Annotated in this window: 56 protein-coding genes and 2 tRNA genes; 25 read left to right on the top strand and 33 right to left on the bottom strand. The window is 50.0% G+C overall.

Annotated features, from left to right (window positions below; all coding sequences use genetic code 11):
• Positions 1-32: 32 nt before the first annotated feature.
• Positions 33-185, bottom strand: coding sequence for a hypothetical protein (locus tag AC5JLP_RS10785; protein ID WP_496067940.1), 153 nt, complete (start codon positions 183-185; stop codon positions 33-35).
• Between the two features lie 41 nt (positions 186-226).
• The gene (locus tag AC5JLP_RS10780; protein ID WP_496067939.1) at positions 227-667 is read right to left on the bottom strand and encodes a helix-turn-helix transcriptional regulator; all 441 of its coding nucleotides are present in this window, start codon (positions 665-667) and stop codon (positions 227-229) included.
• 131 nt (positions 668-798) lie between these two features.
• Here AC5JLP_RS10780 and AC5JLP_RS10775 point away from each other — a divergent pair, with 131 nt between their 5' ends.
• From AC5JLP_RS10775 to AC5JLP_RS10760, 4 genes are read left to right on the top strand one after another with little or no spacing between them, the layout of a single operon-like run.
• Positions 799-963, top strand: a complete 165-nt coding sequence (locus AC5JLP_RS10775) for a ribbon-helix-helix domain-containing protein (protein ID WP_496067938.1) — start codon at positions 799-801, stop codon at positions 961-963.
• A gap of 56 nt (positions 964-1,019) precedes the next feature.
• Positions 1,020-1,550 (top strand): hypothetical protein, encoded by a 531-nt coding sequence (locus tag AC5JLP_RS10770; RefSeq protein ID WP_496067937.1) that lies wholly within the window; start codon positions 1,020-1,022, stop codon positions 1,548-1,550.
• A 48-nt stretch (positions 1,551-1,598) separates the two neighbouring features.
• A complete protein-coding gene (locus tag AC5JLP_RS10765; RefSeq protein WP_496067936.1) occupies positions 1,599-1,991 on the top strand; it encodes a hypothetical protein in 393 nt (130 codons plus the stop codon).
• Positions 1,988-2,254, top strand: coding sequence for a helix-turn-helix domain-containing protein (locus AC5JLP_RS10760; protein ID WP_496067935.1), 267 nt, complete (start codon positions 1,988-1,990; stop codon positions 2,252-2,254). Before AC5JLP_RS10765 ends, AC5JLP_RS10760 begins: the two co-directional genes overlap by 4 nt.
• Here AC5JLP_RS10760 and AC5JLP_RS10755 read toward each other — a convergent pair whose 3' ends face one another.
• The 15 genes from AC5JLP_RS10755 to AC5JLP_RS10685 form a co-directional block, all read right to left on the bottom strand.
• Positions 2,255-3,421: a tyrosine-type recombinase/integrase gene (locus AC5JLP_RS10755; protein ID WP_496067934.1), complete on the bottom strand. Its 1,167-nt coding sequence runs from the start codon at positions 3,419-3,421 to the stop codon at positions 2,255-2,257.
• Between the two features lie 173 nt (positions 3,422-3,594).
• Positions 3,595-3,668, bottom strand: a tRNA-Pro gene (locus tag AC5JLP_RS10750).
• A gap of 47 nt (positions 3,669-3,715) precedes the next feature.
• A complete protein-coding gene (locus AC5JLP_RS10745; protein ID WP_496067933.1) occupies positions 3,716-4,432 on the bottom strand; it encodes a J domain-containing protein in 717 nt (238 codons plus the stop codon).
• 16 nt (positions 4,433-4,448) lie between these two features.
• On the bottom strand, positions 4,449-5,414 hold the full coding sequence (gene cysK / locus AC5JLP_RS10740) for a cysteine synthase A (protein WP_496067932.1): 966 nt from the start codon (positions 5,412-5,414) through the stop codon (positions 4,449-4,451).
• Positions 5,415-5,418: 4 nt separating this feature from the next.
• Entirely contained in the window at positions 5,419-5,856 is a 438-nt protein-coding gene (locus AC5JLP_RS10735; protein ID WP_496067931.1) for an Rrf2 family transcriptional regulator, read from the bottom strand.
• A 158-nt stretch (positions 5,857-6,014) separates the two neighbouring features.
• Entirely contained in the window at positions 6,015-7,874 is a 1,860-nt protein-coding gene (locus AC5JLP_RS10730) for an iron uptake porin (RefSeq protein ID WP_496067930.1), read from the bottom strand.
• A 204-nt stretch (positions 7,875-8,078) separates the two neighbouring features.
• Positions 8,079-10,019, bottom strand: coding sequence for an iron uptake porin (locus AC5JLP_RS10725; protein ID WP_496067929.1), 1,941 nt, complete (start codon positions 10,017-10,019; stop codon positions 8,079-8,081).
• Between the two features lie 349 nt (positions 10,020-10,368).
• Entirely contained in the window at positions 10,369-12,168 is a 1,800-nt protein-coding gene (locus AC5JLP_RS10720; RefSeq protein ID WP_496067941.1) for an iron uptake porin, read from the bottom strand.
• 425 nt (positions 12,169-12,593) lie between these two features.
• The gene (locus AC5JLP_RS10715) at positions 12,594-14,420 is read right to left on the bottom strand and encodes an iron uptake porin (protein ID WP_496067928.1); all 1,827 of its coding nucleotides are present in this window, start codon (positions 14,418-14,420) and stop codon (positions 12,594-12,596) included.
• A gap of 455 nt (positions 14,421-14,875) precedes the next feature.
• A complete protein-coding gene (locus AC5JLP_RS10710; protein WP_496067927.1) occupies positions 14,876-16,288 on the bottom strand; it encodes an amidase in 1,413 nt (470 codons plus the stop codon).
• A 1-nt stretch (position 16,289) separates the two neighbouring features.
• Positions 16,290-17,441, bottom strand: coding sequence for a glycosyltransferase family 4 protein (locus AC5JLP_RS10705; protein ID WP_496067926.1), 1,152 nt, complete (start codon positions 17,439-17,441; stop codon positions 16,290-16,292).
• Positions 17,442-17,544: 103 nt separating this feature from the next.
• Positions 17,545-19,359 carry an MFS transporter gene (locus AC5JLP_RS10700; protein WP_496067925.1) on the bottom strand — a complete coding sequence of 605 codons (1,815 nt, stop codon included), beginning with the start codon at positions 19,357-19,359 and terminating at the stop codon, positions 17,545-17,547.
• A gap of 24 nt (positions 19,360-19,383) precedes the next feature.
• Positions 19,384-20,361 carry a DNA repair protein RecO gene (gene recO / locus AC5JLP_RS10695; protein WP_496067924.1) on the bottom strand — a complete coding sequence of 326 codons (978 nt, stop codon included), beginning with the start codon at positions 20,359-20,361 and terminating at the stop codon, positions 19,384-19,386.
• Between the two features lie 215 nt (positions 20,362-20,576).
• A complete protein-coding gene (gene deoC / locus AC5JLP_RS10690; RefSeq protein WP_496067923.1) occupies positions 20,577-21,317 on the bottom strand; it encodes a deoxyribose-phosphate aldolase in 741 nt (246 codons plus the stop codon).
• Between the two features lie 3 nt (positions 21,318-21,320).
• Positions 21,321-21,746, bottom strand: a complete 426-nt coding sequence (locus AC5JLP_RS10685; protein ID WP_496067922.1) for an MAPEG family protein — start codon at positions 21,744-21,746, stop codon at positions 21,321-21,323.
• A 454-nt stretch (positions 21,747-22,200) separates the two neighbouring features.
• On the opposite strand from AC5JLP_RS10685, the gene AC5JLP_RS10680 reads away from it, so the two are divergent.
• From AC5JLP_RS10680 to AC5JLP_RS10670, 3 genes are all read left to right on the top strand, one after another.
• Positions 22,201-22,338 (top strand): hypothetical protein, encoded by a 138-nt coding sequence (locus AC5JLP_RS10680; protein WP_496067921.1) that lies wholly within the window; start codon positions 22,201-22,203, stop codon positions 22,336-22,338.
• On the top strand, positions 22,331-22,948 hold the full coding sequence (locus AC5JLP_RS10675) for a hypothetical protein (RefSeq protein ID WP_496067920.1): 618 nt from the start codon (positions 22,331-22,333) through the stop codon (positions 22,946-22,948). Before AC5JLP_RS10680 ends, AC5JLP_RS10675 begins: the two co-directional genes overlap by 8 nt.
• 72 nt (positions 22,949-23,020) lie before the next feature.
• A complete protein-coding gene (locus tag AC5JLP_RS10670) occupies positions 23,021-23,152 on the top strand; it encodes a hypothetical protein (RefSeq protein WP_496067919.1) in 132 nt (43 codons plus the stop codon).
• Positions 23,153-23,448: 296 nt separating this feature from the next.
• On the opposite strand, the gene AC5JLP_RS10665 is transcribed toward AC5JLP_RS10670, so the two are convergent.
• A complete protein-coding gene (locus AC5JLP_RS10665) occupies positions 23,449-26,463 on the bottom strand; it encodes a CHAT domain-containing protein (RefSeq protein ID WP_496067918.1) in 3,015 nt (1,004 codons plus the stop codon).
• Positions 26,464-27,105: 642 nt separating this feature from the next.
• On the opposite strand from AC5JLP_RS10665, the gene AC5JLP_RS10660 reads away from it, so the two are divergent.
• Complete coding sequence (locus AC5JLP_RS10660) at positions 27,106-27,420, top strand: TlpA family protein disulfide reductase (protein WP_496067917.1); 315 nt, start codon at positions 27,106-27,108, stop codon at positions 27,418-27,420.
• A 56-nt stretch (positions 27,421-27,476) separates the two neighbouring features.
• On the opposite strand, the gene AC5JLP_RS10655 is transcribed toward AC5JLP_RS10660, so the two are convergent.
• The 3 genes from AC5JLP_RS10655 to AC5JLP_RS10645 are packed head-to-tail and all read right to left on the bottom strand — an operon-like array spanning position 27,477 to position 29,949.
• A complete protein-coding gene (locus AC5JLP_RS10655) occupies positions 27,477-27,920 on the bottom strand; it encodes a hypothetical protein (RefSeq protein ID WP_496067916.1) in 444 nt (147 codons plus the stop codon).
• A 17-nt stretch (positions 27,921-27,937) separates the two neighbouring features.
• Entirely contained in the window at positions 27,938-28,168 is a 231-nt protein-coding gene (locus tag AC5JLP_RS10650) for a hypothetical protein (protein WP_496067915.1), read from the bottom strand.
• On the bottom strand, positions 28,165-29,949 hold the full coding sequence (locus AC5JLP_RS10645; RefSeq protein WP_496067914.1) for a S8 family peptidase: 1,785 nt from the start codon (positions 29,947-29,949) through the stop codon (positions 28,165-28,167). Before AC5JLP_RS10645 ends, AC5JLP_RS10650 begins: the two co-directional genes overlap by 4 nt.
• A gap of 246 nt (positions 29,950-30,195) precedes the next feature.
• Between AC5JLP_RS10645 and AC5JLP_RS10640 the strand changes: the two genes are divergently transcribed.
• On the top strand, positions 30,196-30,606 hold the full coding sequence (locus AC5JLP_RS10640) for a hypothetical protein (RefSeq protein WP_496067913.1): 411 nt from the start codon (positions 30,196-30,198) through the stop codon (positions 30,604-30,606).
• 168 nt (positions 30,607-30,774) lie between these two features.
• Positions 30,775-33,165 carry a hypothetical protein gene (locus tag AC5JLP_RS10635; RefSeq protein ID WP_496067912.1) on the top strand — a complete coding sequence of 797 codons (2,391 nt, stop codon included), beginning with the start codon at positions 30,775-30,777 and terminating at the stop codon, positions 33,163-33,165.
• 94 nt (positions 33,166-33,259) lie between these two features.
• Here AC5JLP_RS10635 and AC5JLP_RS10630 read toward each other — a convergent pair.
• Positions 33,260-33,333: transfer RNA gene (locus tag AC5JLP_RS10630), tRNA-Val, on the bottom strand.
• 168 nt (positions 33,334-33,501) lie between these two features.
• Here AC5JLP_RS10630 and AC5JLP_RS10625 point away from each other — a divergent pair.
• The 10 genes from AC5JLP_RS10625 (at position 33,502) to AC5JLP_RS10580 (ending at position 39,074) form a co-directional block, all read left to right on the top strand.
• On the top strand, positions 33,502-33,714 hold the full coding sequence (locus tag AC5JLP_RS10625; RefSeq protein ID WP_496067911.1) for a hypothetical protein: 213 nt from the start codon (positions 33,502-33,504) through the stop codon (positions 33,712-33,714).
• A gap of 78 nt (positions 33,715-33,792) precedes the next feature.
• Positions 33,793-34,482 carry a hypothetical protein gene (locus AC5JLP_RS10620; RefSeq protein WP_496067910.1) on the top strand — a complete coding sequence of 230 codons (690 nt, stop codon included), beginning with the start codon at positions 33,793-33,795 and terminating at the stop codon, positions 34,480-34,482.
• 46 nt (positions 34,483-34,528) lie between these two features.
• A complete protein-coding gene (locus AC5JLP_RS10615; RefSeq protein WP_496067909.1) occupies positions 34,529-34,687 on the top strand; it encodes a hypothetical protein in 159 nt (52 codons plus the stop codon).
• 86 nt (positions 34,688-34,773) lie between these two features.
• The gene (locus AC5JLP_RS10610) at positions 34,774-34,977 is read left to right on the top strand and encodes a hypothetical protein (RefSeq protein WP_496067908.1); all 204 of its coding nucleotides are present in this window, start codon (positions 34,774-34,776) and stop codon (positions 34,975-34,977) included.
• A 547-nt stretch (positions 34,978-35,524) separates the two neighbouring features.
• Positions 35,525-35,686, top strand: a complete 162-nt coding sequence (locus AC5JLP_RS10605; RefSeq protein WP_496067907.1) for a hypothetical protein — start codon at positions 35,525-35,527, stop codon at positions 35,684-35,686.
• A gap of 73 nt (positions 35,687-35,759) precedes the next feature.
• The gene (locus tag AC5JLP_RS10600) at positions 35,760-36,125 is read left to right on the top strand and encodes a hypothetical protein (protein ID WP_496067906.1); all 366 of its coding nucleotides are present in this window, start codon (positions 35,760-35,762) and stop codon (positions 36,123-36,125) included.
• Entirely contained in the window at positions 36,122-36,469 is a 348-nt protein-coding gene (locus AC5JLP_RS10595) for a hypothetical protein (protein WP_496067905.1), read from the top strand. The genes AC5JLP_RS10600 and AC5JLP_RS10595 overlap by 4 nt, the downstream gene beginning before the upstream one ends.
• On the top strand, positions 36,453-36,884 hold the full coding sequence (locus tag AC5JLP_RS10590) for a hypothetical protein (protein WP_496067904.1): 432 nt from the start codon (positions 36,453-36,455) through the stop codon (positions 36,882-36,884). Before AC5JLP_RS10595 ends, AC5JLP_RS10590 begins: the two co-directional genes overlap by 17 nt.
• Positions 36,885-36,943: 59 nt before the next feature.
• The gene (locus AC5JLP_RS10585) at positions 36,944-37,660 is read left to right on the top strand and encodes a hypothetical protein (RefSeq protein WP_496067903.1); all 717 of its coding nucleotides are present in this window, start codon (positions 36,944-36,946) and stop codon (positions 37,658-37,660) included.
• 73 nt (positions 37,661-37,733) lie between these two features.
• Positions 37,734-39,074 (top strand): hypothetical protein, encoded by a 1,341-nt coding sequence (locus AC5JLP_RS10580; RefSeq protein WP_496067902.1) that lies wholly within the window; start codon positions 37,734-37,736, stop codon positions 39,072-39,074.
• A 336-nt stretch (positions 39,075-39,410) separates the two neighbouring features.
• Here AC5JLP_RS10580 and AC5JLP_RS10575 read toward each other — a convergent pair whose 3' ends face one another.
• The 3 genes from AC5JLP_RS10575 to AC5JLP_RS10565 all read right to left on the bottom strand — a co-directional run bounded on the left by AC5JLP_RS10575 (position 39,411) and on the right by AC5JLP_RS10565 (position 41,483).
• Positions 39,411-40,445 (bottom strand): hypothetical protein, encoded by a 1,035-nt coding sequence (locus tag AC5JLP_RS10575; protein ID WP_496067901.1) that lies wholly within the window; start codon positions 40,443-40,445, stop codon positions 39,411-39,413.
• 89 nt (positions 40,446-40,534) lie between these two features.
• On the bottom strand, positions 40,535-40,963 hold the full coding sequence (locus AC5JLP_RS10570; RefSeq protein ID WP_496067900.1) for a hypothetical protein: 429 nt from the start codon (positions 40,961-40,963) through the stop codon (positions 40,535-40,537).
• Between the two features lie 40 nt (positions 40,964-41,003).
• Positions 41,004-41,483, bottom strand: a complete 480-nt coding sequence (locus AC5JLP_RS10565) for a hypothetical protein (RefSeq protein ID WP_496067899.1) — start codon at positions 41,481-41,483, stop codon at positions 41,004-41,006.
• Positions 41,484-41,776: 293 nt separating this feature from the next.
• Here AC5JLP_RS10565 and AC5JLP_RS10560 point away from each other — a divergent pair, with 293 nt between their 5' ends.
• The 3 genes from AC5JLP_RS10560 (at position 41,777) to AC5JLP_RS10550 (ending at position 45,778) form a co-directional block, all read left to right on the top strand.
• Positions 41,777-42,076 carry a hypothetical protein gene (locus AC5JLP_RS10560; protein ID WP_496067898.1) on the top strand — a complete coding sequence of 100 codons (300 nt, stop codon included), beginning with the start codon at positions 41,777-41,779 and terminating at the stop codon, positions 42,074-42,076.
• Between the two features lie 61 nt (positions 42,077-42,137).
• Positions 42,138-44,354: a hypothetical protein gene (locus AC5JLP_RS10555; RefSeq protein WP_496067897.1), complete on the top strand. Its 2,217-nt coding sequence runs from the start codon at positions 42,138-42,140 to the stop codon at positions 44,352-44,354.
• 2 nt (positions 44,355-44,356) lie between these two features.
• Entirely contained in the window at positions 44,357-45,778 is a 1,422-nt protein-coding gene (locus AC5JLP_RS10550) for a hypothetical protein (RefSeq protein WP_496067896.1), read from the top strand.
• Positions 45,779-45,817: 39 nt separating this feature from the next.
• On the opposite strand, the gene AC5JLP_RS10545 is transcribed toward AC5JLP_RS10550, so the two are convergent.
• From AC5JLP_RS10545 to AC5JLP_RS10525, 5 genes are all read right to left on the bottom strand, one after another.
• The gene (locus tag AC5JLP_RS10545) at positions 45,818-46,939 is read right to left on the bottom strand and encodes a tyrosine-type recombinase/integrase (protein WP_496067895.1); all 1,122 of its coding nucleotides are present in this window, start codon (positions 46,937-46,939) and stop codon (positions 45,818-45,820) included.
• 547 nt (positions 46,940-47,486) lie between these two features.
• Positions 47,487-47,999: a cupredoxin domain-containing protein gene (locus tag AC5JLP_RS10540; RefSeq protein ID WP_496067894.1), complete on the bottom strand. Its 513-nt coding sequence runs from the start codon at positions 47,997-47,999 to the stop codon at positions 47,487-47,489.
• 71 nt (positions 48,000-48,070) lie between these two features.
• Positions 48,071-50,380, bottom strand: coding sequence for a heavy metal translocating P-type ATPase (locus AC5JLP_RS10535; RefSeq protein ID WP_496067893.1), 2,310 nt, complete (start codon positions 50,378-50,380; stop codon positions 48,071-48,073).
• Positions 50,381-50,394: 14 nt separating this feature from the next.
• Positions 50,395-50,589, bottom strand: coding sequence for a heavy-metal-associated domain-containing protein (locus tag AC5JLP_RS10530; RefSeq protein ID WP_496067892.1), 195 nt, complete (start codon positions 50,587-50,589; stop codon positions 50,395-50,397).
• A 133-nt stretch (positions 50,590-50,722) separates the two neighbouring features.
• The gene (locus tag AC5JLP_RS10525; protein ID WP_496067891.1) at positions 50,723-51,079 is read right to left on the bottom strand and encodes a four-helix bundle copper-binding protein; all 357 of its coding nucleotides are present in this window, start codon (positions 51,077-51,079) and stop codon (positions 50,723-50,725) included.
• A 216-nt stretch (positions 51,080-51,295) separates the two neighbouring features.
• Between AC5JLP_RS10525 and AC5JLP_RS10520 the strand changes: the two genes are divergently transcribed.
• Positions 51,296-52,012 carry a DUF305 domain-containing protein gene (locus AC5JLP_RS10520; RefSeq protein ID WP_496067890.1) on the top strand — a complete coding sequence of 239 codons (717 nt, stop codon included), beginning with the start codon at positions 51,296-51,298 and terminating at the stop codon, positions 52,010-52,012.
• Between the two features lie 14 nt (positions 52,013-52,026).
• Here AC5JLP_RS10520 and AC5JLP_RS10515 read toward each other — a convergent pair whose 3' ends face one another.
• The 3 genes from AC5JLP_RS10515 to AC5JLP_RS10505 are packed head-to-tail and all read right to left on the bottom strand — an operon-like array spanning position 52,027 to position 56,530.
• The gene (locus AC5JLP_RS10515; RefSeq protein WP_496067889.1) at positions 52,027-52,302 is read right to left on the bottom strand and encodes a hypothetical protein; all 276 of its coding nucleotides are present in this window, start codon (positions 52,300-52,302) and stop codon (positions 52,027-52,029) included.
• 35 nt (positions 52,303-52,337) lie between these two features.
• Positions 52,338-53,138, bottom strand: a complete 801-nt coding sequence (locus AC5JLP_RS10510) for an HAD family hydrolase (RefSeq protein WP_496067888.1) — start codon at positions 53,136-53,138, stop codon at positions 52,338-52,340.
• A 50-nt stretch (positions 53,139-53,188) separates the two neighbouring features.
• The gene (locus tag AC5JLP_RS10505) at positions 53,189-56,530 is read right to left on the bottom strand and encodes an nSTAND1 domain-containing NTPase (protein WP_496067887.1); all 3,342 of its coding nucleotides are present in this window, start codon (positions 56,528-56,530) and stop codon (positions 53,189-53,191) included.
• A gap of 207 nt (positions 56,531-56,737) precedes the next feature.
• Between AC5JLP_RS10505 and AC5JLP_RS10500 the strand changes: the two genes are divergently transcribed.
• Positions 56,738-57,437, top strand: a 700-nt coding sequence (locus AC5JLP_RS10500; RefSeq protein ID WP_496067886.1) for an FG-GAP-like repeat-containing protein, incomplete at its 3' end; no start/stop codon positions are given.

The raw sequence follows: 57,437 nt of genomic DNA, 5'->3' as shown, positions 1-57,437 counted from the left end.
AGGATGCACTCGGTTGGTTCGCTCACTGTGGCTTATTCATTTGAAAACCGCTGTAGCTCCTCAATAATTTCACTGCCGCGCACTGAAGCAAAATCAATGTAGTATTTCTTGTCCTCAGGATTTTTAAATACCAGCGTCTTACTGGGATCACAGGCTCTGCGAAATTTTGCTCGATCAAGACTCATAAGGTTTTTCTCTTAATCAACTGCGAGGCGGGCAACTCTCTTTATTTTTCTCGAAGCTTATTTAATTCAGAACTCTCTGTTTTCTGCGGCAACTCCAACCTGATTCGCTGCTCTTCCTTCCCTCCCACCTTATCCCGCTTTACCACTGGCGGTGCATCCTTCGCCGTATCCAACCGATCTGCCATCACCCGCATCACCTGGGCAAAATCCCGCGATGGCATCACCTCAACTCGATCCAGGATGTCCTTGCTCGTTAGTCCCCGATTTCGCCCATACAGGTAAGCCACAAAGTCCTCAACCAGCATCCCTCGCCTCCGGGCAAGCTTCTCTAGATTCTCCAGGTTCGGCAAATTCTTACCGTTCTCCCAAGATTGCACCGTTGATTGCGACACATCCAGCAGTTGGGCAAACTCACGCTGGGACAACTCACCCCTTGCCTCCAACGTTGCAGCCGCTAATCGTTTCAGTACGTTTTCGTCCACAAACACCGCAACGAACACTCACTCTAAGGAAACACAGAATTAACTCTCACACAATCAAATGATTGCTTAATCATGTATTATTCTGTTGAATGATATTTCGTTCAAAAACGAACATAGTTTTGTTCAAAGCCATGAGCCAATCCTCCCTGCCCAAACAACGCGAAAACGTCACGATTCGTATGAACCCTGACTTAAAGGAGCAACTACAAATCAAAGCGATTAAGGAAAGGTGTCACCTCTCTGACCTCATTGAACAAGCTGCCCTTCTCTACCTAGAGCAACAAAAGCCTGCATAGGAAAAATGCCCCATCTACAGCCAGCAGCGGGGCATCTACTTGTACTTATCTGCATCATGACAAATCCAGTCCCACCTTCTGAAGCATCAGGGATACAAAAGCCTCCCCAGTTCGTGCAGATTCCCAAAGACTTAATTCGATATGCCCGAACCCTAAAGCTTACAGGGACTCAATATGACCTCTGGCTTTACCTCTGGGAACTCGACCCCTATGGCGATCGCTGGGTAGACATTCCCCCGCCTGTCGAAATTGCCGCTCTGCTGTCCGTAGACCCTCGCACCGTGCAAAGAGCCGCCCGCCGACTAGAAGACTGCGACCTGTTTGACTTCCAGATTGAGCGCTGGAAGTGCCGCAATACAACCGTTTCAGTCAAAACCCGCGATCATTCTACGGGCAAAGAGATCCGCCTTCCGACAAAACGATCCAAAGGGCGACAGAACGATCCCGTTGCCACCAACAAGATCCCCCTGCCATCAACAGGATCAAACGATCCAAATGAGGGGCTAAGACCTTTACAGGCAGTGGGTTCTGAGTCCCCTCATACTCTTCATACTGATCCACATTCTCTCATAGACCAGACAGAGTGACAGGCAGAAAGAACAGGGGAGAGTCAATTTTTACTCAATGAAGAATTTTTGCCAGCCTTTCGAGAGTGGCTGCTCAACAGAGCCAAACAGCTACCGCAATATCCAGCTCTCATTGAGCAGTGGGTTGAAATACAGGCAAAAGTTGAAGCGAACCAAAAAGACTTTCTCAACCACCTCAAATCCAAAAACGGGGTAAACGTTCCGCCGCCCGTTCCAGACCGCTTTCAAATTGAAATGGCGTGTGCCCAAGCGGTACTCAATGGCGATCGGGCTTGGGCACTCAGCAAACTACAGCAGCTCTGGGCTGAAGGCTGGACTGATTTAGTCCAAGACCTTTGCCAGCTCTACCAGGAATGGGGCTTCATCATCTCCAACAGCGGTGTGGAGGTTGGGCAAGACCAAAACATTCGATCATCAAGCAACAGAGGTGAAGCATCGTGACCGCTATCCGGTTTGAATTTATCGACAAGCACGAAGCCGCTGCACTCCTCAAAGTTCACCCTGGCACCCTCAACCGATATCGTCAGGAAGGGAAACTGATTGAGGGCGTTCACTATACCCGCCTCAGTTCCCAGACCATTCGGTACAACAAAGCTTTATTAGAAGACTGGGTCATCAACCGTGATGACCCAGCAGCCCACCGTCGAGCGATCGAAGTCTACCTGGCTTCCCTCTTAGGCAACCAGTCAAAAAAGAAAAACTAATCAAGTACCAATCAATTCCGGTAGCTTCGGTCTTCCCTGAACATTGCCCGCGTAATCTCGAAAGAGCGTCTGAATCTCGTGTCCGGTCATCTCTGCAATCATCGCCGGGTTCAGTCCCATGTCTAGCGCATGAGAGATCAAGGTCCTACGGGTGGTGTAAGGCTTACGGTACTCTACCTCCACCTTAGACAGTACCGCTTTCCAGGCACGGTTCCTAAAGTTGTGATCGTCGATCGCCCGACCTTTAGGAGACGGGAACACCAAATCATCCGGCTTTGCATCGGCAGGCTTTCGACTGAGAAGCATTGCTTGCAGTCTTGGAGTCAGAGATACAAACCTGGCTCGATTATTCTTCACCTCTTTCCGATGCCCCCGGCTCAGACTCTCTCCAATCCAAACCACGGAGCAATCATGGTTGAGATGTACCCACCGCAGCCCGATCGCTTCACCTGTTCGACAGCCCGTTGACAGCAGAAACTCCACGTAGCCTGAGTAGTGCGCGTAGTAGCAATCGCTCCTGAAACCCTCCAGAATTTTCTCAATTTCCGCCTTGGTGAATGGTTTCGCCTTCTGACGTGGCGGCACCTTCACTGTCTTAAGAACGTCCACCCAGAGATTGTTATCTACCAGCTTCTGCTTCATCCCCCATTCCCAGCAGGCACGCATCAAGGTAATCCGCTCGTGTAGGGTAATGGGTGCAATGCGCTTCGCTAACCAGACTTTGAATGCCTCAGCGTCAGCCTCCCTTAGAGCGATCGCTGCTTTACCCCTAAAGAACTGATTGATATAGCCCAGCAGTGCCGAGTACTTTGCCAGCGTCTGTTTGTAAACCTGCTTCGTTTTGTAGCTGATGAATTTCTCAAACAGTGCCACTACTGTGATGTGGTCGCTGATGGGGCGCTCTGCTTTGTACTTCACCAACGTGCGATCGAAATTCCCTGTTGCGATGTCACCCTCAATCTGCTTCGCCTTCCCCTCCGCTACAGTCCGATTTGTCTTGCCTTCTGGCAGTTCCAAATACAGAAAGTACCGCTTACTTTGGTAGCTCCAGCACAACCGCAGTCGTCCTTTAAACGTCTGCACCGTAACCGTCCCCTTGGGAGACTTCTTGCGCTTCCCCAATTGAGATACTGTTTCGTGCGATCGCGATACTTCGGCTCTGACCACACACCCTCCTGAAAGGTCGCTATCAGTGGAATTCAGTATCGCAATCGTATCTCAATCAATGCTTGAAACCGTGTCAGGATGTGTAAGGTTGAGGTACCTTATTGAGAATGGCAGCTCTAAACCCAGCTTTCTTTAAAGCGCAAAAACCCTCTCATTGAGAGGGTTTCATGCCATCGGAGCGGCGAGATTCGAACTCACGACCCCTACTACCCCAAAGTAGTGCGCTACCAAGCTGCGCTACGCCCCGATTTGCTTGCTCAGTATAACACGATCGTACAGACCGCTGGTAGCTTGTCAGACGACTTCCTTCACCGCCGCCTGTGCTTCTCGGCGCAAACCCGCTGCGATACGAAATAGCTCTTGCCCCGTGTGCAGGTAATAGTCATCATAGTTGAGCGTAAAAAACTCTAGCTGCTCGATACCGTCATCAACCTGGTTCAAGCAGTAATAAAGATGGGCGGCAACGCCTGCCAGCGTTTTGGGGTTGGGAAGAGACTGAAAAATGGTTTCAGCGCGGCGCAGGCGATCGCGACAGTCCTCAAGATAGTCCTGAAAATCCGCCATCAGTACATCGTCAAAGGGATCAGCAGCAAGATTGTCAATCTGCTCCTTCAAGGGCTTGAGAATTTGCTGTATCAGATGGCTGACAGGCGTATAGACCTGGGTCAACCACTGTTGCAGATGTGCATCTGCCTGCTGAGCCGTTTGCTGCTGGTTACGGTGACGTGCCTGTGCATCAGCCGTCCGCTGCTGACGGTTCCCTCGGCCTGTGGAAAAACCTGCGTCTTCGAGTTGGGTGAGATAGTGGATCTGCTGATCATACGATTTACGATTTTCAGGATCGCCCAACACTTCGTAAGCGGCATTGACTCTGGCAATCTTCTCGTGGTTAGCAGTTTCGCGGTTGCTATCGGGGTGAAACTGCTTGGCTAGCTGACGATACGCCTGTTTAATCTCTGCCTGGGTTGCTGTTGGTTTAACGTTTAAAGTGCGGTAGTGATCAGACCTCATGCTGCTTTTTTCAGGCTTACCCTCCAAGCATAGCGGGCAAATTTAGCTCAGAGTCCTGGAAGAGAGGGGTACTCAAATAGCGTTCACCAAAACTAGGCTGAATCATGACAATGAGCTTGCCTGCATAGTCAGGACGACGACCTACTTGAATAGCTGCATAGAGCGCAGCCCCACTCGAAATGCCTGAAAGTAAGCCTTCTTCACGAGCTAAACGTCGTCCGTAGGCAATCGCATCATCATCAGGAACCGTAATCACCTCATCAATCAGGTTTACATCCAGCACAGGCGGCACAAAGCCAGCGCCAATCCCCTGAATTTTGTGGGCACCGGGACGACCACCAGACAGAACGGGACTGTTGGCTGGCTCAACCGCGATCGCCCGAAACTCAGGTTTACGCGTTTTGATCACATCAGCCACGCCTGTAATCGTGCCGCCTGTCCCCACACCTGCCACGATCGCGTCAATCTGACCGTCAGTATCCTCCCAAAGCTCTTCTGCTGTGGTTTGGCGATGAATCTGAGGATTAGCTGGGTTGCGAAACTGTTGCAGCATGTAGGCATTGGGTACCGTTTCCACAATCTGTTGTGCCCGCTGAATGCAACCGCTCATGCCTTCAATCCCCGGTGTGAGTTCCAGTTGTGCCCCATACGCACGGAGCATGGCACGCCGTTCAGAACTCATCGTTTCTGGCATGGTTAAAATCAGACGATAACCTTTTGCAGCAGCGGCCATTGCCAGGGCGATGCCTGTATTGCCTGAGGTTGGCTCTACCAGTACGGTTTTGCCCGGTGTGATCAACCCGTCTTTCTCAGCGGTATCAATCATGCTGATGCCAATACGGTCTTTGACGGAAGCAGAAGGGTTCATCCCTTCGAGCTTGACTAAAATGCGTGCCGTACACCCGTCTGCCTGAGGAATTCGATTTAACTGTACCAGGGGGGTGCGACCAATGAGTTCGGTAATATTTTGAGCGATTCGCATGGGTCTAGATGTAATACATGATGTCGAGTTGTCGTCGGGCGTTGCATTTTTCGCTTAGGTCTTGCAAAGTACAGCGCTGTAAAACGGCATTTGCGGCTTGATGCGCTTCTTGCCACACATCCCAAATGACAGCACTTTCGACTGTTTTGGGCACGATTTGCGGCTCTGCTGATTGGGCTTCGGCACCCTCCAGGCATTGCAGCACTTCCAGAAGATTAATCTTCCAGGGTTCACGCGCCAAAATGTAGCCGCCTTTTGCCCCTCGCTGCGATCGCACCAAGCCACACCGTCTGAGTGTAGCTAATAATTGCTCCAGGTAGCGATCGGGAATTTGTTGCTGTGCAGCAATTTGGCGAATCTGAAGCGGCTCGCCACTGGCATAGTGCGTTGTTAACTCAATCAGCGCCAGGATGGCATATTCATTCTTACTTGAAATTTCCACGGGTAGAGTTTAATAAACAGTAGTTGAGGTCAGATCCCAGATTCATTATACTACGGTTCTACACTGGGGTTTTTGGATGAGCAAAAACAAATCAGCCCTACGATCGCAGGGCTGATTCATTCGGTGATCAGCGCTAAGGCCCCTAATCGTTGCTCAGGTTAGAACGTGAACGTCGTCCGTAAAACGCCAACAAAAACATCTTCGTTAGAATTACTGCCAGGAATACCCGCATTCTGGTTCACGCTGGGAAGATAAATCAGTCCAGGCGTAATGGAGATGTTGTCTGTCAGTTGGTACTTATAGAAGACTTCGATATGGTAAGCAAAATCCTGACTCCGGCTTGCAAAGGCTGGACTCAGATTGGCATTACCAACGTCAATGCCTCTGAGCGTTGGTTCTGCGCCTGCAACAATACCTAGCAAATTACCTTTTTTACCCAGATCTGGGAAGCCGACTGCTACCGCAAAGTTCCAGATGTCAGCGTCGCCCAAGCCGATGATCGTCGCGTCGCTATAGCCAACCCATCCATTCACAATAAAGCCACGAGCGGGTCGGAAGGACGCTTCAACCCCAAAGGAGTTGCTTTCTACCGGGAACGATCGCCCTCGCAACAGCGAATTATTATTCAGGTTTGCAAACGTCGTCCCCGTACCACCGAGGTTAAAATTGTTCCCAGCCGTCAAGCCAGGATTATTTCTCTCATAGCCCCGCACATAGGTCAAGCCAAGCTTGAAGCCTCCGGTGCTAAAGACAAGTTGTGCCAGAGCAGAGAAGTTACCATCAAACAAACCGCCATCTGCGCCAGGGTTGCTAGCCGTGTTGGAAAGGTAGCCAACATCAAGCTTGAAGTTACTGCTGAACTTGTAGTTAAAGCCAACCCCAGCCCCCAAAGGACCAATGCGGTAGATGGGGTTGCGCTCTGCAAAGCGAGAGAGCGCATTTTGGCCGCCGCCGTTGCCTTCAAAGAAGGGGTTGATGGTGTCAGCGTAATAATGATGTAGGGCACCATTCGCAAAAATTGTCGTGGTCAGGTTTTTGCCGATCGGAAAGCGGTAATCCAACACATCTACAAAGACGCTATTGCCACCATTGTTTGAGTCTGTAATCGTCCCATCAGCCGCAGGATTGCCGCCATCGTAGGGAAGGTTTGCTTCGTTGGTGCGCTGATAGTTGGCCTGTGCGTTGGGAATGCTGGGATTGCTCAGTAGCCGAGTCGCATTACCAGCCTGAAGACGTACTCTTAAGCGGTCTTTACCCGTAAAGCTGGAGAGAAAGTTGAGTCGAATGCGATCGTTGAACACTGTATTGGTGCCGCCCTGTCTAGGAAAATCACCAAAGGCGTCGGCGATCGTGAAAATGACCTCTCCACTCAGCTTGGTCGTCGTTGAAAACTGTTGCTTCTCCAGCGTTGCTGTCCGCGCTTCTAAAGCATCAACGCGACCACGCAGCGTTGCCAACTCAGCCGCAAACTCTTCTTGCAGCTTTTGTACGGCCAGCAAATCCTCTTTCTTGACGAGATCAGCGGTGCCTGCGGCGATGAGTTCATTGATGCGATCCATACAAGCATTTAGACCTGCCGCAAACTCGTAACGGGTCAACGCTCGGTTTCCTCGATAGGTCTTGTCGGGGTAGCCCACAATGCAACCATAGCGCTCAACCAGCGATTGCAACGCTTGAAAAGCCCAGTCAGTTGGTCTTACGTCCGATAACTGCGAAACTGACGTGACTTGATTTGCTGCATTTGTGGGAACGGTGCCTTCCGTGCCGTAAACCAGCACCTGGTTTAAAGCTGCTGTTGGTTGGTTGGATGCAGGTGCAGCCTCTGCCAATAGCATCGGACGTTCGGGAGAAGCCGCCAGCTTTTTATCTGATGTTTCCCCGATCGAGGGTTGCGCAATGGCATCTGTGACAGCAGTTACGGTTGCAGTGGCAGGTGTAAGCGCGATCGCAGAGACCGTAACAGTCGCGCTGAGAACTGCTGGAGCCGCCAGCAAGGGCTTCCAGAATTGGTTTGACATAGATATGTGATCCTCACACTCAAGATATAGAAGCATAGACTAGCTAAACCACCCTATTGGAGGATGACTCAACCTGGTCTTTAACTTTCTAGAATTCTACACTTAATTAAATAAAGGCGGTTGAAGCTTATGCTGTTTGTGCATTCGCTCCATGCCAAAACCAAAAGAGAAGCCTTCCAGCCCTCCACGAATGTGCTAACGATCCTAGAATGTGAATGTTGTCCGAATGACACCCACATATTGCGTGTCGTTTCTGCTGTTCCCTTCGGGGTTAAATAGTACAAACACACCTGGTGTAATTGCAATGTTGTCTGTCAGACGGTAGCGGTAAAAGGCTTCCAGGTGAAGTGGCGTACTTGTATCGGTGCGGTTGTTGGTTAAACCACTGTTGCTGATCACATTAGGAGCCATCCCAAACAAAAGACCGCCCAAATTGCCTCTCTTACCCAAATCGGGAAACGCCAGGTAGCCCACCGCACTCAAGATAGTGGCGTTATCGCTATTACTACTGCGATGAGCGAAGGATGCCGAGGCCCAACCACCGATAAGAATCTTAGGGCTGAGTTTAAGCTGCACAGCACCCGCGATCGAGTCTGCTGATGTTGCAGCACCAGCAAACGGGTTAGCGGCAAAGCTAGTACCTGTGCTGCTGGTGAGATTAACGCCGCCGCCATTTGGTTCTGCGCCTGTGTAATAGGAGTGGGCATACGCAAGCCCCAGCGTTAGCGCTTGATTTGGCTGAAAAACAAGCTGAGCCACAGTGGCATTAGAGCCATTGAACAAACCTCCTTTGGCGGCTGGGTTATTGCTACTGCCCCCCGCAAGATAACCGCCTTCCAAGCGCAACGCATCATTAAATTTGTAGGCAAACGTGATACCAGCAGAACCCACGTTGTTAGGGTTGTTGATGCGATAAAAGGTGTTGAACCGTCCAAAACGAGAGATGGAACCAGCACCACTACTCTCAAACGGGCTTAATGTGCTCACTACCGAATCCGAAAGCTCATCATTTAGCGCATCGATTTGAACTGTGAGTTTGTCACCTACAGGAAAGCGATAGAATAACTTATCGATTTGAACCGCATTGCCCTCACTACCATCGAAACCCAGGCGAGTTTCATTGGTACCGGTAAGGCCACCATTAAAGGGAGTCGTATTCCGAGCCTGTAACCGAGTTCGCAGACGGTCTTTTCCCGTAAAGCTTGTATCCAACGCGAGACGGACGCGATCGGAAAAAATGGTGTTTGTATCGTCATTTCCGGTTGTGTTGGCGATGGTACCACCCGCGCCATTGACGGTGGCACTACCGCCAAACGTATCGGCGATCGAGAAAATGACTTCGCCGCTCAGCTTCGTGGTGGTCGAAAACTGCTGTTTCTCCAGCGTAGCCGTTCGTGCTTCTACCGCATCCACACGACCACGCAGGGTTGCCAACTCTGCCGCAAATTCTTCTTGCAGCTTTTGCACGACCAACAAATCCTCTTTCTTAACGAGATCAGCCGTACCAGCCGCAATCAGCTCGTTCACCCGATCCATACAAGCGTTGAGACCCGCCGCAAACTCGTAGCGACTCAGGGCACGGTTGCCACGATACGTCTTGTCGGGGTAGCCCACAATGCAACCATAGCGTTCAACCAGCGACTGCAACGCTTGAAATGCCCAGTCAGTTGGTCTCACGTCTGAAAGCTGGGATACAGAGGTTACTTGACCGATCATTTCTGTAGAGGCGTTGCCCTCAGCGCTATAAGCAGCGACCTGACTGAGCGTGGAGGCGGAAGGCGTTGGCTGAGGCAAGGGGCCTGAAGCGATCGTCTTAGGCGTTTGGCTGACCGAAGACACAGACGTTCCATTCCTGGCAGCGCCGCCCTCGATGCTGTAAGCAGCCATTTGATCGAGGGTCGAGGCGGGAGGTGATGGTTGAGGGAATGCAGCCGTCATGCTATCCCCAGTCGCCTGACTTGTCGGGCGCGAAAGCCCTGCATTAGCCATATTCGTTGCCTGATCAATCGTTGCTGCTGGGGATGGGGCATCCATCGCTTCAGCAGCTTGCACAGATGGACTGTTACCCGCGATCGCAGATGCTGCTGCCGTAGCACTCAGAAGTGCTGGAGCCACAACCAACTTTTTCCAAGATCGATTTGACATCGTTAACCCTCATCCTCCACACCATTCGCATCAAGTTATAGACATCACATACAGGCGATTGAATACACTAAGGGTATGAGAACCCTACTCACCTTACGCATCTGCCCACACCTGATCCGGACGTTCTCATCAACGTCAACGCTCTTCTCAAAGTCATTGGGTACCGAATGATTCATATACATTTGCATGCAAAAAGCCCCGCTTATGCGGGGCTTTTTCACAGACTCAATTCAGGTGTCAAACTACAGCAGCTTGCAGCTAGATGAAATACAGCTCTTAGCCTAAAAGCCAAATTAGAAGCTCTTTTCACTGCTGACTGCTGGCTGCTGGCTCCTGCATTCTGCTGTATTTAGAACGAGAAGGTCGTCCGAAGCACGCCAACATACTGAGTGGCGTTGTCGTTGTTCCCTTCTGGGTTGAAGATCACAATAACACCCGGTGTAAGCGCAATGTTGTTCGTCAGTTGATAGCGGTACAGGGCTTCCACATGGAATGAGGTGTCGTCATCAAAGCGTCGAACACCCGCAGCGTTGCGGAAATCGTTGCCAGTCACCTTCGCTGGAACACCAACGATAATGCCGCCCAGGTTGCCCTTCTTACCCAAATCAGGGAACGCTAAATAAACAGCGCCAGTGTAAATTTCTGCCTCATTGCTGCTCCGACCCTGATAGGCTTTGTAGTAGCCAAACCAGCCTCCAATAATAAACTGAGGACTCAGGCGGAAGTTTACCTGGGCACCAAGGGTATCAACCGAGGTGGGGTTGTTAAGGAATGGGGTGGAAGCATAGGCGCTGCCTGTGCTTGCAGTCACATTCACGTCGCCGCCGGGGTAGTAAGAGCGAACGTAGGACAACGCAATTTCCAGTGGCTTGGCTGGTCTAATGACAACTTGCCCGATCGCGGAGTAAGCACCGTTGAACAGACCGTTCTTATTACCTGGGTCGTTGCTGTTCGTATCAGAAATGTATCCACCTTGCAAGCTGAACGCAGGGTTAAACTTGTAATCAAACGTAAACCCAGCACCTGCCGCACCACTCCGAAGGGTTGAGTTGAGGCGTCCAAAGCGAGACAATGCTCCAACCCCACTGGGGGTAAAGGGGCTAAGGCTAGTGACGAGACCATCGTAGAACTCATTCTTGGTTGCATCGATCTGAACACGCAGGCTATCCCCTAGGGGGAACCGATAGTTCAACTCATCAATCCCAAAGGCATTACCACCGCCATCATCAAACCCCAGACGGGTTTCGTTGGTGCCGGTGAATGCACCACTGAACGATGTAAAGTTACCAGCTTGTAAGCGAGTCCGCAGCCGATCCTTACCTGTGAAGCTGGTGTCAAAGTTTAGGCGAACCCGGTTTGCAAAAATAGTCTGCGTTTGATCATCTTCTAAGCGACCTGCATTACCAGCATTAACGCCATTAAGAAAACCACCGCGACCATTACGGATCGCACGATCGCCAAAGGTATCTGCGATTGTAAAGAGAACTTCACCAACCAGCTTTGTGGTCGTAGAAAACTGCTGCTTCTCCAGAGTAGCTGTCCGAGCTTCGAGCGCATCCACACGACCACGCAGGGTTGCCAACTCGGCAGCAAACTCTTCTTGCAGCTTTTGGACTGCCAGCAAGTCTTCTTTCTTCACCAGGTCAGCGGTACCAGCCGCAATCAGCTCATTGATCCGATCCATGCAAGCATTCAAACCAGCCGCAAACTCATAGCGGGTCAGTGCTCGGTTGCCGCGATACGTCTTGTCGGGATAGCCCACAATACAGCCATAGCGCTCAACCAGCGATTGCAATGCCTGGAATGCCCAATCAGTTGGTTTAACATCTGAAAGCTGCGAAACGGAGGTCACCTGACCGACAATACCAGTAGAAGCAGCGCCTTCTGCACTATCACTAGCGACCTGATTCAAAGAAGCTGTAGAGGTGGTTGGCTGAACTTGTGTAGCCGCCGCATCAGCAACAATCGCTGGATTTTCAGGAAGGGGCGCTGAGCCAACTGCATGCTCAACAGTTGCTGCTTTAGGCGCAGCGCTGGCGGTTTCGGCAGCATTGGCAGCCGGATTAGAACCAACGATCGCAGACGCGGCAACCATAGCACTCAAAAGTGCCGGAGTCGCTAGCAGAGACTTCCAGATTGTTTTTGACATCATTGCTTTCACACTCACACCTTAAATACAAACGAATCTATGGAAACAAAACCCATCAAGGCAGTTTTCACTCACTTATAGCTCAGCTAGAGATTCTTAAGCTTTGGAACAATTAAGAACATTAAAATCAAAACTCAAAGGTAACCTCTAGAGAGCACTTCAGCTAAGCCATTTGCAAGCGCTTACCTGTTTCTCCAACCATTATCAGAGACGATGGTTAACATGACTTTAAAGGTATGCACCTTTTCAGAACCAGTTTTTAGCAGTTGAACCAGGAATTAGAGAAAATTTTAAACTTTTCAGTTATTACCACTACATTACAAGACAGAGTTTTTCAAAAAAAAGCTCTCCCATTTAGGGAGAGCTCGCAAAAGCCGAAACAGTTTAAGTTTCGTCAGAAACCTTACAAAACGTTCTAACAGACATTAGAACGTAAAAGTCGTTCTTAGAGTACCAATCAGCGCATCTGTGTCACCGTTGCCCTGAGCAGGGTTGATCACATAAATCACACCAGGAGTGATCGAGATGTTGTCACTTAGTTGGTATCTGTAGAATGCCTCAAAGTGAAGCGGTTGGACGTTAGTACCTTGACCAAACTTTCTAGAGTTACCCAGGTATGGTTCAACCCCAGCAGATAGACCCAGCAGGTTACCCTTCTTACCAAAGTCAGCAAACGCAACACCAACTCCGTAAGACCAGATTTCGCCCCGGCCAACGCCATCACCAGGCTTGTTCGCTTCAACGTAGGTACCAAATGCATTGAGCGAAATGGTTCTGCCAAGATTCAAAGAACCCGACACACCAAAAGCATTGACCGTTGTGGAGGTGAATTGTCCGGCTCTGCTGCCTGCGACGTTGGTGAAAGCAAAGTTACCCGCTGTGGTACCTTCAACAGGGCTACCCCCACCAGTGTCAAAAATAGCACCGCGGCGGTAGGCGTTGACGTAGGTTGCACCTAGCGAGAAGAAATCAGACTTGTAAGAGACCTGAGCCAGCGCAGAATAACTTCCGTTGAACAAACCAGCTTTATCCGCAGGATTGTTCGCGCCAAGACCGACGGTGTTGAGGGTTGAGTTATCAGCTAGGTAGCCAAGGCTTAACTTGAAACCCTTGACAATATCAAAGTTCAGACCAATACCCGAACCACCACCGATGTTGTAAATTGGGTTGCGCTGAGGGAAGAAACCAATGGGACCAGAACCGCTATCAAACCCTTCAAACAAACCAGCTTGAGTGGGAGCGTAGTCGTACTGAAGACCCGCAAAGGCAGGAATATAAACGTTGATTTTTTCACCTAGCGGGAAGTAGTAAGCCACCCAATCAGCAAAAATCTGGTTGCCACCTGTGCTACCAAACTGGAAGGTCTGTAGACCAATACCACCCGTTGCACCTTGGAAGGTGAAAGGCACAAAGTTACCAGCCGCAAGACGGGTGATCAACAAGTCCTTACCAGTAAAGCTGGTGTTGAGTGCCAAACGAACCCGGTCTTGGAAGACAGTGTTGTTGTTGAATGGCTGTCTAAATTCGTCGGTAACACCAAAGATGACCTCACCAGCCAGCTTAGTCGTGGTGGAGAACTGCTGCTTCTCAAGGGTTGCTGTGCGAGCTTCGAGAGAATCAACGCGACCACGTAGAGTTGCCAATTCAGCAGCAAATTCTTCTTGCAGCTTCTGCAAGACAGCCAGGTCTTCTTTTTTGACCAAATCAGCTGTACCAGCTGCAATTAACTCATTGACGCGATCGAGACAAGCGTTCAAACCAGCTGCAAATTCGTAACGAGTTGTAGCGCGGTTGCCTCGATAGGTCCGGTCAGGATAACCTGCGATACAGCCATAGCGCTCAACCAACGATTGCAATGCCTGGAAAGCCCAGTCAGTCGGTTTAACGTCAGACAGCTGAGAAACAGACGTTACCTGGCTAGCATTCGACGAACGACCTTCGCGGGTATAGCGATTGATCTGATTCAAGGAGCTATCAGCCGCTTCAGGAGCAGGACTAGCTGCTTCAGGAGCAGGACTAGCAACTTCCGCTGGCGTGGACGCAACTTGCACAGGTACGATCTTCTGACCAAAGCTGATTGTCGAAGGATTCGATGTTGCATCTACCGACGAAGGCTGCAATGCAGAAGCTTGAGGCTGAACAACTTCGTTCGCCGCTTTTGCTTCGGTTGCCATTGCAGATGCAGAGACCGTTAAAGCAGCAGCAAGAACGGCAGGGCTGACTAGCAGCGATTTCAAAAATACGTTTGACATGACTTTAATTTGTCCTCCTCACACCGATATAGAACGACTGTCAAGGTCTTCTATCGTTATACTCAAACAATCTAACAAGCTGACGCACTCAAGCGTAATCCAGATTAATTTCTGGCGCAAGCGCATTTTGTGCTGCTCACTACACTTGCCAAACATCATACCGAATCTTTCGCTTCCTGTCTCGGAAGTTGCAGATTTTTAAGCTGAATATGAATTTGCCGCATAGGAGCACATTTCTAAGAAAAATTCCTGAATGTGGCTGCTAGTCTATATGGCTTGAACGCAGAGACTTGTCTGCAAATGGAGTAGCTGAAGGCTAGGGGTTGTCATTCATTACGACCACATATGACTTGCACGAAGGGTTCCGGCCCCCAGCCTCATATGTTGGGGCTGGCGTGATGAGGCTGATACCGCAAGGTTTTGGAGAATTAATGACGCGCCGTCGTTGGCTGGGGCTATTTTTTTGTGGCAAAGGGTGGGCGATGCTGGCTCCACGGTTTTGCTGCCTCAAGTTGGGCAGCTAGGGCAATAAGAGTGGTTTCAGCAGCAGGACGACCAATCAGTTGCACGCCGATCGGCAACCCTCGCGGGTCAAAGCCAGCGGGAATCGTAATGGCAGGCTGACCTGTGGCGTTAAACGGTGGGCATGGAGCAACCCAGCCAATAATGTTTGCCATTGTCTGAGCGGGGCGAAGCTTGTCCCACTCACCCACTCGAATGGTGGTGTGGAGATAGGTCGGCAGCACTAGCACATCCACTGTGTCAAAGAAGGTTACGATGCGACGGGCAATCCTCTGCATTTTGCTGACGGCTCGCAGGTATTTACCGCTGGACTGGAAGCGCGACCGATTGAGTAACCAGCGGTTCATTTTGCCTAGAAAGATGAATGGGATGCCTGCTTCACTCAAAACAGATTGCCAGACGATCGTAAACGGCTCAATCAGATCGCCCACCTCAGGGCAGCCAGGCTCAACGGTGTGTCCCAATGCTTGAAGCAACTGCACTGTATCGAGAACGGCTTGCTGACAGGGAGCATCGGCAGTCCCAACGGGTTCTATGGTCGTGGCAAAGGCAATGCGTAGCCGTCCTGGAGGTGCTTGAGTCGCGGCAAGAAAAGAGTCTTCGGGATCAGGCAACCAGTAAGGATCGCCCGTTGTGTAGCCCGACATCGCATCCAACAAAGCGGCGGCATCAGCTACAGTACGACCAATCGGTCCACTGGTAGAAATGCCGCTCAACCGATCGCCATAGGGCGCATGAGTCACCCGTCCCCGTGATGGCTTAATGCCTACCAGACCGCAGCAGGAGGCAGGCCCCCGAATGGAACCACCCCCATCTGAACCCTGAGCGATCGGGCACAGTCCAGCCGCTACAGCCGCCGCTGCGCCACCACTAGACCCACCAGGCGTATAGTCTAGATGCCACGGGTTGCAGGCTGGTGGAAAACCATCGGGTTCTGTGTAAGGAAGCGTACCAACTTCAGAGGTGGCGGTTTTACCTAAGAGAATGAAGCCTGCTTGCTTAATTCGAGTAACCACACCGTCGTCTTCGGTGGCGACCCGCTTTTTGAGCACCTTGACCCCATAGGCGCAGGGTAGACCTGCTACCGCATTGAGATCTTTGATCGAGATTGGCACGCCAAAAAAGGGCGGCAGATCGTCGCTACTTTGGGCGATCGCTTCTGTTTTGGCTTTGGCATCGGCGATCGCCTGCTCAGCGGCAACGGTCACGTAACTACCCAGTTGCCCATTAAGTTGCTCAATGCGGTGCAGGTACAGCTCTACTAACTCCAGCGGTGAGATTTCCCGTTGGTGCACCAATTTTGCCTGTTCCAGCGCTGGAGCAAATGCCAGATCGATCGAGTTCATGTCAGGAAACCCGCTTCAGTGGTGCAGGTTGATGCCGTAGAACTTCGTCATACAGACACTCTAAGTGCGTAATGTTGTCCGTCAGCGTATAGCGTTCTTTTGCTCGCTGACGGGCATTTTGTCCGAGCAGCTTTGTCCAACCCGTATGATCGCACAGTTGGGGAAGCAAGGTTTTGAGTTGGGTCGCCACGTTTTGAGTCTTTAGAATTACGCCTGCCTCGTCTTCTAGCACCTCACCATCGGCTCCAGCATCGGTGGCAACGCAGGCTAACCCACACGCCATTGCTTCTAATAGTGACAGCGACAGCCCTTCTACCAATGAGGGCAACACAAAGACATCAGACCCACGCAAGATGTTGATGCGCTCCTGTTCGTCAGCAATGAAGCCCAGCCAGATGATGCCATGTTCAGGTCCATAGAAGGGAACGAGGGAGGCGGCTAACGACCCATGATTACCGACGATCACGAGTTTGGCACGATCGTCGAGGCGGCAATGCTTCCAGGCTTTGAGGAGCGATTCGATGTTTTTCTCAGGTGCGATGCGTCCCTGATAGACAAAGATCCGATCGGCATTTAGCTCTGCTTTTAAGCTGGATGGCCCAGGAGAATACTTTTGCGTATCGACACCGTTGGGGATCACCGCTAGTTTGTCTGCCGGGACTCCAAGACGAATGAGAAGCTCTTCCTGAAGATGAGAGAAGATGATGACGCGATCGTACTTTGCCAAGAACGGCGCGTAAAGCTGGTACATCAAGTGTTGAGTGCCTGATGTGAGGTTGCGCGGCTTGCGATCGAACGGGGGATGAAACGTGGCGACTAACGGGATACCCAATTCAAAGCAGATTTCTGGCAGCATGAAATCTAGCGGCGACAGCGTTAATGACGCATGGACGACATCCGGCTTCAGCTTATAAAGTGCCTGAGCCAGAATTTTGCTCGACTTAAACGTGGGGATCGTATAGATTTGCGACTTATAGAGAAATGGGATCGAAATCTCTTGAAAGTCGGGCCAGTTATCTGGTGGCGGTTCTGCCTGAGCAAAGTGAAAAAAACTGACCTGATGACCGCGATCAAGCAGTGCATTCGTCACTTCCCGACCATAAGTGACATTGCCGCAAAAAGGCGATTTTTTTCCGAGCCATGCAATATGCATTCAGGTATCAAGCGAAAAGGATAGGGGTGAGGGATTAACGGTCAGTCGCTAGCGAGCCATTGGCAGGAGTCCAACAAACCGAAACCGCACAGCCCACAGCCCACTAACGCTGCTTTAACCCTGTACGGGAAATATACCAGGTTAAGACCCCTCCTGCGACGACCAAGACTGCAAGACCGAGAAAGACCGTTCGCAAACCTAAAAAAGTCTCAGCTACGCCTGCAAGGGCCAGAGGTAGACTCAGGGCAATATTAATGGCGTTGTTTTGTAGCCCAAAGACTTTGCCTCGCATGGCTTCGGGGGTTTCTTCTTGAATCGCCGTTTGCATGGGGACACCGACCACCGCTGCAAATCCGCCCAAGGCTGCAATAAGCAAGAGTGTTGGCACCAGCCGCGTGACCGACAGGGAAATACCTACCAAGGCAGCCGCCATGCCCAACGACCCCAATAGACTGAGCTGGGCGTGGGGAAAGCGTTGCCCAAATTGCCCGATAAACGTGGCCCCGATCGCCATTCCCACTCCACCCATCGCCAGCAAAAAGCCAAACTGGGAAGATTTGATTTCTGGAGTGACTTCGGCAAGACGCACTGAGAGCACGGCTAATGCCGCAAACACCGAAAACAAAATGACTAATTGGATCAGGGCACTCCGCACGCGACCCTGCTCAGCCAAAAAGCGTAGCCCATCCCGAATGTCTTGCCAGACGTGAGGCGTTTCAACGTCACTGGCCTCTCCTGCCACAGTTTCTCCTGCCAGAGTCTTTCTGGCAAGGCGTTTCTCTCCGGTTCGCAGCAGCAGCAGAATCAACCCGGCGATCGTGTAACCACTGGCAACCACTAACTCCTTACCAAGCCCGATCGCCGTCCAGCCAAGTTTGCTGATGAGCGTATCGGCCAGCGCCAAGAGCGGTTCACCGACCGCAAAGCCAATAATGACCGAAGCCATCATGGTAGTGGTGTAGAGCGAGTTCGCGGACAAAAGGTGTCGGCGCTCAACCACCAAGGGCAATGCGGACTGTTCGGCTGGTGCAAAGAACTGGGTCAGTGTGGAAACCAAAAACGTAATGCCAAGCAGCACGCAAAAGCCGACTGGTAAGCCAGCCAGAGGCGACCAACCTTTTGATATCCAGAGCAGTGGCGGTAGCGCAAAGACCAAGCCACCTCGCAACAGATTTGTCAGCACCAGAACGGTTTTCTTTGACCAGCGATCGACAAAAACACCCGCGATCGAGCCAAATAGCACGGCTGGAATTGTAGACGCAATCATGATCGACGAAACCCAACCGCTAATCGATTGATTGTCACTTTGAAAGCGGCTGGCAATGAGGGCAATCATTAATACCAGGTAAACTTTATCTGCCAGTTGTGAAAAGACCTGACCACTCCATAAGGTCAAAAAGTTTCGATTCTTTAAAACAGGGAAGAAGCCTCGCTCTGGCTCTGGTGCTTGCCCATTAGTCTGACCCAGATCGTTGGTTGGCACGCCTGGAGCATCGTTTGAACTATCTAAGATTCTTGAGTTACTAGTAAGTTCTGAAGAGGGGGTATGTCCGTTGTCAGATGGCGCTGGCGCTGCTGGCAGCTGAGTGGACTTGGCTTCTACGGTTGGTACTGTTTCCCGAGCCAAACCATTGCCATCGGCTTCTGGCTCTGAGGCATGGTCTAAACGGCTGATTGATGAAGTGGTTGCTTCAGCCTTGAGACAATTCTCTGTCAATCGATCCTCTGCTAGTTTTGGCTTGCCAGCAGTCTGGTTGTCTGTTGAGTCTGTGGCATCGAGCGATCGTAAGTTCTGCTTAGGCAAGAGTGTTTTCGTGCCAGGTTTTGGTGCCGCATCGTTGATATTGTCACCTGTATTTGTGGGATTCAAAGACAACATCATCGTGGCTTCCAGGTCAGAGTTAGACAATCGCATCATAGCTTGAAGAGGTGCTTGAAAGTATTAAGCAAGATCAGCAGTCGCGAAACAGGCATCAATGAGGGCGGCAGAGCGGATTGGCCGATCGAAATAGTACTGAGCATAGGAGCGTAACGCTTGCTCAACCGACTGCCAGAGCTGATTCAGTGTTTGCTGAGAGCATTTGGTTGCATCTACAGAAGCCAACAAACCGTTTAGCTCTGGTAGGTTAGCCTCAGCGAGGTGCTGTAGCAGCAGCAGTTCAGGAGCACTGATGCGTCGATGCAAGCCAGTACTTGGGGGCGACGCTTTAGACGATGAGACCGAATCATAAGGCGATAAGCCGTCATGAACTTTAGTCGGCACAGAGAGGCTAGCGTGCCGTTCTTCGGTTTGAGGCGCGACCACAGCCGTCTCAGCCACCCTATAACGCTGGCGGGTGGGTTGCGTTGCCAGTAGCTGCTCCAGCGTAACAGTGCCACCCGCAGGGATGCTAAACCCAATACGCCAATTGCGATCGCCAAAATCAGGCGACAATGCCTCGCGCGTGACGCAGCAGAGATGCACCTGGGGAGCAACCCCTGCCAGCACCAGCAATTGAAAGACAGCGTGGGTTAAATGAGCCAAAACTTCTGGCCCAGGCGATCGCTCCAAGCGTGCCAAATGTTCGTTGAGCAGGCAAAACAGGTCTTCCTGGGGTTGGTCACTCAAGGCTTGATGCAGGCATAGTTCTGCAAGGTATTGACTTGCAATCAATTTCTTTAGATCTTGCCCCAAACGTGGATAGGACTCCAGCGTGTCTGCTTGTGTAATCTTGTCGAGCGATCGACCTTTGGCAATAAGCAATTCATTCACGACAAACAGTTCGCTCCGGCCACCCAAACGGGAGTTGTGCTCTCGTGCTCCCATTGCCACTGCCCGCACCAAGCCGAACTCGCGCGTCAAAATCGTCAGCAGCCGATCGGATTCGCCCATCGACATACTTTTGAGATTAATTCCGGTGGCTTTGTAGGTACGACTCATGAAGCAAGCAGTGAGGGAATGAGATCATTGAAAAGCACGAATCCGTCCTAACGTAACAATGAAATCGGCGGTTTGCCGTCTGTCTTGCAGTCGAATCGTTTGGAAACTGAGTTTTAAGGCAAGGGTAGGGCAAAAAAGCGATCGCTCTACTTATGCATGGCTCAATGCTGAACTCATTACTAAACCTTGTGTTAGTAGAGCCGTTCTGCCTCTCTCTAGCGTATCGTGATCTCTTCTCGCTGCCGGATTAATTCGGGGCCGCGAGAGGTGCCCAATCGTGTTGCTCCAGCCATGATCAACTCTAGCGCTTGTTCAGCCGTGCGGATACCACCAGACGCCTTAATGCCAATGCGATCTTTCGTAATTTCTTTCAATAAGCGAACATCCGCTACCGTAGCGCCCCCATACAAGCCTGTGCTGGTTTTTAAGAAGGCAACCCCTGCATCCATGCAAACTTCAGCCGCCAACCGTTTTTCCGCTTCGGTCAAAAGTGCGAGCTCTAAAATCGCCTTGATGGGCTGACCTGTAGCATCATGAATTTCGGCAATTTCACGATGGATAGCATCCGTTTTGCCTGCCTTCAACCAGCCAATATTGATCACGACATCAAGCTCGATCGCGCCGTGTTCAACCGCTTCTTGCGCCTCGTAGAGCTTTACGGCTGACGTGGTCGCACCGTAGGGAAAGCCAATCACAGTACAGACTTTAGGACGCTTACCATGCAACCACGCAGCGGCTTGGGCGACATAGGATGGGTGAAGGCAAACGGCTGCAAAGTTAAACTGGTCAGCATCGGCACACCATTGGTCTACTTGCTCTGGCGTTGCTGTTGGGGTGAGCAAGGCATGATCAATAAACGGGGCCAGATCAATCTCTGAACTTTCTCGGTGCGATCGCTCTGCCATGCTTGCCTCCTGACTTTCGTTGACGATACCCAAAGCAAGTGCTTTAACCACTCACTATTTCACTGTAAGCAAGCTCAGCCCGATTAGCGTCGTGATACTCAATGAACCCGTGAGAAACATCAGCGATCGCCCGATCGGCACATTCAGAATGTAAAACGCAGGATACAGCAGGCGAGCAATAATATAGGCGATCGCAGCCCACCCTGCCAGTGAGGACTGCTGACCAGTGACATAAGCCATCAAAGCTGCCGCTGTAAATAGTACAAACGACTCAAACGCATTTTCATGCGCCCAAGTGGCTCGTTTGGCATAGTCTGGCAGTTTGTCAAACAAGGCACGAGGCGAGGCCATGTCATACCCTGCTTGCAAGCGACCGTAGGCGACGACCAGAAACGGCAGGTAGACTAGCGCTGTCGCTGCCGCGATCGCATAGAGCAAAGCGGTGGGCGTCGAAAAGGGTAAAGATGGCAATGAGAACATATCCAGCTAGTAATAACGGCTGTTCCAGCTTAAGCGGTTGAGTCGGTTGTTAAGCGCCTGCCGCGATCGCAACATGACATAGTTATGTACGGCTATGTTTCTAAACTGCAGCTACAGAGGCAGCACACAGCACTGCCAACCTGGAGAGCCATGTTGAGCACTGGCATAGCAGCTATTATCGCGCCGCTGCAAGAGAACGAACCTAAAGTAGCTAGATCTGGCATAGCAACTATTATCGCGCCGCTGCAAGAGAACGAACCTAAAGTAGCTAGATTCAGCCTGATCCTTGAGATTCATGGTGCTTGTTGAGGACTTTGAGTAAAATCTAGACAGCGATAGTGAATCGTACAAACTGGGTCCGTAAGAGCACGGTGTAAACCCGGCCCATCTAGTACGCAACCCATCTGGCTAAAAGAGACGTCCTATAGCCTTTCGACTGCCACACTTTCAGCCATTGGGCCATCGCTATCGCAGTTCATGCACCTGGGGATGGTATGGAAAGGCAGCAACCTCTGCATCGCTCAAAGCAGCCAAAATCACCAACGCCAGTACGGTCAAGCCAGCCGATACGGAAGCCGAAAACCGTGTTTAGTTCTGGTAAGCCTCGGTGGAGTCTTTCTCTGGTGCTTCTGTGCAGCGCGTGGTTAGCTGTGGTGGTAATTGCACTGATAGCGATTAGCGGCTTGCTCAGCCCTAACCTGTCTAGTAGCAATTCACCACGAGGAACCGCCTCTGCTCGGGTCACCACATCGGATACAAAGAAACCGAATCAAAGCCGTTTGCCGCTATGGCTATTTGGGGCAATCGCCTTAAGCTGCGCCGCTGGTTCCATGCTCATCTCAAAGCAGGCAACCCGACCGCCACGATCGCGTAAGAGCTTTAAACCGAAGCGGCTCACACCTTACGTTGTTCCAGAAACGACAGAACCTCTTTTCCCTACAACCGCTCCACCGCAGGTCGCTACGCCGCCATCGTTTGCACTGGTGCCCCAACCATATCAATACGCACCAACAGCGGCTCCGTTTATGGCTCCTACAACCCTGATGCAACTGGCTCAGCAAGTGTCAGAGACGATTGAACAAACAGCTGCTACGCCGACCGCGATCGCATCGGAAGATACCCACCCACTGGATTGGGGCGAGGCCAGCCTTGCCGATAGGTTAGATATTCGTAAGCCGCGATCGGTATCACCATTGCTATGATGTCGAGCAAGCCTTTGTCTCCTTTGCGGCTAAAAGCGATCGCAAAAATCGGTAGAAACTGTGGAGGTGGTTATGTCTCTCACCATCAAGGATCTGGAGAAATTGCAAGCACAAGCTCCTGACTACCGTATGGAGTTGGTGAACGGGAGCATCACGGTTAGAGTCCATCCGGTTACGAGTCGGATGAAGCGGCTTCTAGAATGATTGGCAAGCTATTCAACTTTGTGAACAAAATCGCTTAGGTCGAATCACTGGCGCAGGTGCAGGTTTTATCCTGCCCAACTCTGATACTCGCGCCCCGGATGTGTCCTTTGTTCAAGCGCGGCGGCTACGGAAAAGCCCTCGTAGTTTTGCCGAACACTGACGATCCCTGATCTCCTTCCTGGCTGGGAGGTGAAGGTTGAGGAGCTATGGTCGCCACAGTTTGATGAGCTTGAGGATGCGGAGTAGTGGCGGCTGTTTGTGTTCAAGCATCGATCGACGACGGGTGAAGCGGCACGTTATTTGATAGCGAGGGTCGATCGCCAATCGCGAATCGCCGTTTCAGACCACATCCAGTTCTTTGCCAGTTCTTCAGGCTGAAAGTTAACAGGATCGTCAGCCAGCACTCTTTGACGAAGTTTAATGGCTTCGTTTTGAAGACTAGTCTGCTTTGTCGGAGGTTGATTAGCCGCCGTTTTTGCCGCAATGAGTGCCAGTCCCGCGTAAGCTGTTAGGGTCTGAGACGGTGATGGCGATGCCTGTGGTGCAGAAGTCTTGTTCCCGCTTTTTCCTTCTAGCTTCAGCGCTTGCAGCCACGCATGACTGGCCCGATCGAACTTCCCTTCTGTGTAGTAAGCAAAGCCCAACGCATTTTGGGACTGAGCGCTAGGTTGCTCTTTGACAGCCGTTTCCCAATAGCGACGCGCATCATCGACGCTGTAATCCTTGTTGCCGACCTTGATGGATTGCCACGCAAGGCGACCCATGAGAAAGTTCACGGTTGGGTTCTCTGGCTCTCGCCCCAGGGCAGAAGTCAGCACGGCAGCAGCCTGGACAAGGGCACCACGATCGAACAGCGTTTCGATCGCCGCCTGAGCATCGATAAGCTTGCCCTGATTAAGTCTTTCTGTCGCCAAGGCAGCTACCAGATTTGTACTCAGTTGCTTTAGTTCGCCCGTCGAAGTGTTAGAGAAAGCCGTTTCGGTCGGTGGAAGCTGAGGTGTCGTGGGCAACCAGCGATCGCGGAAAAGCCAACTGCCAACCACCAGCGTTGCAAACATGCCAGCACCCACCCACAGTAGTGGCTGACGATACCACGGCGGTTTTCCATAGGCGATCGACGTGCCGCCTCCACCTGCCAGTTGCAGACTGCGATCGGGATACGCAAGCAACGGTGTCTCAGTGCTGCGTCGTTGTGCCGGGGCACGTTCTAGCAATGCCTGCTTGGCCTCTCCTAAATTGCCTTGCCGCAGCAGCGTAGCTTCTAAGTTACGTTTAGCGCTGCTAAGGTCAGGGTCAAGCTGAATGGCATGATCGTAAGACCGCACGGCATCGCTGAGGTTGCCCTGTTGATAAAGCGCCAACCCCAACTGGTTGTGCACATCTGCCAGAGTCGGGTTAAGGCGCAAGGCTTGATGGTAAGCTGCGATCGCTTCTGAAACATAGCCCTGCTGATTCAGCGCCATGCCCAAACGGTAATACGCATTGGCATCATTGGGATTATCGCGCACCGCTTGATGGCAAGTAGCGATCGCCTCTGTCAGCTTGCCAGTTTCAGCCAGCATTCTCGCCAAGTCTGAGTAAACCTCAATTTCGTTTGCATCAACGGCTGTAGAGGTAAGTGCCCCTCCACTGTGGGCAGAGTCTTGCTCCGCTGCTGCGGGTTCTACGGTCGCCAACTCGGTGGGATAGTCGGGCAAAACCAGGTAGTCGTCTGCTTTGAAAGTGTAGCCAGCTTCAGGCAGCAAGTTTTCCGAAGAGGAGGCTGGTAGCAGGCGATCGTCCTCAGAAGATTCGGATGCCGCCCCATAAGAGAGCTGATTCACCAGATGAGCAACCGTTTCCATGTCGCTTTCGTAGGTCGGATCGTCAAATTCCAGTGCCTCTAAATCGTGCGATTCATCTGTCGCTGTCTCTACTGCTGCATCGGAAACGGATTCAGTCAGCGTCAGGGATTGCAGCACCGCGGCCCTCCCATCACGTAGCGCTCCCACAGAGGGTAGTACGGGTTCTAAGGCAATGACGGGTGCAAGCGGTTCAGCAGCCTCTGTTGAGGTGTCTGAGTCCAGCAGGTGATCAATGGCATCACCGACCTGTTCGCTCAAGCCATCTAACGATTGCAGATTACCGTCAAATTCTGGATTCAGGTAGAGGATGGGCAACGCCCAGTAGAGTTGCTTGGAACTATAAGAAGAAACCAATCCCTGACGGGCACGGTTGAGGCTGAGATCAACCGGATAGACCTGCTTCAAATTGCGGTAGAACAAGCGACTCAAATTGAGTGCCACGTCATCTGGAATGCGCTCTGCCATTGCCAAGACTGCCGGAATGCCTCGTTTGACCAACGCCTCTGCCAGGTTACCGTCGCCTGTTTCGCTGGTCGCTTCAGCCGTTGCCGTGTAGACTCCCCGGCAGGAATTGAAGACGGCCATGCGAATACCGTTGTTGACCAGCAATCCAGCCAGGTCATCGCCACTCAACGTTTCGGTCAGTCCTGTTTTGCTGCTGACTAGATAGAGCTTGCCGCCAGCCGCACCCGAATTGCTGTGGCCTGCATAGTGCAACACATGGTAATGGTTGTGCTCCAGTGCTTGCGTGAGTTGTTCGCGTCCGGGTTGCTCTAAAATCGTCAGTTGAATCTCTGAGTAGCGGCTGCTTCCAATGCGACTGCCATTTTGACTGGTCGTTTCTAACTCTTCCTGGAGATACAGGGCTTCCTGTTTGAGCGCCAGCATTTCCTGATCGGTCGGTGCGGCTAACACCAGGAGAATTTTGAGCGGCTGATTGGCTTCGCTGGTGCCAGCAGATGGTGCTTGCACCAGCGAGGCCAGTGCGGCGAAGCTGGAATGATAGCGGGAGAAGACCACATCAGTACCCGTGGCAATGGGACGATTGCCCGCATGCAGCACTTCCCACGGCAGACGCGGTAAGCGGGTATCTTTTAGCCCCAGCCGTAAGCGCAGTACTTCTTGCCGATGCTGGGCAATGCCCTGAGCCGTCATCCAGCTATCCCGAATCGTCCCTTGAAACAGCGCGTTGTAAAGCTGCTGCCCCAGCGCGACTAGCGTTCCCTGCGCTTCAAACGCTTGCTCTGAGGCAGGTGTGGAAGCTTCTGAAAACGAATGGAGCATGTCACCCCGCAGCAATCCCTGCAACGGGTCATTCATTAAAAGGCTTGCCTGGGTCAACCACTCTTCTACGGGCCAGGTAACCTGCTCCTCTGCCAATGGCACACCTGGCGCTACCCGTTCCGTCCGTACAAGGTAGTCATCTTCCCCTATCGGAGTCACAGAAATATGAAATTCCTGGGTCACAGTTCTTCTCCAAGAAGACTATAGATGCAATCCCCTGTTTGTTTGTTGATCGCAAAGGGGCTAACCTGTTTAATCAACGATCGTGGGTGTCAATCAGGGGAACTTTTTGTGATCTTGATCATGCTCACTCAGATTTTAGGTTGCCCTACGGAAGCCAAAAGAACACTACCGCTCTACGTTTTCCACAAAACGTGGCTCGATTGCGAATAACTTCAGGAGGTGGGCAGGTAATTTCGGTAAATGCACTGAGTCAGCAAACTCAGCTCTGTTAAGTCTTATTGATCATGGCATGGGCTATCCACGTAGACGTTCTTCACCAGGGAAAGTTACCGAAACTTCAAACAGTTTCCAGATTTCTTTAAGGAATCAGCGTAAAGTAAGCCGGAATTTACCTGGCGCAGCTTGAAAGTACAGCGCTGAGGACATCGCCGCCTCTGATGCAAGCCTGTCTGATTCAGTTGCTACTTTAGAAGCCATAGTTTCATTCTAGGGAGTTCGATCGTCCGCTTGGGGAGGTGGTACACCCCTCGACAAGATTTGCAACAGTTTCAGCGCGATGTCGATCGACATTCCAACGTAAAATCGAAGCATCGCTACCGCACTGGTTGGCGATCGCTCACGTGTTGAAGAGGCTGGGGTTCTATGAGTCGGGCTGTCATCAAATTTTCGTCTGAAGACTGCGGCGTATGCCACAGGATGTCGTTCTACGACCAGAAAGTCGTTGAAGAACTTGGGCTTGAGTTCGTTAGCGTCAAAATGCAGGACACGGCTACCTACCGAAAGTACCGCAAGATTTTGCTGGCGCAGTATCCTGATAAAGCAGATATGGGGTGGCCGACCTATTTGATCTGTGACAGTCCTGAAGGTGATTTCAAAATTCTGGGTGAAGTCAAGGGCGGACACCCTAAAGGCGAGTTTCGCAGCCGCTTACAGGGAGTGCTGGCGGAGACGAATTAAGTAGGCAGGTTAAGAGTTTTGAGTTGGTGCTCCAGCTTCAGTCTTCATACCTGAATTCAGCAATGCCCGTCTTCTTGTTGTTGTCGGGCAGGCTTTCTAAGGAAACGTAAGGCTAAGCTAACACTTGATATGGCTAAAGCAACGACTAGCATAAGGTTGATGCAGAAGAGCCACCAACCATGAATGACGAAGACACTGGGCCCTTCCATCAAGAGAGGGAACCAAAAATATAGTAAGAATGACGAGAAGCAGAGTGCTCCTAAAATACGTCCGATCGAGTAACGGTTAATGGTTCGAGGTTGGAGAATGAGATAGAGCATGTTGAGTTCAAGCAACGACCCCAAAACGGTCTGCTCTAAATCGCGAGTCTGGTTGTGTAAGGAGCTAGAACCCAAAGCCGGTGGATCGATGATGAAATAGTCTCGACACATCAAGGCTAAGAAAACTAGCCAGACAATGAACAGACCGTATCGTTTGAACCAGAGCCAAGTTCGCTTCATCAGACTGCTTCCTTGCGCTAATTCTTGATCTCAAAGTGTTTGACTTCGAGGACGGGGCCAATCATGGCGATCGTCATCACGTCTTTGCGGATTTGGCCTTCAACTTTGACGGTTAGCCCTGCTTTTTGGAGTTCTTTGGGGGCTTTGTGCAGTTCATAGGTGTCGCCGCTATTGCTGACGAGTGCCCAGGTGCCCGTGCCAAAGCCCTTACGCTCAATTTTTCCTTCTACTTTAATGTGATCGCTCATGTTGATTGCACTCCTGGTTTAACAGCAAGCCGTGCCAGCGCAAGGCATAGCAGTGCGTTGATGATGAGGAAGCCGCGCGCGATCGCGCCATCGCCCAGCCACATCATGGAAGGAGCGACCACAGCACTCACGCCAAGACAGGCTGTAATGCCGATCGTGGTGCCAATGGCAAACCACTTCCACTGGGCGTGCCCTAACAGCAGAGCAATCAGTGCAAGTGGAATCAGCGCACTGGCAAAGAGGGGATTCAGCGCACTGGTACCCTGAATTGCGCCGCCCAACTCTGGAATGGAGCTACCGAGAATGCGGAACGGGAACTGCGGCGCGTCGAACAGATAAAAGCCTTTCAGGAAGAAAAGACCTGAACTGCCTGCAACTAACCCTGTCGAGAGCGTCCACCCCCAGGCAAAGGGAAAGTAGTTCCGCAAGAACCACGCCAGCAGGTAGGAGCCAAGCACCATCGCCAGTTTCGGCCACAGAGCAATGACTCCACCATCAATCCAGAAGCGGGGATTGAGGTAGCCGTTATCGCGCAACCAGCGGAAGAAATCGCGGAAGGTAATTTGACCACGAGCGGCTAGCTTCACAGCGGCGGCAGCATCCAGCTTGCCAGCACCATAATGGTTCAGGTCATCGTCCTTAACCTGCAAGGCGGATTGTTTCAGGACATCTTCAACCGCATCCGGCTCTTTAATGCCAGAAGCTTTGACTAGTGCCGCAACGCCTGCAACGTGAGGGGCTGCCATACTGGTGCCCTGATAGGACTCAAAGACTGATTCGCCTGTAGAGGGGTCGATCGTGTTCTGCAAAATCCCACCTGTAGGATCTTCGCCCTCCTTCATGCCACCAGGAGCCGAAAGATCAATACCCGCGCCAAAGTTAGAGTAGGGCGCTTTTGTTCCCGCTGGGCCAAGGGCCGAGACCCCGATCACATGAGGATAACGGGCAGGATAGGCGGCTGCATTCTCACCTGAGTTGCCAGCAGCAGCGATGATGACGACTCCCTTTTCGTGGGCATAGTCGATCGCCTCTTGCATTAACTGGCTCTCGCCACCACCACCGAGACTCATGTTGATCACATCCGCGCCGTTGTCAGCGGCAAAGCGGATCGATTCGGCAATATCTGCTACGGTACCGCCGCCACCACCAGAGAGTACTTTAAGTGGCATGAGATTGGCTTTATATGCGATGCCTGCCACCCCAAAGCCATTGTTGGTCGATTGGGCGATCGTGCCTGCGACGTGGGTACCATGACCGTTATCATCGGTTGCTTCTGCCTGATCGTTCACAAAGTCGTAGCCCTTGACAAATTTGGTCTCTTTCAAGTCAGGAACCTGACTAACCCCCGTGTCAATCACTGCGACTGTAATTCCCTCTCCTTGCGTATCATCCCAGGCCGCTTCAGCGTTAATGCTCCGCAAATTCCACTGCTTGCCGTAGTCTGGGTCGTTGGGTGCTGTGAACGCGCTGTAAATATAGTCAGGCTCAATCAACTCGGTGTATTTCTTTAGCTCAGACTTCTTCAACGCGTCCAGCGTGGCGCGATCGCCCTTCACAACAAAAATATGATCTGCAAACGAAAAGGCGCTATTTAACCGGGGTGTGACCTTGTATTTTTGGGCGATCGTCTGCACTTGACTCTCGATTTGGGCCGCACCCAGATCTTCGCGGAAATCCAAAATAATTGAGTCGTAGGTGCCTTGAGCCGCCAAGCCGCTAAAGTTAGAAAGCGCCCAGCCCAACCCGATCAGGAACAACCCAAAGAGCAAAAATCTTCTCATAACGCCCCAGTGACGGACAAGTTTGACTACCACCATAGCTCAAGCCCTGCTGGAATGTTGCGTTTGAAATATTGCAGATGGTTAAGAATGGGGAGTGGGTAGGAGGGATGAGGAATGAAGGCTAAAGGCTAAAAAGCTGACTGCTGACCGCTGATAGCTGACCGCTCAATCAACTCAAAACTAAAAACTAAAACCTTCCCCCGCCTCCCCTGCTTCCCCTCACCCCTCTCCTTACCCCTCATCAACATGGAACGTGGTCTTTTCTGGCTCCCTTTACTTGCACTGTTTATTTGGCTTACCTGGGCTGGCTGGAACGAGTATCAAAAGCTGGAGGCGTACAAAGTCTGGGCAGCGCAGTTTGAACGATCGAAATACGATGTTTATGCGGTTTTAGGGCAAAAGGGCCATGAATTAACCTGGGGCTTGCCAACGCGTAAAGGTACTGTGAACTTAGAGACGGTTTCCCTCAATGATGTGCAAGCGATTCGCTTGCTGGTGAACGATGAATCTGTCTCTGTAGATGCAGTACCAACAAAGGGAAGGGCTGTTTTGGAATTGACGTGTGCCGATCGCCCTGCTCCTGTCCGCATTCCCTTTACCGAACCACCGATCGCTGCAAAGTGGGCACAATATTTGCAACAAAGCTTGCAAGGATAAGAGTATGTTTTAGCTATCAGCGGGCAGCTATCAGCGGTCAGCTTTTAGCCTTCATCCTTCATCCCTCATCCCTCATCCCTCATCCCTTCAAAGATTACGTGACGCTAGAGGTAATTCCAGTTACAGTGATGGTCGTCAATTGCCAGCGTTGTTTCAGGCTGTTTTGGCATGGCAACTAATCCGCCCGATCGTCGCCTCAAGCGTTCCCAAACAAGTACAAATCTTCCTCAAAAGCCCCAGATTACTGCTGCGTCAGCGCTTGCACCCCACCTGGCAAACAGTCGCTCGGTAAAAAGTGGCTGGAACTATCGTTTGCCACGGTTATCGACCTGGTCGGCGATCGTGCCAATGTTGCTGGCGACGGGTGGACTCGCAGGCGCAAGTTGGTTAGGGGTACGGCTGATTGTGAATCCTCAGACGCTTCTGTGGGTGAATCACTTTCTGCCAGACTGGATTCCCATTCCCATCACAGGGCTGAAGCTGCCTCAAACGCTGGAAGCCATTCACACCGAGCTAACTCAGGCAGGGCGCATCTCTGGCGAAATGTTCCCACTCGGCAAAAACACCAGCTTTTTAGACCATAAAACAACCGTTTCGGATATGCTGCTGCCTGTGCTGTCGCATCGCCCCAACTGCCAGAGCAACTGCGAACAAATTGTCGAGTTGCGGGTGTACCAAACCATTCCAACACCGAAACGTGAGCAACGCTTTCAATTATTAGATCAGCTAACGATCGTAGGCCCAGATGAATCGTTTGTGCTGGCACCGTTGATTAACGCAGGTGATACCAATCAAGGTTCTACCCGATCATTGCCACTCATGACGCTCGCTCGCTTTGAGGGTAAGGTGCCAACCCAAGGCATCTGGCTAAGTTTGAGTGGTCGTTGGCTACGAGGCGACAGCACGATCGCCTACGGGCAAGTGCTGCACTACAATCCCGGTCGGGTTCATCTCCATCAAATGATGGAATGGAGTAGTCCCGTAGGAGAAGAACCCGCTTGGGGAAAGGTAACGGGAGCCAAGTCACCTGACCTGGTGATTAACCAAACAGTTGGCATGGAGCCTCAGTTTCAGCTTTATCAGGTGAAGCCGCGCCATTTTCTTGCCAGCCCGCTCAAGCTAGAACCGCTCTCCCTACTGGAGCCTGCGATCGACGATAATACATACAAGAATGGCTTGTTGCTGGCTCGCAGCGGCCTATGGTCAACGGGGCTACAGTGGCTACAATCCTTCAAACGACGCGATCGTACAGGGCAGTGGTCAGCTATGGCTCAAGCGCAACTGGCGCTAATTGCTCTGCACGCACAGGCAACGCAGGCACAAGCCAACAAGTCCTGGGCAAGCCCCAGCCAGCAGGTTCTCGCAAATCTAATTGATGGGCGGTGGGAACGAGCCTTGAGCGTTTTTACAGCGAATGCTGAAAACAGCGTAGAAACAACCGCGCTGCTGAAGGCAGATTCTGGGCGCTTGCAAAATCGGGTAGAGGCCGCGCTGCGTGTTAGCCCACGGCAACGGGATATCAGAAATTGGGGTGCGTTGCTTATCGCGGCACGTCAAGGAAGCAATGCCGCGATCGTCTGGTTAAAAAAACAGTCCGGCACAACGAGTACAGACATTGCCCACGTCAAAGCGCTCATCGCACGATTGGAAGCCCCTCGTGCAGACGACGGTATAGCCGCCTTAGCGCCTGGTCAGCTTGTGGGGGTAGCCGATGTGCTGACGAGCATCAACGCGTCTGCCTGGTTGAAGCCAAAGCGATACCCAACCTTGAAGCTAGACCCAGCCCAAGTTTGGTATCGGGTGCAAGTCGCTGGCTTTCAAGATGGCAAACGCTGGCGCTTTGCCAATGCCTCTTTAGGGCTGTCTACCAATGCTTCCGCTGATCGCCTCTGGAACCAACTGGGGCTAGCAGCAGATCCACCACTATCGATCGTGCTCTGGTTGCCTGATGGACAGCAGCAAACCGTTTCTGCCAGCCTCAAAGCAGTCCGAATCAAGGGAAACAAATTAGAGCTACTGGCGGCTGGAGATACCCCACCCACAGCACCCAAAGTGGGAACCCAGCGGCCTCTGGCCTACACCGAAGCGGCTCTGCAATGGCAGAATCCAGAGATAATTTCCCTCTCTGATTGGGTTCAACAGCAACCAGCATGGGCAATCAGCGCCATCCCTTCCCTTGTTAAAGAACTCACCCGATCGAGCAGCCTACCTTCTGGCACAGCACCCACATGGGAAGCCCTGGAAGCGCTAGGTTTAGGTGGCAATCCTGTACAGCTAGCCGCGCTCACCAGTAGCAACCCCTCTGACGTCATTGTCACGATCGATCCTGATACCCTGGATGGGCAGTCCACCAAAGCAACACGAACCACGCGCCGATCGCGCACCTTAATTTTTTCAGCCGCAGGCAAATTGCTCTATAGCGAATGTTCGACTGAAGCCGCTTTGACCTATCTAGCGATCGCCGAACTTGGAAATGATGGTGGTCGTGCGATCGTCGCCAGGGGGTCGGAAAACTACAACCTTTTGCGTTGGTCAGTTAAACACAAGCGCTTTGAATAAAACTGAAAGAACACAGAATAATCTTGCAGCAGTAAGGTGTGCAATTCTGCATACAGAAAGCAAGTGAAGAGGCATAAAAGGCTTGCTATGAAGATGGACACATCCCGACTCGAACGGGAGACCCCCACGATGTCAACGTGGTGCTCTAACCAACTGAGCTATGCGTCCCAGTAATGCATTACGGCTCTGAACTTCACATTATCTACTTTCTGCACACATTATTGCACACGTAGCTGCACACAACCTTCACAAAGCGTTAAGGGTAAGCGCTGATTACGTTACCAATTCTCGGAACCGATAATGAGAGAATCGGGTTATGCATTTAGAGGTTGTTTTATGGGAAAGAAAGGATTTAGCAACGGAGGAGCAAGGGAGGGAGCAGGTAGACCACCTAAGTATTTAACTGACAATGAAACCACACCTATCAAGGTTCCAGCTAAGCACAAAGAAGACGCAATGAAGGTTGTAGAGCTTATGGATGAATTAATTGCAGAAGGGTTTACACCTGAGCAGGTATATCAATTATTGAGAGATGCTATGAAACTTTAGGTAATTTCACGGATACATTATGCTTTGAAATAAGGCATAACTGATTTAGTTACCAATTCAGTTATGGAGCAAGCACAAATGAGTAATGGTCTTTTAGTGTTGAATAACCGAACCTGCGAAACACAAAATCTTAAGGCGTATTCCTATCGACAACTGCAAAAATGGTGTGCTTGGCTTCCCGATGCTGGTTACGACTGCCCTCGCCGTGACGCCAAAAGAGAGGTTTTAGAAAAAGCGCTGCTATCGGCTTACGCAGTTTATGAGAAAAAGCAAGCTGAGCTTAGTCGCACTGAAAAAGTTACCAATTCAGTTCAAAACAAGTCCGCAGCGCCTGAAGGAGTAATGAGGGAGTACGACGAATCCATTCTGGAAACGATGTGTGATGACCCTGCAACTGAAGTCCTAAGTATGTGGCGCAACTCTACTGGTGAGTATTTCATCAGACCTGCTAACGACGCTGATACAGTCCTTTTTCAGTCCTTTCTACCGGGTGAGGTTAAACGCTGGTTACGTCAGTACGCATCTATGCACCCCTCGAAAGACCAGACACCCGAATCATTACCTGACACGCTCTCTGAGTTCACCCGTTCTAAATTCTCTAGTGCTTACAACCTGATGAAGCACAAGAAACTGCTACCCGACTTCAAACTCCAGCTTTTTATCGCTCTAGGCAAGATGCGAGTGTCAGAGCGCTCCACAGGGAAAGTGATGGTTGAGTCCAGCTTTGTCAGCAAAATTCTTGATTGGATTAACGCTGAAGAGTTCTAGTCACAACAATTACTAATTCAAATTATTAATTCTTTGAGGAAACACCATGCAACGCTACAACATCACAGTCAAATCACCCGGTGGAGAAATCCTCCACGATGGTACTCACCAGTTTGAATCACACGACCAAGCAGAATCCTACGCTCAGTACATTGCAGCAGCTTATGACATGCAATACGGCAATTGTTCCTGGTCGGTGAGCTAATGAATCCTCTCTATATATAGAGGAGTTTGTTAACTAGTTAAAAGAGCCTCGCAGAACAGAATCACTTTTACTTAGGAGAAAGGACGATGGATGAACGAATTAACGGCTTGGTAAAGGCAATTAGATCTCTCGAGCAAGATGACGCATCGTTTCTAGATTTCCTTCAGACTACTTTTGACATTTTGAATTGTGGTTGTATCACCATTGAGGAGTTAGACATTACCTTGTCTGCTGCTTACCCCCCTGTAGAGGATGAAGAGGAAGAGGAAGAGGAAGATTTCGCTGATTAACGCTTCACTGAATTAGTAACTAATTCACTTTCACCCCACATGTAAGGACTCCCCACCATGTCTCACTACTACACTCTTGTCCCCCTAAAGCTTGACCAACCAACGCCGGAAAACGTAGGGATTAAGCTCAGTCGTCAAATTCGTAACGGTCTTTTGTTTTGTGAGGATCACCCTCAATGTGGTTGCTGGACTCCGAACGAGTGCACCAAAACGAAATCTTTGCAGCAACTTCCCTGTGTCTACTACCGAATTGGTGAATGTCTCGAACTATGTGATGGGTGCAAATAGATGGTTAATCAGCGTTCCAAAGGATTCGTAATCGTTCTAGACGAATGGTTTTCCATTCCTTTAGAGATTCATACCAGCGAGATAGAAAGCTCCCTTGCAGAGTTCCTAGACGACTTTTTTAGCATCCCTAACCTCTACTTCCCCACTGCAAGGCTTTACCTATCTCGTAATCCACCGCTAACAAGTGGTTATCCAAAAAACTGGGAAGTAACTAACCAGCGTATCGACTGTTATCTCAACTTAGTAAGGAGCAATCAACATGAGCAAGGTTACGAAGAAGGTGACAACGGGATTTCGGCTAGGTGGTTTTCTCGCCTCCTTATTTCTAAAGGGAAAGGACAGGGAGAAAGCTCTAGAGATTAGTTCTACCGTCGCTGATGGTGTGGATGAGCTAGCTGAAGGAGGTGAACCACAGGAGTAGGTTGTATTAGCTGAGGAGGTAACTAACTCAGCTAATTAGTAATTCAAATAACTAATTCTTGTAAGGACACACAATGAACGACACAAAATTGACCCCAATCAATCGTGAGGAAGTCTTCAAAACTGCTTCACGGTATCTTGAAGCAAACAGTAAAGTTCCCTCGCTACCATCGATAAGGAGTGAGTTTGAAACCCCTACAAGCCCTAGCATTGCTGTCTACCTGCGTGAGTGGAAGGAAGCTCATGCGGATGACATTGCTAACTGCATGGATACCAAGCAATCCTGGAGAGCCAAGGCGACACGGCTAGAGCAGCATTGCCTAGAGGTTTCAAAGAGTCTCAAGGATATTGCAAACGAGTTAGCTGATTTGAATGATTGGCTAGCAACAAACCATCCTGGAATTCACCAAGAATACTTAGATTACGGTAAAGCTTCATGACGACAATTCAATCGCAATCCGATGAGCAAACCCCTGTTCATTGGAAGGAAACTTTTCACTTGCAAGGGAATCCCTATTTGCTTAAACCTCGTGTAGAAATGCTGCATCCAGGAGGTACAAAGATTTTCAAAAAGTTTGTACCTCCTGGGAGAGGAGGAGTTGCTACTAAAAAAGTGACTTACACCTACGTCACCTACGACCGCTCTTACGTTGCCCACTACATCTACGAGACAGTCATCAAACTGTTTCCCCGCATTCCCTACAACGAATTGCAGAAGCTTATTTCTGAAGCAATTCAAATCAAGAAAGAAAAGGATAAGGAATGGAATGAAAAAAACCGCTAGAACCTATGACGGTAGGGTGAGGAAACCCGTTAAAGAACTGGTGGAGGGGATTCAGTTTGACAGTCAGTTTGAGGCACAGGTTTACAGGCATTTAAGAATGCTCTTCCCTAAAGAACAAATTACCTGTCATGAAGCTGTGCCCATCCTTCCTGAAACTCCCTACTTCAAGGGTAGAGACTGGAAGTGTGACTTCAAAGTAACCCTCCCTAATCGTTGGCAACCCATCTATGTAGAGGCGAAAGGGGTTAATACTGCTGAGTTCAAACTGCTACTTCAAACACTTGGTTACACCAACGCTAGTGTCATTCAAAACCTACTCGTGGTTCACTCCGAAATCGGCATCAAACTAGGAAAAACGATTCAGACCGTGAACATCCACCACATGTACCAATACCTGTTGCGCTTTAAGCAGTAGGTTAGCGTTAACGTCAATTTGTCTACTTTCTACATCAACAAACACAAGAGGATTAACCGATGGCTACTAAGTACAATGCCCCCAAAAGTGACTACAACAAAGATGAGCATTTTGCTTCATTGAGCATCGATGAAACGCTGAAGATTACGCTGCGTGAGGCAGTTGCTAAGGATACATCTGACAAGGTAATTACCGTTTACGGCTACGCTGAGACAGGGGCGACGGGTATCGAAAAAATGGGTGACACGTCCTTCAAGTTCACTGAACAACTGGTTAAGTTCAGCATTCCTAAAACTTCCTACACCACAGAGTACAACGGCAAGAAAAAGGAGTACCAGCAATCACCGGGGATGAAGGGAGCGATTCATTTCATCACCCAACATGGATTCGATAAACCTTTTTCAGCCATGTTCGACTTTGGAATGGCGCTACCGTTGGTTGAGTCTTTAATCAGCGGCATTAACCCTTCAGGAACACCCTTAACTGAAGTAGAACGCAACATCTATGAAACAAACTTTCTCTATCTGAAACCGTTGGAGAAGCTGGAAAAGTTAGAGGGAATCGAGATTAAGGATGCTAACGGTAAAGGTGGTTACGGACGTGGTGGTGGAGGACAGAAGGAATCTGAGAAGTTGGCTGATAGACTGGCGTTTATCAAAGCCCAGATGTTACCTGATTCAGAACTCGCTGTAATTCTTGCGTCTTACCATGTTGAGGGATTTGATAAGGCACAGCAAGCCGTCATTGAGGATTTACTCTCTAACCTCTTTAACTAACTCTTACCGGGGAAAATGGCACTTAAATGTGACACTTTCCCTTTCTTGTCTTTACCTACCGTTAGGAGAAACAATGCCCTATCAGAATATTCCTGATGATGTAGACGGCACCGCTCAGGATGAAACACTCAACATTCCTCAATACTTAAAGGAAGCGCTAGACCAGCAAAAGGAAAGACCCACTACAGACGGTAAGCGAGACTTTCGCGCCTTCAGGGTAGACAGTAAACAAAGCTGGGAGGAAGTAGCGGGAGAAGGTACACTTGCTCAAAAGGTTGCCAACCTGGTTAAAGCCTCTATTTTGTTACCTAGACAGCGCTTTCAACTACCCCTTGCTACTGCTTACCTCCTTCTACCGTCTGCTATCTGCAACAGAGTGCCCATCCTCTTTTCACAGGGTGGTAGTGGTTCAGGAAAGTCTACACTGGGCTTTCTTTCCTGTGCGATTCACGCTCAAGCAAGTATCAGCAGTGGTTCTACTTTCGCCTCGATTCGCAATATCATCTCAACTGCTAGACGCTGGGATTTAACCCTTGATGTGGACTATTCAGGGAATGAGAAGAACACCGCACTGGTGTGGGAGGACATCAAGCCTGAAGACATCAGCGGAGCAGATAACCATATCTTCTCTTTGCTTAAAAACGGCTGCGAAAGAACAGGAACGATAACCGTTGCTGAGATTGGAGGTACAAACCTTGTCTTCAAAATCTTCTCGCCTAAACTCATTTCTTCTATTCACCCTATCTACGCTCGTATCGAGTTCAATGAGTTAGTTAGACGCATGCTGGTGATTCAGCACAAACCAGCTAACAAATGGATGGCTGAGGACTTTGATGATGACAATCGAAACAGTTCACCCGATGACCTCGTAGACCTTGCCGATATTGAATGGGATGGACTGCGGAGAGAGTTTAGGGATTACTGGGAAGATGAGGAAAACCTTCAGCGATGGGTAGAAACCTCTCAGTCTCTTAGTAAAGTGCGTAATCACGGTATGTCAGCACCGCTCTACAAAATGAGTCGTGACCTTATTTGCTGCGGTGTAGTAACCGGGGTGTGGACTAGTAAGGCTGAAGCAATCAGACACTTAGCAGACTACTGGAACTGGCATCGCGATAATGTGGAGTCCCAATCTACCGCAACTCAGAAAGCGCTGAAACGATTCATTGAAGGGAAGACAGCCCAAACAGTAGAAACTAATAGAGCGTTAGTCGGTACGGCTGCAGAATGGATGATGAAACCGTTGGAGATTGACCCTAGTGAACTGAAACAGCACTGCGAAGCATTGTTTAAGCAGGGAGAATTAGACACTAACGTAGGGGTGAATGACGTTAACCGGGCGATGAATCATTTGGGATGGGTGCTTAAACCTAACTCTGACCATAGAAACACTTGGCAGTTAGCGAATGGTTAGTTTTGCAAATAACTAATTTAATTTACTAATTGTTTCAACAACAAACCCTCTTACCTTTTACAGTAGGAGGGTTCTTTTTTTGGGAAGGAGCTACTTTGAAGGGCGAGACTGCATCTCTTGAACACGCTTAGAGGTTTCAATTTGCGTCTCCCTTATGGTTACGACTTGATACTTGATAACGTTCAAGTCAGAACGTAAATCGGTATAGACGCCTATCAAGGTTCCTCCAAAAGCTAATACGGTAATGATGCATCCTATTAAGCCTATTGTGTTGATGTTTTGTTGTTGCATTGCTTCCATCCTAACTATGTCATGAACTCACTTTAACTCACACCCTTACCTTGTCCAGTGATACTTAAGGTACCCATTAAAGGAGATTGTCGCAGCACTAGACATCTTTGTTAGAGCAAGTCTCCAATGCCCTAAGTTAGTGTTAGCAACTCCTGGATTAAGATTCGTTGTTAACGCTTTCCAGTTCGTCGTGGCTGTCTTGTTTAGGTCGGTTAAAGAAACAATTGAAGTCTCTACATTTGTCTCTGAACCCTGCCTAAAAACCTGTGCTCTCCAGTAGTTTGCAGTCGTAGCGCTAGGGTACTGGTAGTTCAGAACAAACTGAGTCACCAACAAGTCAAACGGCATTGACGTATCAGGTACAGCAAAAGCACTACCAGTCGCAGAGAGAGAGCCAGAACTGACAAAGGGTGCCAGTTGATAGCGGAGGGACTTCCAACCACTAGCCTGTTTCACCCAGTCCATAAGAACGTTCTCGTTAGCGTCTATCTGCCTCCACTTGCTGTTAGTTGGAGCGTTAGAAGGTTCATTTATGCCGTAGTAGTTGATAACGCTGAAATCAGTTTCCTTGATGTAGTTGTTATCGCTACGGCTAACGCTAATTGCCTCCTCTCTATACTGTTCAAGTAAGTCGGTAATTTCTTCATTGTCGTACCTGTCAGGATAGGGAGGAATGTCAGCTATCAACGCTTGCACTTCAGCTTTGGTGTAGTACTGTTGCAGGTCAATCACTTCTCCCCCCTCCTGAACTTGAATGGTGTATTCTGAACCTCCCTTAACGTAAATTTCGACAGCGTTACATTCGTCGGATGGAGGGAATAAATGAGTATCTGCAAAGTCGATTGTGTGTTCATCACCTGTGATCGCTCCTGTTATATCCCTCCATCTCACTAGCGCCAACGCTGGATATTTAGCGCTGATGGGTTGAATTAGTACCCCGTTAACGACATCAGTAATTCCTTGCGCTGGTAGCACCCTTTGCTTGGCAGGAACACGACTAAAAGTGATTCTAATTCCAGCGATAGCGAGTGAGGTTTTTAACCCTAACGACCGGGTTCGATTCTCTAAAGTGAAACTCATCTATAAACCTCCTGAAAGAAACTCCCCGCTCTAATCAATGAAATAAATCAATGATTAAAACAGGGAGTCTAGCCTTAACCATGTAAAACTTAACCAACAGTGTAGGAACGTCCACCTTTGATTTTGAACGTCTTGGCTTTACCACCCGTTTTCAAGAACTGCTTGATTTCTGGAACCGTAGCATTCGTAGGAACTTGAACCGAGTAGGTTCTAATTCCCTTTTTGGGTGTCTTTTGCAGCAACGGGTCAGTCACGATGATAGTTTTCCCGTTCTTTGAACCGAAGACATTGGTTTTTTTGCCATCTTCATCACCGTTAACATCGTCTGTACCAGCGACAGGAGTTTTTAGATTTAATGCTTCTGCAACTGCTGCACGGCAAGTAGCGATGAGGTTGACATTTTTAAGAACCGATCCGCCTTCGGGTTTGGCAACCTTTTTAGGAAACTTTCCGAAGAAGACTTGAACTCGTTTGTTGTTGGGTGCTACTTCTGCACCCGGTGCTTTATCTTGTGGCATTGTTCTTTACCTAATAAGTGAACCTCCTGAATGAATTGAATTAGGCGACGTAATTACTGGTAGTCACAGTAATTGAACCATCGGTAGCTACTGAGTAGGCGATTGGAATGATAGAGCTGAAGGTAGCGCCACTTTCGCTAATGCTGTAGGTCGTACCAGCACCAGCGGGTAAAGGTTGGTTGTTAGCAATTTTGACCGATTCAGCAGCGTCCAAGCGAACCACGGCAGCGAACAGAGTTTCAGCGGCGTTATCAACCGTCACGTCAGAAAGAACCGTATCGGTGAGAACTGGGTCAACCAACGGGGTGTAGTCAGAAACCAAGGCAGAGATACCAGCGGTGCCAGCAACTACAGCGTTAACCACAGGAAGAGTACCCGTAATCGTGCAGAGTGAGTCACCATACTGAATCGAAATGTTGTTCTGAGCAGGAGTTAGAGCCAATTCAGCGGAGCGTAGACGTTGAGCCGCTTCAAGAACGAAAGCAGGTAAATTGTCGGACACGTAAGATACGTTAGCCACGATGAAAAATCCTTATGCGAATGGAGTAAAGATTGTCTTTTACCTAACGGTATGAGACTAGGTTTAACGCTCTTTCTCAAAAGCGTCAACAGTGGTACTTTTAGCCCGTTATGCAAAGTTCCAAAGCTTGGGTCAGAATTTTTCGCAGTTCGTGTTATAACCTAAATTTAGAGGCGAAACTTTATCAAATCTTCACACTCTCAGTTCATTATGTTAGGGGAGTTAATGGGTTTGATAATCGCTTTCTTCAAACGCATAATGCACAACTACAGACACATAAAGGGACTAAAAAAATGGTTGCTAAAGTTGCTCAACCTTCTAACATTGTCAGACAAGAACAAGCCGTCATGCACGCGATTATGGCGCTTGATTACTCCGCTCCTACTCAGAACATCTTGGAACGTTCTAACCTCGTAAGTTTTAACGTTGAGTGGCAGATTATCAAAACTCCAGATGGTACAGAAGCGTTTGTGGGGCGTGTTGTTTTACCGCTCGACAACATCAGTCAATTACCAGCAGCTTCTAAACCCTGGCTGCAAGCGCAAGACCTTCCACAGGGTGCCAACATTAGTGCTTACTTTGGTTCTAACTAGGTGATGAAATTACTAATTAAAATTAGTAATTTGTAAAACCCAATTAACAGGAGAAAGAACAGTGGCAGATTATCAGGTAGGTCAACAAAGCACCAAGGCACCCTTTACTACACCAACTACAAGTGGTGATTTAGTGGGCAGGGGCAACGTAGGAGATATATCTCGACAGGGTACTTACACTCAGCCACTTGCTTTGCCAGGAACACCTAGTAATCTGCCCACTACCTACAGCGCACCTGGAGAAGGTACAGTACAGAAACCTTACAACACCGTAGACGTACCAGCTACGAGAGTTCCCAACAATCAGTTAAGCGGTACACCTACACCTAGTAACTTGTCAGGCGTAAGCACAGCAGGAGCTTTGCCAGGTACAAGGGGAGCTCCTACTACTGGATTAAATAACTTACCAGGAATGAATGGTTCTAACCTGACTCCTGGAGCGTTAAATGGGTCACTCAGCGCTGGTACAAGCTTACTTACGCCCTACTTGCTAGACAGCGCACGGGCAGCAGCAGCGGCTTTAACAGACCCTCGTTACTCAGGTAATGGCAAGTCATTCGGTGAAAACTACGGAGACGCACTGAGAGACATAGACAAGCTAAGAGCAGGTGATAAAGCAAACAATGACGCTCTAAATCGTTCAAGCGGAGATGCTCTACAAAACCTTGCTAATGGAGCAGGTGATTTAGCAGGAAAGCTGGGAAGGTTGCTAGGGTTGCATCCTAATGGGGAAACTAAGGGTAAACGCACACAGGGTATACCTCCCAGCGATAAACGTTCGCCCTTTAACGGTACGCCCGGTGTGAATTACAACGTTCTTGTTACCTACGGGGATAACCGTTTTGGGGAAACCCCTGCTGCAAGTGGCACTTACACGGCACCGATTACGATTCAACGTGCCGATGGTGCACAAGGCGTTCGTGTTTACTCTTTGGTAACTGGTAGTGGCACTTTCCCATTTTTGGATATTGGGAGTGGAAACGTCACGAGTGAACCGAAAATTGCCTCGATGAATCGTGTTGATGGGCAAAAAGATCCCAAGCAAGCTCCCACTCCCACGGCAACTAGACCTAATGGTGAACCTGCTCCTACTGGTTTATCAATGCCTGATAGTTCTAACTCTCCAACGGCTCAACCGACCAATCCAACCGCCACACCTTCTAACGCTCCGTCAGTCACACCTGGCAAGAATCCTTCTGAAGGAAAACCTACACCTGAGTCTCCGTCTACACCTCAAGTACCTTTTATTCCTGTTCCCGTTCCCATTAACCCTCTGTCTCCAACTAATGGGCAGCAGCAGCAATCATCGCCTAACGTCCAAGCACCATCGTTGAACCCACTTTCACCTTCATCTACTACAACCACTACGCCCAAGACACCAACCTATCCACAAACACCTGGCAACGCAGAAACACCTACCACTCAACCACAACCTAAACCAGCTACACCTAATGCAACTCCTGGTGATGGTGATAAGTGTTGCCCTCAGACTACTGCTGATTTAGAGGAGATTAAGAAGGTGTTAGGCGTAGGAGAGTACGGTGTTTCACTTCCTTTACTGACGGGTGATAATCCTCAACTCATCAAGAACATCCCTGACCTGTTGATGTGGACGAATCGTAATATTGACGCAACGCAGGGGCTTTACCCCTTAAAGGTGAAGGTAAAACAACCGAATGGTTCAGAGAAAACCATCACGCTGAATGATGGGGCACACGCAATGCAGGAACTATTCGCCATGAGTTTAACTATCGCAGAAGATGCAGACGCAGCGGTGAACATTGGAGCAAGAATCGCTACCGAGGTGATTCATACCAAGGTAGGGGTCTTCCAAGGGAACGAACTACTAAAAGCGATTCAGAAGTTTTTCGGTTTCGATACTAGAGCAGAGCCTAGAGTCGTTAAGTTGAACTTTACGCCTAGTGCAGCAGGGGTTAACAATCAACTAGAGAACGACGAAATCGCAGCGTTCTTGAAACCTTCAACTCAGCCATATGTAGGAACAGAGTTCAACGATAAGCAGACAGCTTTACCTTTGTTGCAGCGGATTCTTCATAACTCAGAAATCGCCATGAGAGCAGTCTGGCAACCGATTAAACCAGACAAGAAAGGTAGGGACGACATTACAGGTTCACGACTAAAGGCTGCTAATCAGAAACCAACCAAGACGGAAGAGGAAATTTGGAAGAACTTACAAGAAACTCTCAAGATTCTCGGTTACGAGGGAGTTGATGTTACAGGTAAGTTGAAAGGTGATAACGATAAAAGTGGTACTTAAATATGGCACTTTCTTTAGAGTTGACTACGCTGAGAAGCAGAAAAGAGAACGCTAAGGTAGAAGCGACTAGAGCCGTAGCAAAAGCAACTGAAGGTTTATTGCCTAAGCTGAAAAAGTTTCTTGGTTGGGGTTTTTCAGCGGTTGTTAATTATTTCAATCTCTCCTTTAGCAACCTGTGGGATATGTTCGTACAAGCATACTTTGCGATTAAGACGTTCGACTTTGGCGCTACTGATAAAGCGTTAGAGGAACAGATAGAGAGGAACAACCAACAACTCGTCACTAGAGCAGCAGAAGCACTAGGAGAGACGCTAGGGTTTCAGTCGGTGAGACTGGCTAACGCTTTTCTGGGGAGGTTCTTTAGGAAGAATGGACGTGACCAAGCTGCCAAAATGAAAATACCGATTCTTACAGCAGAGATCGGTTTAGCGTTGGCTGAAGAAGGAAACGAAGAGCTACAGGCAAACGTTAAACGACTGCTACAGGGAACTATATCGGCTCAGGTAAGCAACGCTTTTATCAACACAGTACTGGCAGCTAGAAAGAACCACTGGTTTGGTTTGAACTCAATCACCACACCCCAGGCAGACGGTAGCATCGCTCAAAAAATCGAGAAGAAAATTGAACAACTTCCTAAGTTCTGGCAGCAGCCCGTAGAGGAGTTTATTGAAGGCTTCGAGGAGGGGATTATCGAGGCTGGATACATCGTAACGATGAAGATTGACGATCATGTAGCCGCTAATCGATACGCTCAAAACAGAAGGGGAGTAGAGCGTTACATTGAGATTCCGGTAGAACCTCAGTCAGATGAGAAGCTCCAGTTTGCAGGCAGTCAAGCCGAGGTAGTTGATCTAGTGAAATCGGCAACGATGACCACTATTCCCTTAGTGAAGAACAGAGACATCGGTCAGGTATTCGCTGAGCCAGTGGATGAGCAGATCAAACCTAAAGTACAGCTACGCAAGGTTGTGTTCAATTTCAGTGAATACTCAAAACCTCCTTATCGACGCAAAGGTAAATTAGGCACTCATGCCAGCATTGCTGTACCAGACGCTAAGCCTGGTTTAGGTTATGAGAAGTTGAGATCAACGCTAGACGGCTACACAAGAGGGAATTGTTATTGCACCTGTCAAATGGATAACGGTAGACAAATGGCGGTTTATGCGAGTACTGAGACTGAGGGTAAGAAGGTACTTAGAACTCTTGCCTCTCTAAGTACGGCTGACCTGATTGAAGAGACGTTTAGGTCAAGTCAGGCTGGCGATGTTTCCAAAAAAATTGGGATAAAACAGATGCACATTCAAAGCGCTAGTCTGCTTTATCCCAAGAAAAAGAACGGAAAACTAGTTGGAGCTAATGGTAAATCAGTAACGGTAAAGCTGTTTTCTGGCTCTCCCCCTGTAAGCTTTGAACCGTTTATTTAGGGGTGTTGAGGTATCTACCTAAACTTTTAGCCTAAATCTTTAGCCTAAAACTTCACCCTCACTCTTATAACTTGGTAGTTGAATCTCTTTAATCGCATGACCGTAAACCGTACTCACCATCCTTAAATCACTGTGTCCCAGTAGTTTCGCGGCATCAGCTAGCGTTCCTCCGTTCTCTATCACTGTAGATGCAGCAGTGTGACGAGTAATGTAAGGTTTGCGGTAGGGAATGTTGAGGGATTCTAAGCAGGGTTTCCAATAACGGTTAAGCAGGTTTCTATCGTCCAGTGCCTCCCCTTTTTGGTTGCAGAACACTAGCTCACTGTTCACTTGATTATTCTGTTGCCATCCAAGTGCTGAGACGATGCAGAGCGACAACTGTTTAGACAAGGGAAGCACTCTCACATCACCCGTTTTGGTTTCCTTCATCCGTCGATTAGCAGCAGCGCTAGAACCATCTTCAGAACGAGCGAGAGCACAATCAATAGTAACGATTCCCTGTTCGGTATCTACCTTGCTTTTGAGTAACCCTATTGCTTCACTCGGTCTACACCCTGTCAGAAAGAGGAATGAGTAGAAGGAACCTATCATCAACGACTTGGCGTATAGCGTTGCCAAAATGAGCGTTACTTCATCGGGTGTGAAGGGTTTAATCTTCACTCGTTCTACTGGACGGTTCTTTAGATTGCGGTAGGGGTTGTGAGGTAGGTAATTCTCATCTACTAGCCACTTACCGAACCGTCTGAGGTAGCCTACACGGTCGTTGTAGGTGCGAGGGGAAAGATGGCTCCAATAAAGGTTAAACCCTTTGTCGCTGTAGCTTCTGCTGCCACTGGCGATTAGCGCTTGTAACACTGGCTCATAATGCACCTTAAAGTTTCCATCATTCGGTTTTACCGTTCCCATCCACTTAGCAAACATCTCTACAGGAGTTCCCAGTTTGTTGACTGCTTTGCTTAATCCTTGACGGTACCGTTCTAGTGTTGGGTCAAATGTTCTTTCCAATATATCCGCTTCAATCTGCCTAACGAGTGCTTCAGCTTTTGCCTTATCACTGTGACTATCCCAATTACCTAAACCATAGAGACTACAACGTTGCCCGTTAGCGGTGAATTGAATCCCTATCCTTCCATTTCTGTTCTGAAGTCTAATCTTCTGCATTTCTACTTACCTTCTGCACATGTGGTTACACACGTAGATAGGAAGAAAAGCTGAAACCCATGTACCGTGCACAGAGCGAAGATGGTTTCACGACGATGTCAACGTGGTGCTCTAACCAACTGAGCTATGCGTCCAGGCACGGTACACGACTATAGCATAAATCATGCTTTGGATCAGCAATCCCAAATTCAAATTTCGACAAAAGTAGCTCTCACCCCGGAGGATTTCACTGCTGTATCAATTTAATTATATGAGGCTGCATAGAATAGGGCTTCCAGAATAAAGTTGTAGGAAGCAACCGACATCATCATGTTCCAACGTCAGTTGATCAAACAGTTCTTGAAATCGTTCTCGCAACGCTTACATGGATGGGAATAGCTGAGAATTTGTGCTTTCCTAATTAAGGGCACTGGTAGCAAACAAAATCTCAGGTTGAAGGGTGTGGATGAGTGGACGGATGGATGAGCCGTGGGATGTTATTTCCCAACGAGTCCCTAAGCTAGGGTAGTGCAGAAATGGAACGAACCTGATACGTACAAACGATCCCTCACCCGTTGGCTTTCGCTACAGTCGGGGACTCAACTTCTACCACGCCACGAAACATATTCATGCCACAGGTGAACGTGTACTGCCCTGGTTTTTCGGGTGTGAATTCCACTGCTGTAACGTGATTCAAACTGAGGTCACGGGCAATGTGGAAATCAGGCAGTACAACTGTTTCAAGGCAACGGCTGGGATCTTTACGAAAGAAATTGAGGCGGACAGGCTGCCCTGCACTGACGATCACTTGGCTCGGTTCATAGCCTCCATCGACGGTGATGGTTAGCTCTTGCACGCCTTGCTTGGCTTCTGCCTTGTGAGCTTGTTTTTTGCTGAAGACGAACCACCAAAGCTCTAGTGCGATCAGGGCTGCGCCACCGACCACTACGCCAATTTGTAACCCCAAGGGCTGCTCAAGGTGATGAAACTTCGCTCGCCCTGCTTCAGTCTTTTCCATTGACATCTGAGCATTGACATTGCCTTGTGAAGAGAGCAGTACGGTGCTTAAAGCGAGACTCATGATGAGGCTTAGGCTTGTAAGCCTGACAACTATCTTTTTTTTGTAAATCATTGATGAAACCTCCTGCAAAATCAAGTCGCCGCTTTGGGCTGAAAATTCCGTAGTCGCAGGGCATTGGTGACGACAGAAACCGAGCTAAAGGCCATCGCACCACCTGCGAGAATGGGACTCAGCAACCAGCCAAAGAAGGGGAACAGGATGCCCGCGGCGATTGGGATGCCTGCGACGTTATAGATAAAGGCAAAGAAGAGATTTTGGCGAATGTTTTGCATCGTCGCGCGAGATAGTTGAATAGCGGTGACAATGCTTTGAAGATCGCCAGAAATGAGGGTGATATCGCTAGCCGCGATCGCCACATCGGTCCCAGTGCCGATCGCAATGCCCACATCGGCTTGAGCGAGTGCTGGTGCATCATTAATGCCATCTCCCACCATTGCCACAATGTTGGTCGGATGTTTGGCTTTCTTTACAGGCTTGGAGCTAGCCACGCGTGCTTTGATCGCACTACGTTGCAGGGAGGCGATGACATCGGCTTTTTGGTCAGGGCGCACTTCCGCGATGACGTGGGAAATGCCAACTTCACGGGCGATCGTCTCAGCCGTGGGGCGATTGTCTCCCGTCAACATCACCACCTCTAACCCTAAGCGCTGCAAGGCACGAATGGCTTGGGCAGACGAGGGTTTGATGGCATCCGCAATGCCCATAATTCCTTGCACATCACCATCAACAGCAAGCCAAATCACCGTTTTGCCGATCGCTTCCAATCGGTCTTTCTCCTGTTGCAACACTCTGGTTTCGATGCCCAGTTCATCCAACCAGCGCTGTGTACCAAGTTGTACCCACCGATCTGAGACGGTGCCCTGAACGCCGCTCCCTGCGATCGCCTCAAAATTCTGCACAGTAGCTAATTCCACCTGCTGCGTTTTGGCATAGTTCACCACCGCTTCTGCCAGGGGATGTTCTGAGTAACGTTCCACGGAAGCCACCAGGCGGAGAAGCCTGAGTTCATTGCGGTTTGCAGTGCCCTGAGTGGTCGTAAAATCCGTGACAGTAGGCTTGCCTTGAGTAATCGTGCCCGTTTTATCCAGCACGATCGTCTGGATTTGATGCGCCAGTTCCAAACTCTCTGCACCTTTAATCAAAATGCCGTTTTCGGCTCCTTTGCCCGTGCCCACCATAACCGACGTGGGTGTGGCTAACCCCAGTGCACAGGGACAGGCAATAATTAGTACCCCAACCGTAGCGATCAACGCCAGGGTGAGATTGCCCATTGCCAAAAACCAGAGGACAAAGGTGGCGATCGCAATGGCAATGACAACGGGCACAAACCAACCCGTCACTTGATCGGCTAGTCGCTGAATCGGCGCTTTTGACCCCTGGGCATCTTGCACCAGTTTGACAATTTGCGCCAGCACCGTGTCTTTACCCACGCGGGTCGCACGGAATTTGAAGCTGCCTGTTTGATTGATGGTAGCTCCAATGACCTCATCGCCCACATGTTTCTTGCTGGGGACACTTTCGCCCGTCACCATTGATTCGTCGATCGTCGAGGCACCTTCCACAACTTCGCCATCTACGGGAATCTTTTCGCCTGGTCGCACCACCACGACATCGCCTTTCTGCACGTCTTGAATGGGTACTAACTCCTCCCGTCCCCTGCGAATAATGCGGGCTACTCTCGCCTGTAAGCCAATGAGCTTGCGGATCGCGTCTGATGTTTGACCCCGTGCGCGGTTTTCAAACAGTCGTCCCAGCAAGATCAAGGTGATGACGATCGCCGCTGTCTCGTAGTAAAACTCTGGCATCAAGCCTTGATGGACAAGAAACTGCGGGAAAACGGTAGCAAACACCGAGTAAAAATAGGCTGCGCTGGTGCCTAACGCAATGAGCGTATCCATCGTGGCGGCATGGCGCTTCAAAGCTTTCCAGGCATTGCTGTAGAAAGAGTAGCCGCACCAAAACTGGATGGGAGCCGTGAGCACAAGCTGAAACCACGGATTCGACAGCCAGCCAGGAATCAACGGCAGTTTTAATCCCGTCATGGCAGACAGTGAACCGATGACCAGAATGATGCTGACGATCGCCCCCACCCCAACTTTGCGCGTTAGCTTACGGCTATCGGCAGCACGAGCCGCTTTCTCAGCCGAATCTTCCCCAAGCGAGGCTTGCTCCTGCAATGAGGCGGCATAGCCTGCGTCACTTACCGCAGCTTGAATCGTCTCTACCGTCGTTTTCTGAGGGTCATAGGTGACAGTAGCTTGCTCAACCACAAAATTGACACTGCTGGCGCTAACCCCTGGCACTGATCGAATGGCCTCTTCGATACTGTTGGCGCAAGCGGCACAGCTCATTCCCCGCAATTTGAGCGTAACCGTTTTCATCTTCCCTGCCTCATTCAACTCACCGCATAACCAGCCGCCACGATCGCTTGCCTTACCGCGTCTTCTGGCGTTTGCGTTTCAACGACAACAAGTTTGGTCTTAGGATCGGCTTGCACCATTGCGGCGGGGTCAATTGTTTGAATGGCATGTGTGATGGTATCGCTACAGGCAGAGCAAGCCATATTAGGAACAGTTAGTTTAATTGCCATTGTGCCAGTCCTTTGGTTCGTCGTTATCCCCATCTTGAAGTCTCCACTCGACTGGATAGTCAAGCGATAAGACGAAGAATTTACAACGGTAGTCTGTCGGGATGCTACAGATAAAGCTCTGACAGAAGCGGAACTATGCCATTGTGGTTGCCATTTGACGACAGGTTTCAGCGCAACGACGACAGGACTCAGCACAACGCTGGCAGTGGTCGTGATCGTGTTTTTCACACTCTGCTGCACAACGATCGCACGCTGTTGCACAGACGCTGCACAGTTGAGCATGAAGGTCAGAGTTGCGTGCCATGAAGCGGGCGCAGAGCGCACAGGTATCGGCGCAATCGCGGCAGAGCTGAATACACTGGGCCATCATTTGCACCATATCGCTGTTCAAGCAAGCCGTGGCGCAGTTCTCACAGTCACGTAAGCAGTCAAAACAAGCTGCGATGCAGGTATCCAGTAAGGCTTGGTGCTTTTGAACTGTTGTCGTCATACTGATCTCCTTGGTTAAAGAAAAAACGCGATCGCCAAAAGGCTTCACAACTTCACCCTAAAGAAGCATTACTCTAATTGCTTCCGTCTTTCGCAAGGGATCTGACTTCCTCTTTTGCGTCTAGTAGAAAGTCGCCTATCTAACTCTATGGGGTTGACTCTCCAGCTAGCTGGAGTATGCAGAATCAGAACATCGTCTTTTGCCAATCCTTTTCTTATGGCTAACAGATTTAAGTTGCGCCACTTTGTCATCAGCAAAACAGGTTCACTGTTGCTCCTGGGAGCGATCGCCACGACTGGCCTGATCAGCGCTTGTTCTACTACTGCCGAAAAGGCGCAGGCTCCCAGCCCATCAGCGACCGATGCTGGATCGATGCAGATGGATCACGGCAGCATGAGTCCGTCTGATGGCACAATGAACCACAGCATGGGAATGGAGCTTGGCCCTGCTGATGCTAATTTTGATCTCCGGTTTATTGATGCTATGACACCACACCATGAGGGAGCCGTTGTGATGGCGAAGGAAGCGCAACAAAAATCGAAGCGTCCCGAAATTCAAAAGTTAGCGGCTGGCATCATCAAGGCGCAAAAGAACGAAATTGCTGAGATGAAGCAGTGGCGGCAGTCCTGGTATCCCAAAGCACCTACAGCCCCAATGGCCTGGCATGCCGACATGAAGCACATGATGGCAATGTCAGAGGGCCAGATGAAAGGCATGATGATGAACATGGATTTGGGGACTGCTGATGGTCAATTTGATTTACGCTTTCTGAATGCCATGATTCCTCACCACGAGGGGGCGATCGTGATGGCAAAGGATGTTTTGAGTAAGTCTAAGCGTCCGGAAGTGAAGCAACTCGCTCAAGCCATCATCAACTCTCAGCAAGCCGAAATTAATCGAATGAAGCGGTGGAAACAAGCCTGGTACAAGTAGAACGAATCAACCAACTAGACCTCGGAGGTTTTGAACACCTCCGACATCTGGGAACTGACCCGATCGACCAATTGCGCTTGCTCTTCGGACGTGTTAACCGGAAAGCGCTCCCAATCGGAAGACAATCTCAAGTCGGCGAACAGCCCGGTAGGATCGTCGTGAAAGTGCAAAAACGCCTGTCCTTTACGGTAAAAAATGCCGCGTTTCTTTTCCTTTAGCCCTTCGATAGCACGAAGGGCCGTGAGTAAAGTGGTGAGTTTATCCAGGGCGCGATCGTTGGCATGTTTCATGGTTGTCGATCACTGTGAAACATTGAGCGGAGGTTTCATAGTGCACTGCTTTCTGTGATCCAGGTTTCTAACGGCTGGCTAAAGTGTTGCAAAGACAGTACATAAATCTGAGCGTCGTGAGCCGCCAAATCTCTTTCTGGTTGCGTATTGTAGCCCCACTCTGCTAAAAATAGCTTTACATCGGCAAGATCGGCTTGCTGTTTGACGGCTTGCAGGGTTTGTAACCGATCTTCCACAAACCAGAAAGTGGCATTGGAAGCCTGCTCTGATCGTAGCGATCGCAACGTCTCTGGTTTGGGTCGTTTGACTTCTTTGCCCAGAATTTTCAGCTTCGTGAAATCAACGTGGTGCTGCTGCAAGAGCTGTTGAATGAACCGTCCCTCTTTGGTGCTGATGATGATGATTTCGGTGTCACTAGTGAGCCAGGTCTTGAGTTGCGGAATGATACCAGGATAAAACTCTTGCTCTGCCAGCCAGCTTTCCACATCGCGTTTAATCCAGCGATCGCGCACGCCATCGACTTCAGCCGCAAGTTGAGCGGCTTCCATCCCATCTTTGACGGCCTGCTGTTTGGCGATAGTAGTCCAGTGCAGCAGAATCTCAGCCTCTGATGTGCCCAACAAGAGCGATCGCACCAGGAGCGGCATTTCCCATCCGGTTTCAATCACAGGTCGGGTACGGTAGAACTGTTCAGCCAGACCGTCTGGTGGAGATGTCTCGTCCGGTTGCCAGAGATTGCAGTAGGCACGCCAGGACGTTTGAAAGTACTCCTTCATGCCATTGCAAAGGACACCATCAAAGTCAAGGGCAAGCACAGTTGGGGCAAGAACAGACATAGCGACTGGCGTTCAACAACATCGCTTTAACCCTACCGCAACTGGCTGTGTTACAGTGCAGCGCCAGGTACAGTCGTGGGTGATGGTGGTAACTGCACGGCGCGCCATTCAAGGCCAGCCTCGACTTGTTTGTGCTTTGGTGTGTTGGGTGTCGGTTTAAAGCTCACCATTAAAGCGGTGATCAGCAGTGCCAACGAAAACAGCAGCAGCAGAGATGGCAGAGCACTTTCAGCCGAACGAATCTGCTTGAGCTTGGACATCAGAAACGCATTTTGTCGTCGCAGGCTAATCAGCCGTTTCACGACAGGTTCTGGTTGAGACGCCTCTGATGGATGGTGATCGTGCAGGTCTAAATCCGCAACGCTTTCTTCTTGCTGCTGACGAATGAAACTTACGAGATAATCGTGAACTAGCTGGTAGCGATCGGCAGGATTTTCGGGCACCAGAAAGAGTAACCCAGAGCCGACCAACACTTCCAGCACTAGATCGAGCTTATTGATTTCAGCCGTCAAACCTAAATCGACCAAATCGGTTTCTAAATCTTCGCGGCTTTTGAGCGGGCGTGTGCCATTTTCGTTTGTGAGCAGAAACAGAACAATCCGTGCAGCATCTTCATTTTCAGGGCCACAATCTTCAATGATGTTTTCGAGCGATCGTGCCACCAGTTTTTCCTTGGGGCCTTTCTGGCGATATTCCGCCAGCGTCGTAATCCCTTCCGCTTGCAGTTCGGCACCCACTGCCTGTAGCTCGATCGCTCGCACTTCGCCAGAATCGTCTGCCAGATCGGTGACTAAGGCATCCACCAACTCGTCATCCAGGTAGAACTGGGCGCGATCGGTCAGGCTTTTGATGATCGATCGCGCATCGGCAGGCGAAAAGTCTCCCAACGGATAGCGGACATCTTTCCCAAGAATGTCATTGATGCTGTCTAAATTCACACTATCACGGCTGGCAAGGCGCTGAAACTCCAGCAGGTAGTGGAGGTAGTCTTCCCTCAGCGTCAGCACGACTTTGACAAAATCCAGGTTCAGGCAATCGCGCAGAAACTCATAGAACAGGCGGCGCTGTGGTAGGGTTTCATGGACAAAGAAGAACTCCTCAAACTGGTCAAAAATCAGCACCGGGATGAAGTTAAGACTGGTGGCTTGGCGGAGGAGAGAGAGGAGAGAAGAGAGAGGGGGAGCAGAGGGAGCAGGGGAAGCAGAGGACACGTTAAATTTTCCTGGCTCCTGGCTCCTGGCTCCTGAGTGCTGACCGCTGACCGCTGACGGCTGACCGCTTCCTTCCATTTCCTGACGGCTGACGGCTGACGGCTGACCGCTTTCTTCTGCCTCCTGCCTTCTGCCTTCTGCCCTTTGCCCTCCGATCGCCAGCACCAATCTCGCTTCCAGGGCCGTTTGCCAATCGGTGTAAAGGTCAATCAAAAGGGGCAGTGCAATGCGATCGCCAATCACACGCTCTTTTAACGCAGGCACCAGACCCGCATTGACGATCGAGCTTTTGCCTACTCCCGATGGCCCATGAATGACGGTGAGCTTAAGATCATTCCGCCCCATGCGAACGACCAAACGGTTAACATCTTGCTGGCGACCAGATGCTCTAATCTCTTGTGCCAGTGGCGCTTCTTGAGGAATTTGACCCGGAAATTGGCTGAATAAAGACTGCTGTGGCTCCAGACGCAGTGCTCCAATAAAGGCGCGAAACCCATACTGATGCTCCAGCGATCGCCGCGTTTGTTTGGTATGAAAGGCTTCTAGGTAGTGCCCTTGCTGAAAGTACAGGTCTCGTAGATGCCGCAGAATAACGATGTAAAGCTGTGGATCATCGGGTGGATAGGTCTGATTTTGAGCTGTTTCCAGATGACCGATCGCGACTTCGATCTGCCCCAACTTTGCTTCCGCTCTAGCCATCAGCAGCAAGTACCAGCCTTGATGGTACCGTTGCGCGACTTCCAGGCTGTCCTCAATATGGGGATTGGGGGATTGGTGATCGATCGCCGCTGTGGTAGCGGTCAAAATATCGAGTGCTGTTTCCACCTGCTGTTTGGCCTCTTTCCAGGACGATCGTGCCAGGGCGACCTCCGCCAGAAAGCCATGATCTCGTGCCTGTCGGACAGGGTCAGCATAGAGCTTGTGCAGCACCAAGGCGCGTTTTGCCACTGCCTCCAACTCATCCCATTGCTGAAGCTTTTGCAGCACCTCGGCTTGCGGGATGATGAATCGAGCCACCAGATCCTGACGATTAGTTTGCTCAAATACCTCTAGACCACGCTGAAAGTAGTTCAGTGCTTGCTGGCAGGCATCGGTATAAAGAGTACGTTGTTGCATTGCCCGCGATCGCCACCACAGCCCAAGGTAAATCAGCACACACGCCGCTCGTTCGCTGGCAGACGGCAGCAGGACAAAGGATTCGGATAGCTTTTGCGATCGTTGGCGGTTACTTTCTTCTTGCCAAAACGCCAGACTACACTCGTAGCAGATACGGGCCGTTGCCAATTCACCTTGCGCATGGGCATCCTGTCCAAGTAGAAAATCAAGACTTGCTTGAAGCGCTGGATCAATGGCCTGACCGCTGCTAAGGACTCGTTCAAGGGCAAATTCTAATTCTGTTCTGCGCAACGAATTTGTGCCCCACGTTTGGAAATGTTTCTGTTGCAGCAATGTCCAATTGGGCAAAAATTGTTCATCGCCTGCATCAAGAATGGAGGCAAAGAGTCTATCGGTATGCTGCCGTAGCCCTTCTAGCACCGCATCTGATGCCACGTCGAAGGAAATGACCGTATTCCCTCCCCAACTTTTCAAGTCGGGTGCCAGTCGGTCGAGCTTTGCCAGGACGCGATCGTTCATCCACAGCACAAGTGGAAACGGGAATTTTTTACTCAGCTCCTCGCGCACAAGATTGGTGGCTAACAGCACCTGGTCGATCGCTGTGACCGACTCCAGCCCGTAGATCATCAACGCGTTAGGAGGCTGACAGCGGGAAGAGTTTTGAGTTTCGAGTTTTGAGTTTTGAGTTGGAGGATTTTGGGGAGGAGTTTTGAGCTGTTGATGGTTGACCGTTTGTAAGGGTGATTGCTCTGCTCCCGCTTCCCCTGTTGCCCCCTCTCCCTTTACCTCCATCTCCTCCTCACACTCGTGCTCATCCTCCTTCATCTCCGTCCGAATTCTGGTGTAGAGGGTTTTAGCCGTTTCAGGCAGTGTGTATTCATGAATGGGCAACGGACAACGTTCTTTCAACTGTTGCGTCATGCGATCGCGCAGTTTAGTGTAGTTGCAGCGCACCAAAATCAGCGCAAACTGCTGCTGCGACAGGGTAATTGCACGAACGAGTGTATCCAGCGATCGCTCATTTTCCGCTCGTACTGCTTGTCGGGATTGGTCGGTCGTACTCATATCGGTACAGCCCTTAAGTATTTATATCGTTCTCTCCCTTGTTCCTTGGGGTTAGTACCACAACACAAAGCATGAGCAAGAGCGCAATACCAGTGAAAACACGGGTTTTTAAAGCTCATTTTGAAGACTTTACTCAAGTAAAGAAAAATCAAGGTTTATTAATTTCTTGAAGGCAAACATAGAGCTATACCAACTATTGTAAAAGCTATGCCGGACTACGCAGGGAACAATCTAACTTCTGCAAAAGAGATTAGCTCAGCCACAGGTTTGCAAGCGTTCAGCGATCGAGTAGATGCCTTTGATACGGATGACTACTACCGCATTAGCCTCAGCGGACGCAGCAGCCTCAACATAGCAATCAATGGCCTAAGTGCAGACGCAAATGTACAGTTGCTCGATCGTAACGGCAACACCTTACAAACGTCTGCCAATAGCGCTGGTATTTCAGAAGCAGTTAGCCAGGTTCTTGATGCCAACGTTTACTATATTCGGGTTTACCAAAGTAGCAGCGGTGCTGACACAGACTACACCCTCAACCTCAAACTGCAAAATAACCCCAAAATTGATGTTCTTTGGCGTGATTACAGCAGTGGCGCAAATGCAGTCTGGTTCATGGGTGGCACGAACAATTCCAGCATTACCACCTCTACATCTCTCACCTCAGTAGCCACAAATTGGCAGGTTGAAGGCATTGCAGACTTCAATGGGGATAATCGTCCTGACTTGGTCTGGCGAGACTACAGCAGTGGCGCGAATGCTGTGTGGTTTATGGGTGGCACCAACAATGCGACGCTCATCGGCTCTACATCTCTCACCTCAGTAGCCACAAATTGGCAGATTGAAGGCATTGCTGACTTCAATGGGGATAATCGTCCTGACTTGGTCTGGCGAGACTACAGCAGTGGCG

The sequence above is a fragment of the Stenomitos rutilans genome (assembly GCF_059505485.1).
Note: the sequence above shows the minus strand (reverse complement) of the source record. Positions and strands in the feature narration are given on the sequence as shown.

Excerpts from the sequence above, each read along its gene's own strand:
- AC5JLP_RS10685 (WP_496067922.1), bottom strand. The coding sequence starts at position 21,746 with ATGTTCTCATTGCCATCTTTACCCTTTTCGACGCCCACCGCTTTGCTC.
- AC5JLP_RS10705 (WP_496067926.1), bottom strand. The coding sequence starts at position 17,441 with ATGCATATTGCATGGCTCGGAAAAAAATCGCCTTTTTGCGGCAATGTC.
- AC5JLP_RS10515 (WP_496067889.1), bottom strand. The coding sequence starts at position 52,302 with ATGAAACATGCCAACGATCGCGCCCTGGATAAACTCACCACTTTACTC.
- AC5JLP_RS10530 (WP_496067892.1), bottom strand. The coding sequence starts at position 50,589 with ATGGCAATTAAACTAACTGTTCCTAATATGGCTTGCTCTGCCTGTAGC.
- AC5JLP_RS10560 (WP_496067898.1), top strand. The coding sequence starts at position 41,777 with ATGGTTGCTAAAGTTGCTCAACCTTCTAACATTGTCAGACAAGAACAA.
- AC5JLP_RS10650 (WP_496067915.1), bottom strand. The coding sequence starts at position 28,168 with ATGAGCGATCACATTAAAGTAGAAGGAAAAATTGAGCGTAAGGGCTTT.
- AC5JLP_RS10770 (WP_496067937.1), top strand. The coding sequence starts at position 1,020 with ATGACAAATCCAGTCCCACCTTCTGAAGCATCAGGGATACAAAAGCCT.
- AC5JLP_RS10700 (WP_496067925.1), bottom strand. The coding sequence starts at position 19,359 with ATGATGCGATTGTCTAACTCTGACCTGGAAGCCACGATGATGTTGTCT.
- AC5JLP_RS10615 (WP_496067909.1), top strand. The coding sequence starts at position 34,529 with ATGCAACGCTACAACATCACAGTCAAATCACCCGGTGGAGAAATCCTC.
- AC5JLP_RS10745 (WP_496067933.1), bottom strand. The coding sequence starts at position 4,432 with ATGAGGTCTGATCACTACCGCACTTTAAACGTTAAACCAACAGCAACC.
- AC5JLP_RS10600 (WP_496067906.1), top strand. The coding sequence starts at position 35,760 with ATGAACGACACAAAATTGACCCCAATCAATCGTGAGGAAGTCTTCAAA.
- AC5JLP_RS10710 (WP_496067927.1), bottom strand. The coding sequence starts at position 16,288 with ATGAACTCGATCGATCTGGCATTTGCTCCAGCGCTGGAACAGGCAAAA.
- AC5JLP_RS10570 (WP_496067900.1), bottom strand. The coding sequence starts at position 40,963 with ATGCCACAAGATAAAGCACCGGGTGCAGAAGTAGCACCCAACAACAAA.
- AC5JLP_RS10655 (WP_496067916.1), bottom strand. The coding sequence starts at position 27,920 with ATGAAGCGAACTTGGCTCTGGTTCAAACGATACGGTCTGTTCATTGTC.
- AC5JLP_RS10720 (WP_496067941.1), bottom strand. The coding sequence starts at position 12,168 with ATGTCAAAAACAATCTGGAAGTCTCTGCTAGCGACTCCGGCACTTTTG.
- AC5JLP_RS10580 (WP_496067902.1), top strand. The coding sequence starts at position 37,734 with ATGCCCTATCAGAATATTCCTGATGATGTAGACGGCACCGCTCAGGAT.
- AC5JLP_RS10730 (WP_496067930.1), bottom strand. The coding sequence starts at position 7,874 with ATGTCAAACCAATTCTGGAAGCCCTTGCTGGCGGCTCCAGCAGTTCTC.
- AC5JLP_RS10660 (WP_496067917.1), top strand. The coding sequence starts at position 27,106 with ATGAGTCGGGCTGTCATCAAATTTTCGTCTGAAGACTGCGGCGTATGC.
- AC5JLP_RS10590 (WP_496067904.1), top strand. The coding sequence starts at position 36,453 with ATGAAAAAAACCGCTAGAACCTATGACGGTAGGGTGAGGAAACCCGTT.
- AC5JLP_RS10535 (WP_496067893.1), bottom strand. The coding sequence starts at position 50,380 with ATGAAAACGGTTACGCTCAAATTGCGGGGAATGAGCTGTGCCGCTTGC.
- AC5JLP_RS10625 (WP_496067911.1), top strand. The coding sequence starts at position 33,502 with ATGGGAAAGAAAGGATTTAGCAACGGAGGAGCAAGGGAGGGAGCAGGT.
- AC5JLP_RS10725 (WP_496067929.1), bottom strand. The coding sequence starts at position 10,019 with ATGTCAAATCGATCTTGGAAAAAGTTGGTTGTGGCTCCAGCACTTCTG.
- AC5JLP_RS10525 (WP_496067891.1), bottom strand. The coding sequence starts at position 51,079 with ATGACGACAACAGTTCAAAAGCACCAAGCCTTACTGGATACCTGCATC.
- AC5JLP_RS10595 (WP_496067905.1), top strand. The coding sequence starts at position 36,122 with ATGACGACAATTCAATCGCAATCCGATGAGCAAACCCCTGTTCATTGG.
- AC5JLP_RS10775 (WP_496067938.1), top strand. The coding sequence starts at position 799 with ATGAGCCAATCCTCCCTGCCCAAACAACGCGAAAACGTCACGATTCGT.
- AC5JLP_RS10610 (WP_496067908.1), top strand. The coding sequence starts at position 34,774 with ATGGATGAACGAATTAACGGCTTGGTAAAGGCAATTAGATCTCTCGAG.
- recO (WP_496067924.1), bottom strand. The coding sequence starts at position 20,361 with ATGAGTCGTACCTACAAAGCCACCGGAATTAATCTCAAAAGTATGTCG.
- AC5JLP_RS10545 (WP_496067895.1), bottom strand. The coding sequence starts at position 46,939 with ATGCAGAAGATTAGACTTCAGAACAGAAATGGAAGGATAGGGATTCAA.
- cysK (WP_496067932.1), bottom strand. The coding sequence starts at position 5,414 with ATGCGAATCGCTCAAAATATTACCGAACTCATTGGTCGCACCCCCCTG.
- AC5JLP_RS10505 (WP_496067887.1), bottom strand. The coding sequence starts at position 56,530 with ATGAGTACGACCGACCAATCCCGACAAGCAGTACGAGCGGAAAATGAG.
- AC5JLP_RS10620 (WP_496067910.1), top strand. The coding sequence starts at position 33,793 with ATGAGTAATGGTCTTTTAGTGTTGAATAACCGAACCTGCGAAACACAA.
- AC5JLP_RS10585 (WP_496067903.1), top strand. The coding sequence starts at position 36,944 with ATGGCTACTAAGTACAATGCCCCCAAAAGTGACTACAACAAAGATGAG.
- AC5JLP_RS10640 (WP_496067913.1), top strand. The coding sequence starts at position 30,196 with ATGGAACGTGGTCTTTTCTGGCTCCCTTTACTTGCACTGTTTATTTGG.
- AC5JLP_RS10575 (WP_496067901.1), bottom strand. The coding sequence starts at position 40,445 with ATGAGTTTCACTTTAGAGAATCGAACCCGGTCGTTAGGGTTAAAAACC.
- AC5JLP_RS10715 (WP_496067928.1), bottom strand. The coding sequence starts at position 14,420 with ATGTCAAACGTATTTTTGAAATCGCTGCTAGTCAGCCCTGCCGTTCTT.
- AC5JLP_RS10540 (WP_496067894.1), bottom strand. The coding sequence starts at position 47,999 with ATGAGTCTCGCTTTAAGCACCGTACTGCTCTCTTCACAAGGCAATGTC.
- AC5JLP_RS10520 (WP_496067890.1), top strand. The coding sequence starts at position 51,296 with ATGGCTAACAGATTTAAGTTGCGCCACTTTGTCATCAGCAAAACAGGT.
- AC5JLP_RS10670 (WP_496067919.1), top strand. The coding sequence starts at position 23,021 with ATGTCTCTCACCATCAAGGATCTGGAGAAATTGCAAGCACAAGCTCCT.
- AC5JLP_RS10550 (WP_496067896.1), top strand. The coding sequence starts at position 44,357 with ATGGCACTTTCTTTAGAGTTGACTACGCTGAGAAGCAGAAAAGAGAAC.
- AC5JLP_RS10785 (WP_496067940.1), bottom strand. The coding sequence starts at position 185 with ATGAGTCTTGATCGAGCAAAATTTCGCAGAGCCTGTGATCCCAGTAAG.
- AC5JLP_RS10510 (WP_496067888.1), bottom strand. The coding sequence starts at position 53,138 with ATGTCTGTTCTTGCCCCAACTGTGCTTGCCCTTGACTTTGATGGTGTC.
- AC5JLP_RS10605 (WP_496067907.1), top strand. The coding sequence starts at position 35,525 with ATGAGCAAGGTTACGAAGAAGGTGACAACGGGATTTCGGCTAGGTGGT.
- AC5JLP_RS10635 (WP_496067912.1), top strand. The coding sequence starts at position 30,775 with ATGGCAACTAATCCGCCCGATCGTCGCCTCAAGCGTTCCCAAACAAGT.
- AC5JLP_RS10645 (WP_496067914.1), bottom strand. The coding sequence starts at position 29,949 with ATGAGAAGATTTTTGCTCTTTGGGTTGTTCCTGATCGGGTTGGGCTGG.